This window comes from Sphaerimonospora thailandensis (assembly GCF_016863115.1).
GTDB classification, from domain to species: Bacteria; Actinomycetota; Actinomycetes; order Streptosporangiales; family Streptosporangiaceae; genus Sphaerimonospora; species Sphaerimonospora cavernae.
The window spans coordinates 57,140-114,124 of the sequence record NZ_BOOG01000018.1 but is presented as its reverse complement, the minus strand read 5'-3'; the positions used below and the strand labels follow the sequence as shown (position 1 = coordinate 114,124).

52 protein-coding genes (2 of these 52 only partly in view) are annotated in these 56,985 nt (G+C 69.1%); 23 read left to right on the top strand and 29 right to left on the bottom strand.

All coding sequences use genetic code 11. The features are described 5' to 3' along the window. From Mth01_RS11030 to Mth01_RS11015, 4 genes are all read left to right on the top strand, one after another. Positions 1-470: the 3' portion of a helix-turn-helix transcriptional regulator gene (locus tag Mth01_RS11030; RefSeq protein ID WP_204015481.1), read on the top strand. 223 nt of this gene lie to the left of the window's left edge; the window shows 470 of its 693 coding nt (coding positions 224-693); its start codon lies beyond the left edge, outside the window; the stop codon is at positions 468-470. A 107-nt stretch (positions 471-577) separates the two neighbouring features. After that, entirely contained in the window at positions 578-1,030 is a 453-nt protein-coding gene (locus tag Mth01_RS11025; RefSeq protein ID WP_204015478.1) for a VOC family protein, read from the top strand. A gap of 139 nt (positions 1,031-1,169) precedes the next feature. Further along, complete coding sequence (locus Mth01_RS11020) at positions 1,170-1,907, top strand: sulfotransferase family protein (RefSeq protein ID WP_308440786.1); 738 nt, start codon at positions 1,170-1,172, stop codon at positions 1,905-1,907. A gap of 82 nt (positions 1,908-1,989) precedes the next feature. Continuing rightward, entirely contained in the window at positions 1,990-2,520 is a 531-nt protein-coding gene (locus Mth01_RS11015) for an SRPBCC family protein (RefSeq protein WP_239089556.1), read from the top strand. On the opposite strand, the gene Mth01_RS11010 is transcribed toward Mth01_RS11015, so the two are convergent. Next, positions 2,492-3,013 carry an Lrp/AsnC family transcriptional regulator gene (locus tag Mth01_RS11010; protein WP_204015475.1) on the bottom strand — a complete coding sequence of 174 codons (522 nt, stop codon included), beginning with the start codon at positions 3,011-3,013 and terminating at the stop codon, positions 2,492-2,494. The two genes, Mth01_RS11015 and Mth01_RS11010, sit on opposite strands and share 29 nt — an antisense overlap. Positions 3,014-3,142: 129 nt before the next feature. Here Mth01_RS11010 and Mth01_RS11005 point away from each other — a divergent pair, with 129 nt between their 5' ends. Next, positions 3,143-3,838 carry a nitroreductase family protein gene (locus tag Mth01_RS11005; RefSeq protein ID WP_204015472.1) on the top strand — a complete coding sequence of 232 codons (696 nt, stop codon included), beginning with the start codon at positions 3,143-3,145 and terminating at the stop codon, positions 3,836-3,838. Between the two features lie 155 nt (positions 3,839-3,993). After that, positions 3,994-5,844, top strand: a complete 1,851-nt coding sequence (locus Mth01_RS11000; RefSeq protein ID WP_204015469.1) for a cellulose binding domain-containing protein — start codon at positions 3,994-3,996, stop codon at positions 5,842-5,844. A gap of 315 nt (positions 5,845-6,159) precedes the next feature. Here Mth01_RS11000 and Mth01_RS10995 read toward each other — a convergent pair whose 3' ends face one another. Continuing rightward, positions 6,160-6,996, bottom strand: coding sequence for a DUF2249 domain-containing protein (locus tag Mth01_RS10995; RefSeq protein WP_204015466.1), 837 nt, complete (start codon positions 6,994-6,996; stop codon positions 6,160-6,162). 123 nt (positions 6,997-7,119) lie between these two features. Here Mth01_RS10995 and Mth01_RS10990 point away from each other — a divergent pair, with 123 nt between their 5' ends. From Mth01_RS10990 to Mth01_RS10975, 4 genes are read left to right on the top strand one after another with little or no spacing between them, the layout of a single operon-like run. Continuing rightward, positions 7,120-8,028 (top strand): helix-turn-helix transcriptional regulator, encoded by a 909-nt coding sequence (locus Mth01_RS10990; protein ID WP_239089555.1) that lies wholly within the window; start codon positions 7,120-7,122, stop codon positions 8,026-8,028. Beyond that, on the top strand, positions 8,025-9,281 hold the full coding sequence (locus Mth01_RS10985) for a hypothetical protein (protein ID WP_204015463.1): 1,257 nt from the start codon (positions 8,025-8,027) through the stop codon (positions 9,279-9,281). The genes Mth01_RS10990 and Mth01_RS10985 overlap by 4 nt, the downstream gene beginning before the upstream one ends. Further along, on the top strand, positions 9,278-11,875 hold the full coding sequence (locus Mth01_RS10980; RefSeq protein ID WP_204015460.1) for a multicopper oxidase domain-containing protein: 2,598 nt from the start codon (positions 9,278-9,280) through the stop codon (positions 11,873-11,875). Before Mth01_RS10985 ends, Mth01_RS10980 begins: the two co-directional genes overlap by 4 nt. Further along, positions 11,872-12,309, top strand: coding sequence for a hypothetical protein (locus Mth01_RS10975; protein ID WP_204015447.1), 438 nt, complete (start codon positions 11,872-11,874; stop codon positions 12,307-12,309). Before Mth01_RS10980 ends, Mth01_RS10975 begins: the two co-directional genes overlap by 4 nt. On the opposite strand, the gene Mth01_RS10970 is transcribed toward Mth01_RS10975, so the two are convergent. Both Mth01_RS10970 and Mth01_RS10965 read right to left on the bottom strand, forming a co-directional pair. Next, positions 12,302-13,468, bottom strand: a complete 1,167-nt coding sequence (locus Mth01_RS10970) for a glycosyltransferase family 4 protein (protein WP_204015445.1) — start codon at positions 13,466-13,468, stop codon at positions 12,302-12,304. The genes Mth01_RS10975 and Mth01_RS10970 overlap by 8 nt on opposite strands. Further along, on the bottom strand, positions 13,465-14,373 hold the full coding sequence (locus tag Mth01_RS10965; protein WP_204015442.1) for a sulfotransferase family protein: 909 nt from the start codon (positions 14,371-14,373) through the stop codon (positions 13,465-13,467). The genes Mth01_RS10970 and Mth01_RS10965 overlap by 4 nt, the downstream gene beginning before the upstream one ends. A 235-nt stretch (positions 14,374-14,608) precedes the next feature. On the opposite strand from Mth01_RS10965, the gene Mth01_RS10960 reads away from it, so the two are divergent. The 4 genes from Mth01_RS10960 (at position 14,609) to Mth01_RS10945 (ending at position 18,898) form a co-directional block, all read left to right on the top strand. After that, the gene (locus Mth01_RS10960) at positions 14,609-16,144 is read left to right on the top strand and encodes a M28 family metallopeptidase (RefSeq protein WP_204015439.1); all 1,536 of its coding nucleotides are present in this window, start codon (positions 14,609-14,611) and stop codon (positions 16,142-16,144) included. A gap of 122 nt (positions 16,145-16,266) precedes the next feature. Next, a complete protein-coding gene (locus Mth01_RS10955) occupies positions 16,267-17,085 on the top strand; it encodes a glycosyltransferase family A protein (protein WP_204015436.1) in 819 nt (272 codons plus the stop codon). After that, positions 17,082-18,131: a glycosyltransferase family 9 protein gene (locus Mth01_RS10950; RefSeq protein WP_204015433.1), complete on the top strand. Its 1,050-nt coding sequence runs from the start codon at positions 17,082-17,084 to the stop codon at positions 18,129-18,131. Before Mth01_RS10955 ends, Mth01_RS10950 begins: the two co-directional genes overlap by 4 nt. 158 nt (positions 18,132-18,289) lie before the next feature. After that, entirely contained in the window at positions 18,290-18,898 is a 609-nt protein-coding gene (locus tag Mth01_RS10945) for an SH3 domain-containing protein (protein WP_204015430.1), read from the top strand. A 141-nt stretch (positions 18,899-19,039) separates the two neighbouring features. On the opposite strand, the gene Mth01_RS10940 is transcribed toward Mth01_RS10945, so the two are convergent. From Mth01_RS10940 to lanKC, 5 genes are all read right to left on the bottom strand, one after another. Further along, on the bottom strand, positions 19,040-20,836 hold the full coding sequence (locus Mth01_RS10940; protein WP_204015427.1) for an ABC transporter ATP-binding protein: 1,797 nt from the start codon (positions 20,834-20,836) through the stop codon (positions 19,040-19,042). Between the two features lie 74 nt (positions 20,837-20,910). Continuing rightward, positions 20,911-23,400, bottom strand: coding sequence for an ABC transporter permease (locus Mth01_RS10935; protein WP_204015424.1), 2,490 nt, complete (start codon positions 23,398-23,400; stop codon positions 20,911-20,913). Continuing rightward, positions 23,397-24,101, bottom strand: a complete 705-nt coding sequence (locus Mth01_RS10930) for an ABC transporter ATP-binding protein (protein WP_239089565.1) — start codon at positions 24,099-24,101, stop codon at positions 23,397-23,399. The genes Mth01_RS10935 and Mth01_RS10930 overlap by 4 nt, the downstream gene beginning before the upstream one ends. 232 nt (positions 24,102-24,333) lie before the next feature. Beyond that, positions 24,334-24,465, bottom strand: coding sequence for a SapB/AmfS family lanthipeptide (locus tag Mth01_RS10925; RefSeq protein WP_204015418.1), 132 nt, complete (start codon positions 24,463-24,465; stop codon positions 24,334-24,336). A 79-nt stretch (positions 24,466-24,544) separates the two neighbouring features. Continuing rightward, entirely contained in the window at positions 24,545-27,124 is a 2,580-nt protein-coding gene (gene lanKC / locus Mth01_RS10920; RefSeq protein ID WP_204015400.1) for a class III lanthionine synthetase LanKC, read from the bottom strand. Between the two features lie 337 nt (positions 27,125-27,461). Between lanKC and Mth01_RS10915 the strand changes: the two genes are divergently transcribed. Continuing rightward, the gene (locus tag Mth01_RS10915; protein ID WP_204015397.1) at positions 27,462-28,439 is read left to right on the top strand and encodes an AraC-like ligand-binding domain-containing protein; all 978 of its coding nucleotides are present in this window, start codon (positions 27,462-27,464) and stop codon (positions 28,437-28,439) included. 65 nt (positions 28,440-28,504) lie between these two features. On the opposite strand, the gene Mth01_RS10910 is transcribed toward Mth01_RS10915, so the two are convergent. The 9 genes from Mth01_RS10910 to Mth01_RS10870 form a co-directional block, all read right to left on the bottom strand. Further along, a complete protein-coding gene (locus tag Mth01_RS10910) occupies positions 28,505-29,311 on the bottom strand; it encodes a GNAT family N-acetyltransferase (RefSeq protein ID WP_204015395.1) in 807 nt (268 codons plus the stop codon). Between the two features lie 82 nt (positions 29,312-29,393). Next, the gene (locus Mth01_RS10905; protein WP_204015391.1) at positions 29,394-29,981 is read right to left on the bottom strand and encodes a GTP-binding protein; all 588 of its coding nucleotides are present in this window, start codon (positions 29,979-29,981) and stop codon (positions 29,394-29,396) included. After that, complete coding sequence (locus Mth01_RS10900) at positions 29,962-30,369, bottom strand: DUF742 domain-containing protein (RefSeq protein WP_204015388.1); 408 nt, start codon at positions 30,367-30,369, stop codon at positions 29,962-29,964. Before Mth01_RS10900 ends, Mth01_RS10905 begins: the two co-directional genes overlap by 20 nt. After that, positions 30,366-30,785 (bottom strand): roadblock/LC7 domain-containing protein, encoded by a 420-nt coding sequence (locus Mth01_RS10895; protein ID WP_204015386.1) that lies wholly within the window; start codon positions 30,783-30,785, stop codon positions 30,366-30,368. The genes Mth01_RS10900 and Mth01_RS10895 overlap by 4 nt, the downstream gene beginning before the upstream one ends. After that, a complete protein-coding gene (locus tag Mth01_RS10890) occupies positions 30,782-33,097 on the bottom strand; it encodes a sensor histidine kinase (RefSeq protein WP_239089554.1) in 2,316 nt (771 codons plus the stop codon). Before Mth01_RS10890 ends, Mth01_RS10895 begins: the two co-directional genes overlap by 4 nt. Before the next feature lie 238 nt (positions 33,098-33,335). Continuing rightward, complete coding sequence (locus Mth01_RS10885; RefSeq protein WP_239089553.1) at positions 33,336-34,916, bottom strand: prenyltransferase/squalene oxidase repeat-containing protein; 1,581 nt, start codon at positions 34,914-34,916, stop codon at positions 33,336-33,338. Then, on the bottom strand, positions 34,913-35,800 hold the full coding sequence (locus tag Mth01_RS10880) for a terpene synthase family protein (protein WP_204015382.1): 888 nt from the start codon (positions 35,798-35,800) through the stop codon (positions 34,913-34,915). The genes Mth01_RS10885 and Mth01_RS10880 overlap by 4 nt, the downstream gene beginning before the upstream one ends. Continuing rightward, positions 35,797-37,182 carry a cytochrome P450 gene (locus Mth01_RS10875; RefSeq protein WP_204015380.1) on the bottom strand — a complete coding sequence of 462 codons (1,386 nt, stop codon included), beginning with the start codon at positions 37,180-37,182 and terminating at the stop codon, positions 35,797-35,799. The genes Mth01_RS10880 and Mth01_RS10875 overlap by 4 nt, the downstream gene beginning before the upstream one ends. Before the next feature lie 216 nt (positions 37,183-37,398). After that, positions 37,399-37,536: a hypothetical protein gene (locus Mth01_RS10870; protein ID WP_204015378.1), complete on the bottom strand. Its 138-nt coding sequence runs from the start codon at positions 37,534-37,536 to the stop codon at positions 37,399-37,401. A gap of 269 nt (positions 37,537-37,805) precedes the next feature. Here Mth01_RS10870 and Mth01_RS10865 point away from each other — a divergent pair, with 269 nt between their 5' ends. Continuing rightward, positions 37,806-38,009 carry an EF-hand domain-containing protein gene (locus Mth01_RS10865; RefSeq protein WP_204015376.1) on the top strand — a complete coding sequence of 68 codons (204 nt, stop codon included), beginning with the start codon at positions 37,806-37,808 and terminating at the stop codon, positions 38,007-38,009. Positions 38,010-38,037: 28 nt separating this feature from the next. On the opposite strand, the gene Mth01_RS10860 is transcribed toward Mth01_RS10865, so the two are convergent. Further along, a complete protein-coding gene (locus Mth01_RS10860) occupies positions 38,038-39,411 on the bottom strand; it encodes an ATP-binding protein (RefSeq protein ID WP_204015373.1) in 1,374 nt (457 codons plus the stop codon). 125 nt (positions 39,412-39,536) lie between these two features. Here Mth01_RS10860 and Mth01_RS10855 point away from each other — a divergent pair, with 125 nt between their 5' ends. From Mth01_RS10855 to Mth01_RS10840, 4 genes are all read left to right on the top strand, one after another. Beyond that, a complete protein-coding gene (locus Mth01_RS10855; protein WP_239089552.1) occupies positions 39,537-40,235 on the top strand; it encodes a helix-turn-helix domain-containing protein in 699 nt (232 codons plus the stop codon). Between the two features lie 163 nt (positions 40,236-40,398). Beyond that, positions 40,399-41,571 (top strand): homogentisate 1,2-dioxygenase, encoded by a 1,173-nt coding sequence (locus Mth01_RS10850; protein ID WP_204015371.1) that lies wholly within the window; start codon positions 40,399-40,401, stop codon positions 41,569-41,571. A 177-nt stretch (positions 41,572-41,748) separates the two neighbouring features. Then, a complete protein-coding gene (locus Mth01_RS10845; protein WP_204015369.1) occupies positions 41,749-42,192 on the top strand; it encodes an NfeD family protein in 444 nt (147 codons plus the stop codon). Next, entirely contained in the window at positions 42,185-43,309 is a 1,125-nt protein-coding gene (locus Mth01_RS10840; protein ID WP_204015367.1) for an SPFH domain-containing protein, read from the top strand. The genes Mth01_RS10845 and Mth01_RS10840 overlap by 8 nt, the downstream gene beginning before the upstream one ends. Here Mth01_RS10840 and Mth01_RS10835 read toward each other — a convergent pair. From Mth01_RS10835 to lhgO, 6 genes are all read right to left on the bottom strand, one after another. Beyond that, positions 43,267-45,006 carry a GTPase gene (locus Mth01_RS10835; protein ID WP_204015365.1) on the bottom strand — a complete coding sequence of 580 codons (1,740 nt, stop codon included), beginning with the start codon at positions 45,004-45,006 and terminating at the stop codon, positions 43,267-43,269. The two genes, Mth01_RS10840 and Mth01_RS10835, sit on opposite strands and share 43 nt — an antisense overlap. Next, a complete protein-coding gene (locus tag Mth01_RS10830) occupies positions 45,003-46,760 on the bottom strand; it encodes an ABC transporter (RefSeq protein ID WP_239089551.1) in 1,758 nt (585 codons plus the stop codon). The genes Mth01_RS10835 and Mth01_RS10830 overlap by 4 nt, the downstream gene beginning before the upstream one ends. 104 nt (positions 46,761-46,864) lie before the next feature. Next, positions 46,865-47,590 carry a response regulator transcription factor gene (locus Mth01_RS10825; protein WP_204015553.1) on the bottom strand — a complete coding sequence of 242 codons (726 nt, stop codon included), beginning with the start codon at positions 47,588-47,590 and terminating at the stop codon, positions 46,865-46,867. 131 nt (positions 47,591-47,721) lie between these two features. Beyond that, positions 47,722-49,116, bottom strand: coding sequence for a sensor histidine kinase (locus tag Mth01_RS10820; RefSeq protein WP_239089550.1), 1,395 nt, complete (start codon positions 49,114-49,116; stop codon positions 47,722-47,724). A gap of 7 nt (positions 49,117-49,123) precedes the next feature. Then, positions 49,124-49,837: a response regulator transcription factor gene (locus tag Mth01_RS10815; protein WP_204015355.1), complete on the bottom strand. Its 714-nt coding sequence runs from the start codon at positions 49,835-49,837 to the stop codon at positions 49,124-49,126. A 12-nt stretch (positions 49,838-49,849) separates the two neighbouring features. Further along, on the bottom strand, positions 49,850-51,040 hold the full coding sequence (gene lhgO / locus Mth01_RS10810) for an L-2-hydroxyglutarate oxidase (RefSeq protein ID WP_204015550.1): 1,191 nt from the start codon (positions 51,038-51,040) through the stop codon (positions 49,850-49,852). 107 nt (positions 51,041-51,147) lie between these two features. On the opposite strand from lhgO, the gene Mth01_RS10805 reads away from it, so the two are divergent. Then, a complete protein-coding gene (locus Mth01_RS10805; protein ID WP_204015353.1) occupies positions 51,148-51,582 on the top strand; it encodes a CBS domain-containing protein in 435 nt (144 codons plus the stop codon). Positions 51,583-51,620: 38 nt separating this feature from the next. On the opposite strand, the gene Mth01_RS10800 is transcribed toward Mth01_RS10805, so the two are convergent. After that, positions 51,621-52,688, bottom strand: coding sequence for a hypothetical protein (locus Mth01_RS10800; RefSeq protein ID WP_239089549.1), 1,068 nt, complete (start codon positions 52,686-52,688; stop codon positions 51,621-51,623). Positions 52,689-52,972: 284 nt separating this feature from the next. On the opposite strand from Mth01_RS10800, the gene Mth01_RS10795 reads away from it, so the two are divergent. Beyond that, positions 52,973-53,941: an aldo/keto reductase gene (locus Mth01_RS10795; RefSeq protein WP_204015351.1), complete on the top strand. Its 969-nt coding sequence runs from the start codon at positions 52,973-52,975 to the stop codon at positions 53,939-53,941. A 586-nt stretch (positions 53,942-54,527) separates the two neighbouring features. Continuing rightward, positions 54,528-55,013: a hypothetical protein gene (locus Mth01_RS10790; RefSeq protein WP_204015348.1), complete on the top strand. Its 486-nt coding sequence runs from the start codon at positions 54,528-54,530 to the stop codon at positions 55,011-55,013. Positions 55,014-55,046: 33 nt separating this feature from the next. Here Mth01_RS10790 and thpR read toward each other — a convergent pair whose 3' ends face one another. The 3 genes in view from thpR to Mth01_RS10775 are tightly spaced (at most 20 nt apart) and all read right to left on the bottom strand, a layout consistent with a single transcriptional unit that may run on beyond the window. Beyond that, entirely contained in the window at positions 55,047-55,598 is a 552-nt protein-coding gene (thpR, locus tag Mth01_RS10785) for an RNA 2',3'-cyclic phosphodiesterase (RefSeq protein ID WP_204015346.1), read from the bottom strand. Then, entirely contained in the window at positions 55,561-56,841 is a 1,281-nt protein-coding gene (locus Mth01_RS10780; RefSeq protein ID WP_204015344.1) for an MFS transporter, read from the bottom strand. The genes thpR and Mth01_RS10780 overlap by 38 nt, the downstream gene beginning before the upstream one ends. A gap of 20 nt (positions 56,842-56,861) precedes the next feature. After that, a protein-coding gene (locus tag Mth01_RS10775; RefSeq protein ID WP_204015342.1) for a MarR family winged helix-turn-helix transcriptional regulator crosses the window boundary here: on the bottom strand, positions 56,862-56,985 show its end. Its footprint extends 320 nt past the window's final position; 124 of the gene's 444 nt are visible here — the last part of the coding sequence; the start codon falls outside the window, past its right edge; it ends in the stop codon at positions 56,862-56,864.

The following is a 56,985-nucleotide window of genomic DNA, read 5'->3' as shown; positions in this document are numbered from 1 at the left end:
GACGCCCACGCATCCTCTACACCGCGCGGCCCGAGAGCGCGCACAGCGGGCGGCGCAGCTACCGACTGCTCGCCGAGATCCTCGCCGGTTCGCTGGCCGCGGAGACGCCCCAACCCGCCCAGGCCGCGCTGCGTGCCGGACGCGCCTGGGGACGCTATCTCGCCGACCGGCCGCCGCCGTTCCGCCGTCTCGACGTCGAGGCCGCCACCCGCCAACTGGTGCGCATGCTCGCCGACATCGGGTTCGCCCCCGAACCCGCCGAGGACGGGCGGAAGGTCCTGCTGCACCACTGCCCGTTCCGGGAGACCGCGGAGGCGCATCGCGAGGTGGTCTGCTCGATCCACCTCGGGCTCATGCAGGGCCTGCTGGCCGAGTTGGGCGCACCGATAGAGGCCGAACGCCTCGACCCGTTCGTCGAACCCGACCTGTGCGTCGCCCGCTTCGCCCCCGCGGCCTCGCCCGAGCCATAGGCGGAGTCCGGCGACGACCACCGCCGCGTCCTCGCGGTCCTGCGCCACCTCGGCGTCTGATCCGACCGATCCGCCGATTGTCAGTGGGCATCGGTATAACCGGTGGCATGGCATTGGGTTGGAAACTGGTCATCGACAGCGCGAACGCGCCTGCTCTCGCGGACTTCTGGGCCGCGGCGTTGGACTACGAGGTGGAAGATCCCAGCGCGCTCATCGAGCGACTGCTGGCCGCCGGGCACGTCGGGGAGGAGGCGGTCGCCGAACATCGCGGCCGCAAGATCTTCCGCGGCTACGCCGCGATCCGGCATCCCGAGGATCCGTACGACGAGATCAGCGGCGTCGGCCACGGGCGACGGCTGCTCTTCCAGGACGTGCCCGAGGGAAAGGCCGGCAAGAACCGCCTGCACGTCGATATCCACGGCGAGCCCGGCGGCCTCGAGAAGCTGGTGACCCGGCTGGAAGGCCTGGGAGCGACCCGCGTCCGCGAGGTGGACCACGGGCCGGCCGGGCACTGGTGGGTCCTGCTGGACCCGGAGGGCAACGAGTTCTGCGCGACCTAGATCACCGACGCGCACGCCCCCGCCACGCCTGCTCGCCTCGCTGTCAGCGGTACTCGATCTCCTCGCCGAGAATTCGTCGAAAATGTGGGGAAAAGTCTCATAGGAAGTGCAGGGAGGTGATGCGCCCGTCAGAAGGCAGGTGACAGTCGTCTGCGGCGGAAGGCTGAACATGATCAAGGTCATCGGCGCGGGGCTCCCGCGTACCGGAACAACCTCGCTGAAGGCGGCCCTGGAACGGCTGGGCTTCGGCCCCTGTTACCACATGTTCGAGATCATGGCTCATCCGGAGTATGCCGAGCACTGGCTGCCCGCCGGCTCGGGCTCCCCGGTGGACTGGGATCGGACGTTCGAGGGCTACCGATCATGCGTGGACTGGCCGGCCAGCTATTTCTGGCGGGAGCTCGCGGAAACCTACCCCGACGCGAAGGTCGTCCTCACCGTTCGCGACCCCGCCGGCTGGTACACGAGCTTGCATGCCCTGATGACGAACGGACCTCGTCAGGCCTTCGAAGAGCACGCACACGAAGCCGGGAACACCGTCATGGCGGCCGTGGAGAGTCTCCGCCCGCTGCTGCAGAAGATCGGCCGGTCCGTCTTCGAGGAGGAGTGGCGCTTCGGCGAGAAGGCGCCGGATGAGATGTCGGCCATCGCCGCCTACCACCGGCACGTCGCCGCCGTCCGAGAGAGCCTCCCACCGGAACGCCTCCTGGTGTTCGACGTTCGCCAGGGGTGGGGTCCCCTGTGCGCCTTCCTCGGCGTGGACCCGCCTGCGGCCGAGCCGTTCCCCCACCTGAACGACGCCGAGTCCCTGCGCCGTTCCATAGAGAAACTGCTCATCGAAGGCCGCATCCCCTCGCCCTTCGATGCGAGAAATTGATCCCCCTCGTCGGCCGTACACGGGACTCCTGCTTATTGTCGGGAAGTCGCCCAAATCGATCAGGCCGAGAGGGGACGGGATCGTGCGTGATGCGGATGGTCCGAGCGTGGAGTGCGAGGTGCACATCGAAGCGGACCCGGCACGGGTGTGGGAGTTGGTAACGGACATCGAACTGCCGGCCAGGTTCAGCCCTGAACTTCAGCGGGTGCGATGGCTCGACGGCGCCGACCGTCCGGCGGTGAACGCCCGCTTCGAGGGCCACAACCGCAACGACATGCTGGGCGAGTGGCGGACCGTGTCGCACGTCGTCGAACTGGACGCGCCGCGCGTGTTCGCCTGGGCCGTGGTCGACCCGGACGGCCGGTTCGGCGCGGCCGCACCCGATCCGCGGACCCCGGTGGCCACCTGGCGGTTCGTCCTCGAGCCCGAGGCGGGCGGCACTCGTCTGGTCCATGGCGCGCGGATCGGTCCGGCGCCCTCCGGGCTCACCCTGGCGATCTCCCGTAGCCCGGAGCGGGTGGAGGCCATCGTCCGGTGGCGACTCACCGACCTGCGGGCCGGCATGGAGCACACGCTGCACGGCATCAGGTCCCTCGCCGAAGGCCCTCGTTAGCCGCTCGCCCATCTCGAAGTTCGGCCAGAGGGAGTTCGGCCAGGGGCTGGACACGGTGGGGGACGACGGCGGACAGGGCGATGACCGTGCTGCTGCGCCGTACGCCGGGGATGGTCAGGATGCGGTCGATGACCGACTGGATGTGCTCGTTGTCCCGGCCGGCGATGCGGCACCACACGTCGCCGGGGCCGGTGACGATGTACGCCTCGAGCACCTCGGGGATCGCCGCGAGCACGGCCGAGATCTCGGCGCGGGAGGCCTGCTCGACCTCCAGTGTGGTGAACGCCTGCACCGGATAACCCAGGGCTCGGGGGGACAGGTTCGGCCCGAAGTCGGCGACGACGCCGTCGGCGATCATCCGGTCGAGACGGGCCTGGACCGTACCTCTCGCCACTCCCAGCAGGCGGGAGACCTCCAGCAGGCCCGTCCTGGGATGCTCGCGGAGCAGACGGAGGATCCGTACGTCGAGCGTGTCGAGCCCGGTTCTTGCCAATCTGCGCACCTCCGCCGCTCGCGCTCGATCGTCGACTGCCAATTCGGCAGCAAAATGAGCGTTCGATTGCCCGGTCTGTCATCGCGAATCAGACTACGCCTGCACATATGGCAGTCATGGAGGTGGCAGATGGCACAGCAACACTCCTACCCGTTCGTTCCTTATCGCCCGGAACGGTACGCCGAGCAGGACATGATCACCCGAGGCCGGGAGTTCTACGAGCACCTGGATCGGCGCAGAAGCGTGCGCTTCTTCAGTGACGAGCCGGTGCCGCGCGAGTGCCTGGAGCTCGCGGTGCGGGCGGCCAACACCGCACCGTCGGGCGCGCACCAGCAGCCGTGGAAGTTCGTGCTGATCGGCGACGCCGCGACCAAGAAGCGGATCAGGGAGGCCTCCGAGGTCGAGGAGCGGCAGAACTACGAGGGCGGGCGGCTGCCCCCCGAGTGGCGCGAGGCCCTGGCGCCGCTGGAGACCACCTCCGACAAGGGCTACCTGGAGGTGGCGCCGTGGCTGGTGGTCTGTTTCGCCGAGAAGTACGGCATACGGCCGGACGGCAGGAGGGTCAAGCACTACTACGTCAACGAGAGCGTCGGCATCGCCTGCGGTTTCTTCATCGCCGCGCTGCACACGATGGGGCTGTCGACCCTCACGCACACGCCGAATCCGATGGCGTTCCTCAGCGAGATCTGTGCGCGGCCGGCCAACGAGCGGCCGTACATCCTGTTCCCCGTCGGCTATGCGGCGCAGGACGCCGAGGTGCCCGATCTGACCCGCAAGGCCGACGCACTGGTGACTTTCAGCCCCGAAGACGTGTTTGGGCCTTGAAGGGCGGCCTCCTCAGGGATACGATCACGATAACTATTAGGAAACTTTCTTAATAGAGCCGGGATGTGACTCTCCCCTGTACGGCTCGCGTCCGTCGCCTCCTGTGGCGCGGGCCGTACGGCTCCCCCCAACCATCTCGACCCCCTGAGGTGAACATGAAATTACGCGCCACCCTGGGCGGCGTGGCCGCCCTGGCGGCCCTGGTCCTGCCCTTGATCGCGGTTCCCGCGCAGGCGGCGGGCTCGGTCACCGCCACCTTCGCCAAGACCCAGGACTGGGGCTCCGGATTCGGGGGGAGCGTGACCGTCAGCAACGGCACGTCGTCGCCCGTGAACTGGAACGTGCAGTTCGACCTGCCCGCCGGGTTCTCGATCCCCTCGGCCTGGGACGCGACCATGGCCCGCAGCGGCCAGCACTACACCTTCACCCCGCCGAGCTGGGCCGGGGCACTGGCCCCCGGCGCGAAGCAGAGCTTCGGCTTCAACGGCAACCCCGGCAACTTCCCCGGCATCACGAACTGCACCGTGAACGGCAACCCGTGTGACGGCGGCGGCGGACCGGAGGTCCAGGTCCCCGGCAAGCCGGGCGCTCCGAGCGTCGGCACGACCACGGACAGTTCGATCTCCCTGTCGTGGGGCGCCGCCTCCGGCACGGTGACCGGCTACCGCGTCTATGAGGGTACGGCGCAGCGCGCCTCGGTGACCGGGACCAGCGCGACGATCTCCGGTCTGGCCGCCTGCTCCTCGCACACCTTCACGATCAAGGCGTACAACTCGGCGGGCGAGAGCCCGGCAAGCGACCCGATCTCCGGCTCCACCACCGGGTGCTCCAACGGCGCGCCCGGCAAGGTGGGAACGGTCACCGTGGGCTCGGTCAGCGACACCGGCCTGACCCTGACCTGGCCCGCGGCGACCGGCACCGTCACCGGTTACCGCATCCGCAGCGGCAACACGCTCGTGGCCACGACCACCGGGACCTCCCAGGCGATCAGCGGCCTGACCGCCTGCACGAGCTACTCCTACACGGTCACCGCGTACAACTCGGTCGGTGAGGGCCCGGCGAGCAACCCTGCCGACGCCACCACCACCGGCTGCTCGACCGGTCCGCTACCCAAGCGCTTCCTCACCGGCTACTGGCACAACTTCGACAACCATGCGGCCAAGCTGCTGAAGCTGTCGGCCGTGCCGAACGAGTACGACCTGATCGCGGTGGCCTTCGGCGAGGCCACCTCCACGCCCGGTGAGGTGAGCTTCAGCGTGGGCGCCGACCTGTCGGCCGGGCTCGGCGGCTACACCGACGCGCAGTTCAAGGCCGATGTGAAGGCCCTGCAGGCACGAGGCAAGAAGGTCATCATCTCGGTCGGCGGCGAGAAGGGCCGGATCCAGGTGGGCAGCGCGGCCGCCGCGACGAAGTTCGCGGACTCGGTCTACGGCCTCATGCAGAGCTACGGCTTCGACGGAGTCGACATCGACCTGGAGAACGGTCTCAACGCCACCTACATGGGCCAGGCCCTGCGCTCCCTGCGGGCGAAGGTCGGCGCCGGCCTCATCATCACGATGGCGCCGCAGACCATCGACATGCAGTCGACCGGCATGGAGTACTTCAAGCTCGCGCTGAACATCAAGGACATCCTCACCGTCGTGTTCACGCAGTATTACAACTCCGGCTCGATGCTCGGCTGTGACAAGGCGCAGGCCTACTCGCAGGGGACGGTCAACTTCATGACCGCGCTGGCCTGCATCCAGTTGGAGAACGGCCTGCGGCCCGACCAGGTCGCCCTGGGCCTGCCGGCCGGGCCGGGCGCCGCGGGCGGCGGCGTCGTCGCTCCGTCCCTGGTCAACCAGGCCCTCACCTGCCTGGCGACCAAGGCCAACTGCGGTACGTTCGTGCCGCCGCGGGCCTACCCGGAGATCAGGGGCGCGATGACCTGGTCCATCAACTGGGATGCCACCCACAACTGGAACTTCTCCAAGACGGTGAAGCCCCACCTCGCGACCCTCCCCTGATCAGTCCTCCCCTGATCGGCCTCCCCTGATCAGGAGCGGACGGGCCGTCGACGCCGGCGCGCCGGGAGCCTCCCCGACCGAGGTCTCCCTGCGCGCCGGTGTCGGCGTTTCGGGGAGCCCCCGAGCTCCGACGGGGAGGACGGGCCATCGGATCCGGTGAAGCGGGACCTTGGTCCCTGCCCTCACCCGGGGCATCCCGGAGACGCTGTCCCTCATGAAGAGAGCGGAGCGCCCCCGGGCTGTGCCGTACCGGTCGAAATGAGCCGATCCACAATGCGCCGGCCCGAAATGAGCCGGTCAGCGGTGTGCCGCCGGTCAGAGCCGCCCGATCCGCACCCGCCACACCTCGGGGCCGGACTCGACGTAGCCCCAGTCGAACTCACCCGGGTGCTGAGCGGCGAACTGGTAGTAGAGCGGCTTCGGGTCGTGATCGTTGACCAGCACGAACGCTTCGTTCGGCCGCAGGGCGCGGAAGGTCGCGAAGATCTCCTCGTGCCGTCGGCCGTGCACCAGGCGCCGTACGTCCAACTCGCCGTCCACAACCTGCGCGTTCGTCTCGGCGGCCGGGTCGTCGTGGCCGCCGCATGTGCAGGCGTGCCCCTGTGCCTGTTCCGCGGCCTCACCCGAACCGGGCTGCTCCGAGCCGTGCGCGTGGCCGGACTCACCGAGGATCTCGTGCATGCCGCCCAGCAGCGCGCCGAGGTCGACACCGGCGTCGACGAGCGCCGGGAGCAGGATGTCGTTCTCCTTCACCAGGTGCGACTGGAACATCGCGTTCAGCGCAGCGGCGGCGCCGGCGATCTCACCGGGAGTGCGGGCCTGCTCCAGCGCGTCCACAAGGTCGCGCAACTCGGTGTGCTCACCCATCATGGCGCGCACCAGCAGCGCCGCCTCGGTCAGCTTCGCGCCGGTGGCGTACAGCGTCTGCTCCTCGGCGATCGCGTGCGGAAGGATCTCTTCCCTGCAGAACGCGACCAGCGTCGCCTGCCGGGCGGTCGGAGAAGACAGCTGGTCGACCGCGCGCCCGATGGTGAGCGCGTGATCCGCCATCGTCCGGCCGAGCTTCCGGTGGTGATCGTGGATCGCCCGCACCGTGGCTTCCTGAGGTCCGGCCACCGGAGCGGCCTGTGCCTGTTCGCCGGTAACGGTCATGTACGGCTCCTCACCTCGTCCCGGCCCGGGGGCCGGCAGTGTGTTCTTCCCTCAAGCCGACGGCCGGAGGGGTTTTTCACGGTCTCCGATGTATTTATACTACAGACCGTGGAAACTCGACGAGTGACTAAGAGCACGGCCGACGGCGGCAGCGGCCAGGACATCGACCCGCGCGCCCATCGGGTGCTGGCGGACGTGAGTCGCGTGGCCGTTCTGGAGACCCTGCGGCGGGCGGACCGGCCCATGGCCATTCCCGAGATCGCCGCCGCGGTCGGGCTGCACCCCAACACCGTGCGCGGCCATCTCGCGCTCCTGGTCGAGCACGGCCACGCCACCGGCGGACGGGAAGACCGCGAACGGCCGGGCCGCCCTCGCCTGCTCTACTCGGCGACCACCCGCTCGCCGAACAGCCACTCGCCGAACGCCCACGAATCGTCGGACGCGGAGCGCGACGGCGACGATCGGCGCAACTATCGACTGCTCGCCGAGGTGCTGCTCGCCTACCTCGGCGGCCTGGGCGAGGACCGGAGCGCCGCCGCGATCTCCGCGGGCCGCGCCTACGGCAGGCGCGTCGGGAGACGCACCGGAAAACAGGCACCTCCCGGCGTCACGGCGACGGATGACGCGGCGGATGGCCCCCCTCACGCGGAGCCGGATGACCGCTCGCCGATGGAGGCCGCCCTGGGGGCGACGACGGCCGAGATCGTGACCCTGCTCGACGAGGCCGGCTTCGAGCCGCTGCCGGTCGGCGACGGCTCCCGCATCGAGCTGCGCCGCTGTCCGTTCCACGAGCTCGCCCAGTCCGATCCCGAGGTCGCCTGCGGCGTGCACCTCGGCCTCATGCAGGGAGCGCTCGCCGAGATGGGCGCGCCGTCCGAGGCCGTTCGCCTGCAGCCGTTCGTACGGCCCGACCTGTGCGTCGCCACCCTGCACGACCACGAGCATCACGACCACGAGCATCACGACCACGGACAGCACGACCACGGGGAAACCTCGTGCTCGTGCGATGGCGGCGGAGGCCCCGGATCATGAGCGCAGAAACCCCGCAGACCAGGGAGCGCGGAGCGGTTCCCCCGGCCAAGGCCGGAACCCCGCGCCCCGGAGCCGCCGTCAGCCGGCTGCCGCTGCTGGCGGGGGCCATGCTGTCGGTCATCGCCGGGCTCTGGGGCGGCCTGAGCCTGCTCGGCACCGGCGTACCCGTCCCCAACCCCACCCTCGCCACCCAGCACGGCCCGCTCATGGCGCTCGGCTTCCTGGGCACGCTCATCTCCCTCGAGCGCGCCGTCGCCCTCGGCCGCCCGTGGGGCTACGCCGCGCCCGCCCTGGCCGGCATCGGCGCGCTCGCGGGCGCCGCGGGGTTCGCGCGGCCCGGGCAGGTGCTGCTCACCGCCGCGGCCGGCTGGTTCCTCGCCGTCTATCTCGTGCTGCTCGCCCGTCGCCCCTGCCGCGAGGTCGTCGTCCAGATGTGCGGCGCCATCGCCTGGTACATCGGCGGTCTGCTGTGGCTGCGCGGGCTTCCGATAGCGGATCTGGTGCCGTGGCTGATGGCGTTCCTCGTGCTCACCATCGCGGGAGAACGGCTCGAGCTGGCACACGTGGGTTTCCTTCCCCATCAGGAGAAGGGCCGCCGCGCGAGCGACGGCATCCTCGCCGCCATGGGCGTGCTCGGCGCGGGCGTGGTCGCCTCGGTGCCCTGGCCGGTCATCGGATGGCGGGTGGCCGGGCTGGGCATGGTCGCACTGGCCGGGCTGCTGTCCGTCCACGACATCGCACGCCGGACCGTGCGCTCGACCGGTCTGCCGCGCTTCGCCGCCGTCTGCCTGCTCTCCGGTTACGCCTGGCTGACCCTGGCCGGCGCGCTCTGGGCGGTCTTCGGGCGGCCGGAGACCGGCGGCCTCTACGACGCGTCGCTGCACGCGGTGTTCCTCGGGTTCGTCATGTCCATGGTGTTCGGCCATGCGCCGGTCATCCTGCCCGCCGTTCTGCGGGTGCGGCTGCCGTACCACCCGATGTTGTACGGCCCGCTCGCGCTGCTGCACGCCGCCCTGCTGGTGCGGATCGCGGGCGACCTCGGCGGGCTGCCCGCCGTCCGCACGGTCGGCGGGGTGCTCGGCGAGGTGTCGCTGCTGGCGTTCGCCGGCTGCGCCGTGCTCTCCGGCCGCCTCGTTCCCACCCGTCGAACGGGGGCCGCCGGTCACACAGGGTCCGCCCGTCAAACCGGCCCTGCTCATCAGGCGGGAGCCGTCTCCCGCCCGTCTCGCTCTCACAAAATGGAGTCGTCATGACATCGGTCGATGTGCGCATCGGGACCCCGGGCCCCCGGCCGACGCCGCCGACGCGGCGTCGTTCGCGCGCCTCCTGGCATGCGAGGGCCAACGGAGTCGTGCTGGCCTGGCTCGCGCTGGCGGGCGTCGCGGCGCTCGCGCACGGCCGGCTGCCCGCTCCCGAGTGGCTGCTGATCCACGTTTTCCTGCTCGGCGCGGTGACCAACGCGATCGTGACCTGGACGGAGCACTTCGCGATCGCGCTGCTGCGCCACAGCGAGCCGGCGCAGTGGGTGCGCCCGGTCCGGCTCGCCGCCCTGAACACCGGCGTGGTGTCCGTGCTGTACGGCGCCACGCACGGCCCCATCCAGGTGGGGATCGCCGGCGCGGCGATCGTGGTCGGCGTGATCGGCTGGCATGTGGGGATCCTGGCCGTGTGGTCGAGACGGGCCCTCGGCGGCCGGTTCGCACACGTGGTCGCCTGGTACATCTGCGCGGGAGCCGCGCTCATCACCGGGGGGACGCTGGGCGGGCTGATGCTCGCCGGATGGCCGCCGCGTGTCAGCACCATGCGCCTGGAGGCCGCGCACATCCACGTCAACCTGCTCGGCTGGATCGGCCTGGCCGTGCTGGGCACGCTGTTCACCCTCTGGCCCACGGTGCTGCGCACGCAGATGGCGGACGGCAGCGGGGCGATCGCCCGCCGATCCCTGCGCCTGGCCGTTCCTGGCCTCGCGGTGACGGTGGGCGGGTTTCTCGGCGGAGCACGCTGGGTCGCGGTGGCCGGACTGCTGCTGTACGCCGCGGCGGCCGCGCTCGCCCTCGTGCCGTTCCTCCGTACGGCACGGCGTCGGCGGCCGCACACGCCGGCCGCGTGGATGCTCGCCGCGGGCACTGCCTGGTTCGTCGTCGCCGTGCTCACCGACCTGTCCGTGGTGGCCACCCGCGCCGCCGACCAGGTCGCGCATGGAATCGAACCGCTGGTGCCGTTCATCCTGGTGGGTTTCGTCGGGCAGACCCTCCTCGGCGCGCTGACCTTCCTCCTGCCCGTGGTGCTGGGCGGCGGACCGGCCGCGCTCAAGCGGAACGCGGCGCTGCTGGAACGGGGCTGGATCATCCGGCTGGCCCTGGTCAACGTCGCGGTGCCGCTGATCGCGTTGCCCGTGCCCGGCCGGGTGTCGCAGTTCGCCTGGGCGGCCGTGCTGGCCGCACTCGGGGCTTTCGTCCTGCTGGCCACCGTCACCGTGGCCCGCGCGCGCGGGCCGCGCGTGTCGCCCACGGCCGGCGGTGTGACGGTCGGCGTGCTGGCCACCGCGGTGGCCGTCGCCGTCGCGCTCAGCGGCGGGACGGGAGTCACGGCGCAGAACAGCGCACAGCGCACCGCCCAACTCGGGGCGGGCGTCCAGACGGTGGAGGTCACCCTGGTGGGCATGCGGTTCAGCCCCGGGAAGATCGAAGCGGCCCCGGGCACCCGGCTCGTGCTAAGGGTGACGAACCGGGACGCCCAGCAGCACGACCTGCGTCTCGCCACCGGCCAGCAGACTCCGATGCTCGGCCCCGGGCAGACCGCGACACTCGAACTGCCCCCGCTCACCGGCCCGATCGACGGCTGGTGCACGGTCCCGGGGCACCGAGCGGCCGGCATGACCATGCGCATCGAGGTCAAGGGCGCCGCCGGATCCGGCCCGGCCACCGGATCGAACCCAATGGATCACATGGATCAGATGGATCACGCCGCGGCGGGCCCGCTCAATCTGGCCGCTCCGATGAGCACGGGATGGCGCCCGTACGACGCGACGCTGCGGCCCGCGCCCGGCGGCACCGAGCACAAGATCGAGATCCGCGCGGTCCAGAAGGAGATCGAGGTCGCGCCGGGAGTGCGGCAGCGGATGTGGACCTTCGGCGGCACCGTCCCCGGACCCGTGCTGCGGGGCAAGGTCGGCGACGTGTTCACGGTCACACTGATCAACGATGACACGATGGGGCACGGCATCGACTTCCACGCCGGATCGCTCGCGCCCGACGTGCCCATGCGCACCATCCAGCCCGGCGAACGTCTCACCTACCGGTTCCGGGCCGAGCACGCCGGGGCCTGGCTCTACCACTGCTCGACCATGCCGATGCTCCAGCACATCGCCAACGGCATGTACGGCGCGGTCATCATCGATCCGCCGAAGTTGGCCAAGGTGGATCGGGAGTACGTGCTCGTCCAGGGTGAGCTGTACCTCGGGCAGCCGGGCAGCACCGCCCAGGTCGCCAAGATGCACGACGGCCGGCCCGACGCCTGGATGTTCAACGGCACCGCCGCCGGATATGACCACGCCCCGCTGACCGCCCGCCCCGGCGAGCGGGTCCGGGTGTGGGTGGTCGCCGCCGGACCGGCCTCGGGAACGGCCTTCCACATCGTGGGGGCGCAGTTCGACACCGTCTACAAGGAGGGCGCCTACCTGCTCCGTCCGGGTGACGGCGGGGGCTCCCAGGTGCTCGATCTGGCCGCCGCCCAGGGCGGTTTCGTGGAGACCGTCTTCCCGGAGCCGGGCCACTATCCTTTCGTCGATCATGACATGCGCCACGGCGAGGCGGGCGCACACGGCATCTTCGAGGTGACCCGTTGACCTGGTGGTCCGTCATCCGCTTCCTGCACGTCACCACCGCGGCGCTGTGGGTCGGCGGGCAGCTCACCGTCTCCCTCGTCGTCCTCCCGCTGGCGCGGCGGCTCCTGGAGACGGACCAGCGCGCCCGGGTGCTCCGCGAGGTCGGCCGCCGCTTCGGGATGTTCACGGGGGCGTTCTTCCTGCCCGTGCAGATCTCAAGCGGGATCGCCATGGCGTTGCACAAGGGGGTCACCTGGGAGTCGCTCACCTATCCCGGCTACGGCCGGACGCTCGCGGCCAAGCTGCTTCTCTTCGTCCTCGTCATGGTCGCGGCCGCGTTGCACGGGTGGGCCAACGGCAGAGGCATGGCCATGTTCGCGCGGAGCATGGCCATCGCCTCGCTCGTCGGCTCGGTCGGCATCGTCCTCCTGGCCACCGCCCTGCCGGTCACCTGACCCCTTGGGGGGTCTTCTGTGCTGACAGGTCGGTGAAGAGGTTCTCCCAGAGAGGCATCACCGCGCCACGGCCGTAGTCCCTGGCGGTGACGGCCGCCGCGGCGCCGAGCCGTACCCGCAGGTCCCGGTCGGCCATGAGCCGGTCGAGGGCGGCGGCGAGCGCGTCGACGTCCTTCGGCGGGACGAGGAGGCCGTCGACTTCGTGGGTCAGCACGTCCGCCGGGCCCGTCGGGCAGTCGAAGGCGGCGATCGGCAGCGCATGCGTCATCGCCTCGATCATCACCATGGGCAGGCCTTCGAAGCGAGAGCTGAGCGCATAGATGGACGCCTTCGCCAACTCGTCGTGCAGCCGGTTCGTACGGCCGCGCATGGAGACGCGCCCGCCCAGGCCGTACTCGTTGATGAGCCCGCGCAGCTGGTCCCGCCTCGGGCCGCTGCCGAAGACGCACAACCGCCATTTCGGGTGCCGCCCGGCCACCTGGGCGAACGCCCGGAGAAGCAGATCGAACCCCTTCTGCGGGACGAGACGGCCGGCGGCGATCACAACCTGGTTCTCCTGCTGTGAATGCTCGCCGTCCACGACGTCGACCGCGTTGGGGATCCGCACGATCCTCGCGGCCGGCAGCAGGCTCTGGTATTCCCGCTGATTGGTCCCGGTCAGTACGGCTATGGCATCGAACCGACCGTAGTGGCGGGCGATCTCCTGCCGGACCGTCTCCGGGTAGGCGACCAGGTTCATGTGCTCCTGCGCGATGCGCACGACCGATTCGGGGGTGCGACGGGCCGCGATGAGGTTCAGCGCCGGCCTGGTGGTGATCAGAATCCCGCCGTCGAGCGAGGAGACGTAGTCGATGACGGCCCTCTCCACCCGTTCGGTGAAGTATCCCGCGGCGAACTCTCCCTGCGGCACGATCTTGCCGCGGACCCTCCGCCAGACACGGCGGCCGAGCGTGTCGGGCCGCACGCCGTCCCGCTGGTCGACGAGCGCGGTGAGCGTGACACCCGGGTCGATGCGGAACTGCGGTTCGTCGCGGCGCCGTACGACACTCACGATCTCGACGTCGTGGCCGAACGCGGCCATCGCGTTCGCCTGGTTGATCACGGTCCGGATGGTGCCGCCCATGCCGTAGGCGTGCAGGAGCATGTAGCGGATCCTCATGACGGCCTCACCGACGTCGACAGGTAGTCCCAGCTGCGGCAGATGGGTTTCAGCGCCTCGGGAACCGACTCGGGGTCGGGCAGCTCCCGGCCGGGCTGCACACTGCCGGTACGGATCTTGTCCTTCCAGTCGCCGAGCCCTTTCCGCAGCACCGCCTGCTCGCCGTACTCCAGCATCGTCGGCTCCCAGGGCACGCCGAGGAACTCGCAGATGGCCCGGGTCTCCCGCTCGGGGTCCTCGGTCAGGTCCTCGTAGCGCACGGTGTGGCCGGTCAGCGCCTTCCTGGCCCGCTGCACCGCCTTCATGTATCGCAGTGCGTCGGCCACCGCCTCGTCGAAGGTCCGCCTGTCCGGGCTGGCCTCGTGCCAGGAGGCGGCGATGGACGCGGGATGACGCAGCAGGAAGATGTACCTCGCGTCTGGCCAGCAGGTGGCGATGCGCTGGTGGGCGAAGGCGTTGGCGGGCGTCTTGTCCACGATGAAGCGCTTGCCGCTGCGTACGAGCTCGCGGTGCAGCACCCGGTCCCACAGCAGGTGCTCGAGATCGGCCCGGTTGTTGCCGAGTGCCTCCATCGCCCGTTCGGCCAGGGAGGTGCCGAACCCCACACTCAGGCGGCGCACGTGCAGTTCGTGTGGAGCGTGAAGCTGGGAGTGAGCGTTCAGGATCGCGCGCAGCAGGGTGGAGCCCGACCGCACAGGGGAGATGATGAAGATCGGCGCTGTCAGCAGCCGATCGTTTTCCGGGTCGGCCGGCGGCCGTACGGCCGCCGCCTCATCCGGTCGAGCCTGCCCCGGCACGGCGGGAGAGGCCGCCGCCGGGGCCGCGGAACCCGCGTTCCCCACCCGTTTGATCTGTATCCCGGTGTACCTGACCAGCGCATCGTTGACCTTGCGGTGCCATGCCATGCCGCCCCAAGTTACCGATGCTTCCTGGAAGATAGCTGAGAGTTACCCTCAAAAACCGACATAGAGTGCAAAGCGCCAAATATGCCATCAAGCGGGCAGCGTCCTCGCCGCTCTACATAACGACTGAGAAGAGGGATGCTGTCGGCCCTTCACGGATGGATTGACAGCGGCTAAGTTTCCCGATCAGTACCACTACGGGGGACATTTCCTGACATTGGACCCGAAGGAGAGCCCAATGCCCTTCACCCTTGGCAGAGGGGTCGGCGCCGCCACAGCGGCCGCCGCTCTCGTGCTCCCGCTCGCGCTGGCCACACCCGCGAGCGCGAACCCCAAGCCCGCTCAGCTGATCAATTCGGTCGTCGCTTCGGCCGTCAAGCAGCACCTGCAGAAGTTCCAGCAGATCGCCAACGCCAACGGCGGCAACCGCGCGGCCGGCAGCCCCGGACACGACGCGTCCCGCGACTACGTGGCGGGCGTGCTGAAGAAGGCCGGATACAAGGTCACGCTCCAGCAGTTCGACTTCCCCTTCTTCTCGGAGAACTCCCCCGCCGTACTGCAGCGGACCGCGCCGAGCCCCAAGACCTACTCGGCGGAAGACTTCACCATCATGACCTACTCCGGGTCCGGTGACGTGACGGCCGCCGTGCAGAACGTCGACCTCGTGCTGCCGCCCGGCGCGCCGAACTCCTCCTCCTCCGGTTGCGAGGCCGCCGACTTCGCCGGATTCACGGCGGGTAGCATCGCCCTGATGCAGCGCGGCACCTGCTCCTTCCAGGTGAAGGCGGAGAACGCACAGGCCGCCGGCGCGGCCGGGGCCATCATCTTCAACGAGGGCCAGCAGGACCGCACCGATCTCCTCAACGGCACCCTGGGCGAGCCGTCGGTCACGATCCCCGTGGTCGGCACCACCTTCGCAGCCGGCCAGGAGCTCTCGGCCGCCGGGACCGTGGCCCGGCTCAAGACGGACACCACGAGCGCGGTGAAGACCACGCACAACGTCATCGCGGACTCCAGGTGGGGCGACCCGAAGAAGGTCGTTCACCTCGGCGCCCACCTCGACAGCGTGCCCGAAGGGCCGGGCATCAACGACAACGGCTCGGGCAGCGCCGCGATCCTCGAGGTCGCCCGGACGCTCGGCAAGATCCCCACAAGGAACAAGCTGCGCTTCTCGTTCTGGAGTGCTGAGGAGTTCGGCCTGCTCGGCGCCGAGCACTACGTGGCGAACCTGTCGGCCCAGGAACTGGCCAACACGAAGCTGTACCTCAACTTCGACATGGTCGGCTCGCCGAACTACGCCCTGAAGATCTACGACGGTGACGACTCCGACGGCGAGGGCGCACCCGCCGGCCCGGCCGGATCCGACCAGATCGAGAAGCTCTTCGAGAAGTACTTCGACGCCCTCCGCCAGAAGCACGTGGGCACCGACTTCGACGGCCGGTCCGACTACGGGCCCTTCATGGACGCGGGCATCCCGTCCGGCGGCCTGTTCACCGGCGCCGAGGGCATCAAGACCGCCGAGGAGCAGAAGATGTTCGGCGGCACCGCCGGCCAGGCCTACGACTCCTGCTACCACCAGGCCTGCGACGACATCTCCAACATCAACGACAAGGCGCTGGCCCTGAACACGGGCGCCATCGCCACCGCCGCCGTGACGTACGCGTACGCCACCAAGCTGCCCGGCGAGGGCGCGCCTGCCACCGCCCGTACGGCCGCCGCGTCGGTCGCGTCCACCCCCGGCACCGAGGCTCCCAACCACGAGCTCACCCGGTAAGGACGATCCCCAGGTGATTTGAACGGCGACGAGCCCCGAGAAATCGGGGCTCGTTCGCTTTGCCGGGCCCGGGGTCGCCCCGGCCACCGTTTGCTTGATGACCTCAGGGGTATCTGGCGCGCATGTTCGCCCCGTCAGATCTGGATGTGCTGATCCCCACCCGAGACCGCTCCGGTGCACTCGCGGTCACGCTCTCCGGCCTGGCGGCCCAGACCGTCGCCGGATTCCGTGTCGTGATCTCCGACCAGTCGGGGAGCCCGGTCGGCGAGGACCCCCTGGTGGCGGCGGCGACGCGGATCCTCTCCCATCGCGGCCGGCCCGTCGAACTCCACCGCCACGTCCCGCCACTGGGAATGGCGGAACAGCGGGCGTTCCTGCTCGACCGGGCCGATCGACGGCTGGTGCTCTACCTGGACGACGACGTGTGGCTGGAGCCGGACGCGGTGGAGGTGCTGCTGGCCGCGATGGGACGGCTGCGCTGCGGTTTCGTCGGCTTCGCCCTGCACGGCCTGTCCCACCGGGACGACGTACGCCCCCATGAGCTGTCGCCGTACGAAGCGTGGAACGGCGAGGTACGGCCCGAGCGGGTGCGGCGCGAAACCCCGGCGTGGCGGCGGTACACGCTGCACAACGCCGCCAACCCCCTGCATCTCGCGGAAAGAATCGGGGACGCCGACCGGGGCTGGCAGCCGTACAAGGTGGCCTGGATCGGCGGATGCGTGCTCTACGACCGCACCCGGTTGACGGCCTGCGGCGGGTTCGACTTCTGGCGCCGCGTCCCGCCCCGGCACGCGGGTGAGGACGTCGTCGCACAGTTGCGGGTCATGGAGCGGTACGGCGGAGCCGGGCTGCTGCCCAGCCGCGCCTACCACCTGGAACTGCCCACCACGGTCACCGACCGCCGCGCCGAGTGCTACGACTACGTGTTCGAGGCGTCGTGAGCGCGCTGGTCGACGGCGTCCGGCGCATCGCCGTGCTGCGCGCCAACGCGCTCGGCGACCTGCTGCTGGCGCTGCCCGCGCTGGAGGCGCTGCGCCGCGCCTATCCGGTCGCGCGGATCACCCTGCTCGCCAGGTCCTGGCACGCCGACCTCCTCACGGGCCGGCCCGGTCCGGTGGACGAGGTGATCGCGCTGCCGCCGATCTCCGGGGTGTCCGAGGCGGCCGATGGGCACCGCGCCCCCGACGACCTCTTCGACGAGTTGCGCGGTCACCGATTCGATCTCGCCGTGCAGATCCACGGCGGCGGCCGCTACTCCAACCCGTTCGTGCGGCGGCTGGGCGCGCGGGTGACCGCCGGGCTCTGCTCCCCCGACGCCGAACGCCTCGACCGCTGGGTGCCGTACGTGTACTACCAGCACGAGGTGCTGCGGTACCTGGAGGTGGCATCCCTGGTGGGGGCGACGACCGACGCCGTCGAGCCCCGTCTCGCCGTTACGGACGCCGACCGGGCCGAGCTGGCACGTGTGCTCGGCGAACCGCGGCCCGGACTGGTGGCCCTGCATCCCGGCGCGAGCGACCCGCGGCGCAGGTGGCCGGCCGAACGCTTCGCCGCCGTCGCGGACCGGCTCGGCCGGCCCGTCGTCATCACGGGCACCGGCAAGGAACGGGACGTGGTCGAGGAGGTCGCGGCCGCGACCGGGACGTCGTCCGTACAGGTCGTGGACATGCTGAGCGTCGGCGGGCTGGCGGCGCTGTACGAGCGCTGCGCACTGGTGATCTCCAACGACAGCGGCCCCCGGCATCTGGCCGCCGCCGTCGGCACCCCGACCATCGGGATCTACTGGTGCGGCAACCTCGTCAACGCCGGACCGCTGACGCGCACGCGGCACCGGCCCCTGGTCTCCTGGACCGCCGCATGCCCGGTCTGCGGCGCCAGCGGGGTCGATCTCACCGTGGCGCGCTGCCCCCACGACGCCTCGTGGGTGGCCGAGGTCACCGTCGACGAGGCCGCCGAGCAGGCCGCCGACCTGCTCGGCCTCGGCTGACCCCGGCCCTTCTGGGCTCCTCTGGCCGGTCGAAGGTAAAAGAAAAGGAGAGGCCCGCGGGGCGGGTGTAAACACAGGGTAATCGGTGAACAACCTTCGGTGAACATCACATGGCCGACCCCTCCCGGCGAGAGCGATGCGAACCGAAGGGAGACATCGTGACGATCGCCAAACGGATCATCCCCGTGCTCACGGCCTGCGCCACGGCGGGGTGGCTCATGATTTCGAGCCCGTCCGCCCAGGCCGACGCGGCCCGCCCCGATCCCCAGTCCATGAAGACCGGAACCACCGTGCAGGCGCATCGCCCGGCGCTCACCTGCGCCTACAAGGTGCGGCACGTCCGCCACTCCAGCTTCCTCAACGTACGCAGAGGCCCGGGGGTGAAACATCGGCCGGTGGGCAGGCTGACCATGGCCAATGGCCGCTTCGCCGGTGCCTGCTCAGCGTCGAGAGGCTGGGTGGCGGTCAAGACCAGGAACGGCAGGCTCGGCTGGGCGCACGCTCGCTACCTGCACAGGGTGCATTCCACCCCCGCGATCAGGATTCCCGACCTCGCGTGCGCCTACCAGCTCAGGAAGGTGCACAACAAGGGCTACCTCAACGTCCGCAGGGGTCCGAGCGTCCGCTACCGGCCGGTGGGCAGGCTGCGGGTGGCCGACGGGCGGTTCGTCGGATCCTGCGGCAGCAGGCACGGCTGGGCCGCGGTGAAGGCAGCGAACGGCCGGGAGGGCTGGGCCTCCACCCACTACCTGCACAAGGTGAACTGACAGACCACTCCGGAAACCACGACTACTCCGGAAAACCAACCCCCGCCCCGCCTCCGGCCATCCCAGCGGCCGGGGGCGGGGTTCCTTTGGACTCGGCGGCAACCAGTGGCGTTGTAGTCCGACGAATATAGGCGGCGTGCTTCATGCACCTCGGCTAACGGGTTCGCCATGAGTGTGAAGGCAGCGGTGACACCCATCGATCGCGCCCCTGCCCAGATCCGCGTCGTCGGCCTCGCGTACAAGTCGACTGTACAGACCACCGCGCCGCATCAGTCCGTCGTGAGTTCCCTGTTCGGCGAGACGTCCATCGTCAACGACCAGGATCTGGTCCGCGTCACGAATCGTGGACAGTCGGTGAGCGATCACCAGGCAGGTTCGCCCCTCCAGGAACGGCCGGAGTGCCTTCTGAATCGCTTTCTCAGTGACAGTGTCAAGGTGGGCGGTCGCCTCGTCCAGGACGACGATCTCGGGCGCCTTGAGGATCAGGCGGGCTATCGCCAGTCTTTGACGCTCTCCACCGGACAGATGGACTCCCCGATCCCCGAGCACGGTGTCGAGTCCGTCGGGAAGCTTCTTGATCACATCCCACAACTGAGCGGTACGGCATGCGCGTACGATCTCGTCCTCGTCCGCACGAGGAGACGCAAGCAGCAGATTCGCCCTGACGGTGTCGTTGAACAGGAAGATATCCTGCGTCACGACACCGACGGCTTGACGAAGGGAGGACAGGGTCACAGCACGTACATCTTGACCCCCGATCTCGATCCGACCCGAATCGACATCCCATGATCTTGTCAGCAGACGGGCGATCGTCGACTTGCCGGTGCCGGAACGGCCAACGATCCCTACCGTGGTACCCGCCCTCACGCTGAAGCTCATCCCATCGAGGACTCTGGCACGACCGCCACGCGCCGCCATCGCTCCTTCCTCAGTTTCGACGCTCAGTGAAGCGAGCACGCTCGATTCCCTCGGTGGGTATGAGAAGCCCACATCTGAGAAAGTGACAGAGGAACCGTGAACCGGCCGCGCCCTGGGCTGCTCTGTGACCGCAGGAGGGAAATCCAGGACTTCCTGTATACGCTCAAAACTGACCTTCCCCGCGACCAGTTCCAACTTGGCTCCAGGCAGTGCGGTGATAGGCCCGTAGACGCCCGCGATTAGAGCGATCATCGCCACCAGTCCGCCGACGGACATGTGACCTACTGTGGTCAGAAGCCCACCCACGACATAAACAGCCGCGGTGACGAGTGCGATCAACAGGGTCAGAGACACTCCAAGCCGCGCCTCGATCATCCCGGCACGGACCGACACATCACGAAGGCGATGAGCCCGGCCCCGGAAGTGATCGACCTCCCTGTCCCGGTCACCGAAAAGACGGATGATCTCTGCTCCGCCCGGGCTCAGCCGTTCGGCGGCCATCGCGTCCAGATCGGCAGTCGCCACCAGCGCCTGCTGGGCAAGAGGGCGCTGGGCTCTGCCGAAGACCATTGTCAACCCGTATACGACCGGTGCGAGGAGGAGAACCGCGAGAGCTACCCGCCACTCGATCAGGATGATCGCGGTCCCCGCGAACACCAGCGTCATCAACGCGGATGCCACCGTGGGGAGCGTACGGTGAATCACATTGCGTATGCCCTGAACGTCTCCATGGAGTCGGGCAACGACCGCCCCGGTCCTGGATGCGGCGAAGAATCCGGCGGACTGTCGTTGGAGATGGTCGAAGAGATCGACGCGCAGCGTCGCCACCACCCCCTCGCCGAGACTCAATCTCAGTCTCCGCTCGACCAAGGTCGTCCCCGCTGCCAGGATCCCCACAGCCACCAGCGCAGAGCCCAGGATGCCGATTCGCCACAGGTCGTGTTCCAGCACCCCTTCGTCGATAAGTCGCTGCCCGAGCATCGCCGGCACGACGGCGAGCACCGCGTTGACGGCGACCACCGACAGGAGAAACAGAATCCTGGTCCGGAAAGGCCTCAGAAGTAAGGACGGAGTCAGCAAGCCACTATCCGCTGTCACCTCGTCACCTCTCTAGTGATCCACACGCCGAACACGAGGGCTGCGAGCATCACGGCGACAGGTCCGCTGACGATCGTGACCAGGAGGGAGGCGGGAATCGGCGGAAATCCCACACCGGCGTTCAGCGAGAACGGGGTCAGAAGAGCCACGGTAACCGCCGCACCGACAGCCAAGGCGGTACCTGTAACGAGTACCGACTCCCAGGCGAGCATCGTACGGATCTGCGCCCGTGTACCGCCGAGATGCCGAAGGCTGTCCAGTTCCGCGCCCCTGCCGCCGAACGAGCCGAGCAGGTTGTTCGCCGACGCCAGCACCAGGAATGCCACGAAAACCAGGATCAGCAGTTGCGACGGTTGGTTGGACCTGCTGTTCTCGTCCCTGAGCCAGCGTCGCCATTCGTCTTGGTCGCTCACCTTGATTGATGACGGGGTCCCGCCGGCACGGCCCAGATCAGCCGCGATGCGGGCCGGATCACCGCCCGGAGTGAGCCGTACATGTATAGAAGAGTACGTAGCGACCGGAAACTTGCCGGTAAGAGCGCGAACGTCCACCAGCACGTCTCCGAGCCAGGCGTATCTTTCGTAGATCGCGGTGACTCGCAGTGTGACCGGCTGCGGTTGCCCGGGGGCGACGATGGCGATCCGGTCGCCGACCGTGACTTTCCGTTCGACGGCATAGGCGGTGCTGACGGCGACCGTTTCGGCCCCCATCTCGGCCAGTGATCCCTTCGTCAATCGCAGGTCGGCGATGTCGGAGACGGAACCGGACACCACCTCGATCCGATCCAGGCCCCGGGCTTCGGCGGTGACCAGTGATGTCGGAAGCAGGAGACCTTCGAGGCCGACTGCGGCAGCCACCCCGGGAATCTTCTCGATGGCGGACCGGACCGCCTCCGCGAGCCCACCGTCACTTGTCATGACATAGCTGCCGTGCATGTGGGAGCGGCCCTCTTCCGCGATCCGCTGATCTGTCACCGGCTGGATGCCCAGGAGCACCCCGCCCAGGATCGACCCAACCATCAGGGGAATCGCGACCGAAGCATAACGGCGGTGGCTGAACGACATGTTGGCCACGGCGAGGAAACCCAAGGCGCTGCGCCGCACTCTCCGGCGACCCGCGGCCGCGACCCCCATTATCAGCCAGGGTCCGAGAAGCCCGAACGCGACCAGTGTGAGCAGGAGGAGCCCAAGAAGCAGGCTGGCTGCTCCGGCACCCGCCTCCGTACCGGCGAGCAGAACGAACATCGCACCCGCACCGGCCAGCGCAACCAGGCCGATCCCGGTCCGCCATCTCCCAACGCGGCGCCCCTCCGTCTGCACCTCACCGATGACGTCCTCAGGGCGATGGGCCAGTGCCCGCCGGGTGGCGCCCAACGCGACGAGCTGAGCAACCACCAGGATGATCCCCGCCGCCTCCAGCGGAGGTGCTATCCCGTAGGAGAGCCGGAAGGCGGGACTCAGAGCGCCGATGCCGACAAAGAACATGGCCAGCCCGTTCGCTACCAGAGCCCCCACCGGCACAGCGACCACCATGGCGAGGACGGCCATCAGGAGGCCCTCGCCTGCGAGCATCGCCCGGATTTGACGGGGGGTCGCTCCGATCGCACGCAGCAGTGTGATCTGCTGCCCTCTGCGTCGCACGGACAGACCCATCGCCCCCGTGAGGACGACGGCGGAGAGCATCACCGTGAAAACCGCCACGGTGATGACTGCGGATTCACTCGTCGAGGCATCATCACGTAGATTGCCTTCGGCCGCTCCGAGGTCCTCTCCCCTCGACACCTTCAGAAGAGACCGGGAAGCGATCACGCTGTCCAGCCTCCGAGCCAGGACGAGCGTGTCGGAGCCCGCGGCCGGATAGACACCCACCGCATCCACGTGGTTCCCCGTACCGCTCAGCCGTACGGCCTGCGTGGGGTGAAAGAAGACAGCCGATTGATAGATCCAGTCCGCTCCGGCCGCAGCGCTCGCGACCCCCGCGACGCGGAACCTGCCAGTGGTGCCGTTGACGGACAGGATGACCCACTGACCCGGGCGCGCCGCGCTCCGCTCCGCGAGCCGGGCGTCCAGGACGACCTCGTTCTCATTCGAAGGCGGCGCTCCCGTCCGAACCGTGAACGGCGTGAGCACCGAACTGTCCCAAGCATGGCCGAGCGATCGCGCACCGGGTACGGCTACCGGGTTCCCCCGATCGTCGAGAAGGCTCACCGGGAAGGTCCGTTCAGGAACCAGCCGTTCCACGCCCTGAACGCGTTGCAGGTCGGTGAGCAGGTCGTCAGGGATGGCGCCTCGGCGCATGTCCGGGTCTTTCGGATGGACCACGATCGGCACACCGCCGTACCGCTCCGTGGGAAGGTGGGAGTGCCGTCCGGAGTCCAGCAGGAACCCGATTCCGCAGATGAGCGCTCCGGTGAGCGCGAGCGTGGCGAACGCGCCGACGACAGTGCTCCTGGTCTTGGTGATCGTGCGCCACGCCAGGCGTATCATGCGCGTCGCTCCAGCCTGTTCATACGGGAGGCGACTGCATCGCTTGTGGGTTTCTCCAGCTTGTCGACGACCGTACCGTCGGCCAGGAACACCACCCGGTCGGCGTGCGCGGCGGCCACTGGGTTGTGCGTCACCATGACGACGCTTTGGCCCATGGTGTCCACGGCCGTCCGCAGCCCGTCGAGGACCTGCTGACCTGCGTGGCTGTCCAGAGCGCCGGTCGGCTCGTCGGCGAAGATCACGTCGGGACGGCCCAGCAGCGCCCGGCAGACGGCTACCCGCTGTTGCTGCCCGCCGGACAGTTCGTGGGGGCGATGCCCCGTCCGCTCCTCGAGGCCGAACTTCCTGATGAGTTCGGCCAGCCACTCCCTGTCGATCTCGCGCTTGTCCAGCAGCGACGGCAGGGTGATGTTCTCCTCGGCGGTCAGGGCGGGCAGCAGGTTGAACGCCTGAAACACAAACCCGATCTTCCGTCGGCGCACCACCGCGAGCTCCGCCTCTGGCATTGCCGTCAGCTCCAGGTCGCCGAGGCGGACAGATCCAGATGTGGGACTCATCAACCCGGCTGCGCATTTCAGCAGGGTGCTCTTGCCCGAGCCGGAGGGGCCCATGACCGCGGTGAACTCCGCGGCCGTGAAGGAGATGTTCACCTTCCGCAGGGCGACCACAGCCGCCGACCCCGTTCCGTACGTGACATCCACATCGGCCAACAGAACGACGGGATTTTGGGGCGTGTCCACTCTCGCAGGTCCTGCTTTCCTCACCGAACGTTCCGCCGTCATCCCGTCTCCTCGCTAGCCGACCTTGCTAACCTTCGGAAGGCGGGTGGTCCAGCTATCACCTGGACCACCCGCCCTCTTCATTTCATCACCGAGAGACGACGGGCAACCCTGAGATCTGCCGTCTCTCGCTCAATGGGCACTGCCCGATGGATCAACCGCAGGCGAAGAGCGAGATCTCGCTCGGCTTGTGGTCTCCACAGGACCACCAGCTGACACCGCTGTTGGCGAGGGCACCCACCGAGTGGGACTGGGCGGCCATGCCCTGCAGGTCGTACACGGACATCTCTATCTCCTTTCTCTTCCTTCTTCAGGTTGAAGAAGGAACTTCTCCGGAACCGGGCGGCCCCGGAAGCCTGTATGGGTCAGGACAGGAACGGAAGACAGACGGTCTCACCATCTCTGCGGATGCCGTTCGCCGCCGCGAGCGCCAGCATGACGCCGGCGGAGCCGGTCGCGAGATCCATGGAGTAGCGGAGCAGCTCGTTTCCGGGGAACACGATATCTTCGTCACGCCGAAGTGAGTGCCAGTCCAAGCCTCGTGCCTGTGCCATGACCGCGTCATTCTCCAGCGGCCTGCGAGCCTGCCCCGCGGTCGCGTTGAACAGGAGCATCCCGGCCCTGCCATCGAATAGGCCGGAAAATACATAGAAGTCAGACTGAGCCGCCGTCTGAATCATTGATAGCTTCTTCTGGAGCTCGTCGTCATGACGGACTCGCAGGTAGTGGCGGAGCGCGAATCCTATTCCGATACTGCCGACACGAAGGTACGGTACCGACCGCCATCCCTCGTTGACCACGAGCGCTCCGCGGTCATCGACGACACATCGGCGGAGGTCCTGGTCAAAGGCCGTCCGGGCGCTTTTCAGGTATGCCTCTTCACCCGTGTGTTCGAACATGTGCACCAGGAAAAGCGCGATTCCGGACGACCCGTGCATGAGCCCGGCGACAGGCCCCTCCCCACCGCTCGTCTCCGGCACGTCCTCCGGCCCGCCGAGGCGTCGCCGCAAGATGTCGGCGATCCGCGCCGCTCGATCCAGGTACGCCCCGTCACCGGTGCCGTCGGCGAATGCCAGCCAGTTGAGTCCCATTCCGGCCAAGCCGTCGTAGAGGCCGTTGCCGTACCGTTCCCAGTCGTCCTTCATCTTGCTGCGCAGCAGATCCGTCGCCGCATCACCGTGACCAAGCTTCCACAGCGCGTAGGCGACCCCGTGAGCACCGTCGTAGAAACCACCCGGAAGCCGGCCTGGATCGCGCAGCGCCTGTTCGATGAGCCAGCGCTCCCCCGCCTGGTAACGCCCCGCGTCGGCGATATCCATCGCCCAGAGGATGCCGGCCGCTCCACAGGCGAACGCCAATCCCCCACCCTCGGCAAACTGCGCGATATCTCCGGGGAAGAGACGATCTGTGCGGTCGAGGGATGCGCTAGCGAGAATCGCCCGCTTCATAGAGTCCCGCGTGTGCGGCCACGACTCGGCTGATAGTTCGATACCGAGATCGTTGGACCTTCCATGGCCTTCCCGGCCAGCGCCGGAGACCGTCGCGACGGCGTCATCCAGAAAGCTCTGCGGCACATCGAAGGTCTTAGCGATCATTACGGCGAGGTGACCGGCCTTCTCCACGTTCAACCGGACGAGCATCGTCAACGGCACGAAGAGGGAGAGCTTCAGGGCAGCCAGTGCATACTCGTCGACATCGGTTCCCTGCCTGTCCCTCGGCGCTCCGAATCCTGGGTGCTCCAGCGTGATCTGCCGCTCCTCGCCCACCCGCCAGCTCACCTCGAAGTCGACAAGGGTTGTACGTATCTCCTCTCCGTTATCGAAAACGATGATGTTGAAAGGATGGAGGTCGCCGAATATGATCCCTCTGCCGTTCACCGCCCGTACCGAGGCGGCGACCGACTCCCACACACGCACAGCCCACCGGCGGTACTCAGAGACTTCGGCCCGATTGCGTAGATCGCCAGTCAGGGGAGTCTTCACGGCGTAGAGCCGATTGAGCGGTGTCCCCTCGACGAACTCCTCGATCAGGAACTCGTGGTCGCCCAGAGTGCAGTAATTCACCAGTTCGGGAACGCATGGGAGACCTTGCAACTGCTCCAGGACGTCCCGCTCGGCCCGCAGGCGCATGACCGCATCACGTCCGGCCGTATCCAGGCCCGCATACGGACGCGCCTCTTTGATCAGGAGCCTACGCCCCGTCGCGCGGTCCCTGCCTTCGTATACGCCACCCCCGTTGGAGAAGTGCAGCGCATCGACTATCTGGTAAGGAAAATCCTCGACCTTCGATTCTCCGCGCCGTTCAAGCTCTCCCAGTAGGAAATCGGGGATGTGCACCCAGTCTGGCGGACTGAATACAGGGCCTCGAGGATCGGGAACAAGATTACCGCGAGGGTCCGCGATGACAGACCTCACCACACCATTCTCGTCGACGTGTGTCCGTTCCAGAAACGCGCCGTATCTGACGTACAGCGGGCCGTCCTTCCAACGAAGGTCACTTAGCACGTACGGCCCTTCCTCACCTTGAAGAACCGATCCCATTTCAGTGAGGACCTTCTCCAGCTGCGCTTCGTCTGTCGGATAGATCACAGCCAGCTTTCCGCCGGCCGACCGGTCAGCGTACTTGGAGTTGCTGTAGATGTACTCCTTGACGCCTGCGGTGACTTTGAAAGCGATACCGTTGCCCGTGCAATAGTCCCACACGGCGGAAGCCACCCGCTGTGCGTTTCGCGCCGTCGCCGATGCGTGAACCTTCCATCCTTGTGATGGTATATCCACCGCCGAAGGCCGGTAGGTAATCCACGGCCCCAGAGTCTCTCTCGCCCATCCTGCCGGCAGTGGCATCTGGTGAACAGCCAACTCATCCGCCGCAGAAGTAAGTCGGTCCATCCGATCATAGAACTCCGGATCGGAGAGGCAGTATGCACCATACCGAGGGTCAGCCATTATACACCATTCTCGTCCGCTGCTCGGAGTTCTCTCGAATAGGAAACCGATTCCCGAGCCCCCCCGCTCAGATCGCAATCCTGCCGCTCGACGAGCGGCATGTCTTTGATGTCTTATGCCCACCAGTTGACCATCTGCGCACTCGCCTCGCCCTTCGTGGGCCCGGTAACCAAAAATCGGACAAGAGGGTACATGTGACCCCAAACCCAGATTGGCAGGTATATCCAGGGTTGAGTAAACGAGGCTGACAAGCTTGAATCCGGTTGAAAATGGATCTTCGATCCTAGATCATCCGAAGAGAGCGTCATCTGAAGAGAGACGGGGGACGATCTTGTTGGTGAGCGAGTTCGACACCGAACATCTGCCGGCGCGGGACCGGTTCCCGAGCTGGCTCGAACATGGCGGGAATGCCCTTACCCCTTCCTGGGTGCACACTGAGCAAAGAGAGACCTTCCGCGCCCGGACTCAGGCCATGGAGTTGGGGGGTATGCAGATCGCCACGCTTGCGCACCCATCGGTGACCGTGCGAAGGTCCGCGAAGTTGATCCGGCAGCGCGATCCGGAAGCCTTGCAAATCCACCTCGTTCTCCAAGGCGAGACAGGGATCCGTCAAGCGGGGCGGGAAACGGTGCTCACCGCCGACAACTTCACCCTGATCGACACCTCTCGCCCTTTCGAGGGCTGGCGGGCCTGTACTTCGGGCACCACCACGGCCGTGGTTCTCCAGATCCCTCGGAAACGGCTTCCTCTGCCGTCGAACATCGCCGACCACCTGGCGGCTGTGCCCTTTTCCTGCCGCCGCGGACTGGGTGGCGTGTTCGCTCGGTGGCTGGTCGGACTCGGTCAGCAAGCTGGCGAGTTGAGCGCACAGGACACCGACACAGTGGCCTCGGTCACGGTTGACCTGTTATCCGCTGTGCTGTCCCATCGCCTCACCGGCAATGGCGGGAAGCCTCCGGAATCTCGAAAGCTCCTGCGGCAGGCACAGATTCGGGACTACATCCGCCAGCGACTCGGCGATCCGAACCTGAGCCCGGAAACCATCGCCGCAGCGCACCAAATTTCGCTGCGCTACCTATACAAAATCTTCGATGGCCAGGGCGTTACGCTGTCAGCTTGGATCCGACGGTCCCGTCTGGAGCAGTGCCGGCGGTTCCTGGCCGACCCGCGGCACCATACGCGTCCAGTCCATGCGATCGCAGCTCGTTGGGGCTTCGGCGACGCCGCGCACTTCAGCCGGGCATTCCGTGCCGCTTACGGCGAGTCTCCCATCGAATATCGCACCCGTATTCTCCAATCCATGTCCGTTTCGTAAAGGGTGGGAAACCAGAGAGAGACTCGCCCTCGGGCTCCCGGAGATCCGTATGTGACAGACGATCTCTAGCCGAGGTCGGGGTGCGGAAGGTAGCGGTCCAGCTGGACGAGCCCCTCCTCGCTGGTCATCACCGTGTCCATGGCGGTGATCCGCCAGCCGGCGTCGAGCAGCATGGGCAGAAGCGGATGCACGCCCGGCACCGCCACCTGGATCAGCTCGGCACCGGGATGCGCGGCTATCGTCCGCAGCATCACGTCCACGCTGTCCTGCGGCGTTTCACCCCCCGCCGGTCCGATCACCAGCGTTTCGCCGATCATCCGGGTGAACGCGTATCCGCCGTGACCGAGCCGTACCCCGGCTCCCGGCAGCCCCGCGTACCAGGTGAGGCACTCCGTACGGTCGCCCCCGGAGATCCTGGCGTCCAGGGCCGCCGCCTCCTGTGGGCCGACCTCCACGGCGGCGGGGGGCCCGCCCTCGAACGGGCCCTCGAGATAGAGCAGCGGGCACCGGGGCCGCATGCCGTGCCGCATGTACAACGCGAACGCGCGGGCGTTGTTCGCGGCAAAGGTGATCTTCGGAAGGTCCCGGGGCAGCAGCCGGGTGAGAATCATCCGTCCCAGGCCCGTTGACTGGTGATCGGGAAGCACGAACAGGTCGCCGAGGTGCGTCAGTGAACCCCGGCGCAACGTCCCGCCGAATCCCACGATCCGGCCGCCGACCTCGCCCACGCACAGCGTTCCGTACGCCCGTTCCGCGTCCAGGAAATCCGGCGTCTCCGGCCACTTGGTCAGGAGCTCGAAATGCGCTCCGACATCGCCGCGTACACCGGACATGTCCGCGTCCTCCGCGACACGGATGGTCGGAACCGTCATCGCCACCCCCCGCGCTGATGGGACAATCCTCCCATACGGCACACCAGGGGCGCTCAGCCCTTCATCGCACCCGCGGTGAGCCTCACCCGACGGGCGTTGCTGGGCGCCTGTGATACGCGTGTTTGACCAGCGTTATCAGGACCTCCTTGCCCGACTCGCGCCGGCGCGCATCGCACAGCATGACGGGAATGTCCGCACCGAGATTGAGCGCGAGCTTCACCTCGTCGAGTTCGAAGACCGGTGCGCCGTCGAAACAGTTGACCGCGACGACGAACGGAGTGCCGCGCCGTTCGAAATAGTCGACGGACGGGAAGCAGTCGGCCAGTCGTCGCGTGTCCGCCAGCACCACGGCGCCGAGCGCGCCCCGGGCGAGCTCGTCCCACACGAACCAGAACCGCTCCTGGCCCGGCGTGCCGAACAGATACAGCATGAATTCGTCGCCGATGCTGATCCGGCCGAAGTCCATCGCCACGGTGGTGGTGGCCTTGGACTCCACCCCGGCCAGGTCGTCGACGCCCACACTGCGGTCGGTGAGGACCTCCTCGGTCCGCAACGGCCGGATCTCGGAGACCGCGCCCACCATCGTGGTCTTGCCCACCCCGAAGCCGCCGGCGATCAACAGTTTGATCGCCTTCGGCATCTTGGGCGGATCAGAGCGCCCGAAGGCCATCGAGCACCGCCTTGTACATTCTCTCGTCGAGCACGTCCATCTCCGGCTGCGGCTGCTGCACGGCGACGAAGCCCCGATCGAACAGGTCACCGAGGAGGACCCGGACGATCCCCGCGGGCAGGTCCAGGTGCGCCGCGATCTCCGCGACCGACAGCGGCCTGCGGCACAGCCGTACGATCGCCTGGTGCTCGGGATCGAGACCGACCTCGTGCCCGGTGGTGGGACGGATCGTCACGGCGAGCGCGACCAGATCGAACCGATCCTGTGCCTCGGTGCGGCCACGAGCGATGACGTACGGCCGGATGGTGGGGGCGTCGAACAGCCGGTCGTCGTCGGCACCCCATTCACCCGCACCCCATTCACCCGGGCCCCACTCGTTGCCGCTCATCCACGCGCCTCTCTCGTCACCGTACGGGCCGGCGAGGTGAGGTACTGCCCCACACGGGCGACGAGCATGGCCATCTCGTAGGCCACCAGGCCCACGTCCGCGTCACCGCTGCACAGTACGGCGAGGCAGGCGCCCTGTCCGGCCACGGTCACGAGCAGGTAGGCCGACTTCATCTCGACGATCGTCTGCCTGACCGTGCCGCCGTCGAACCGCTCGCCGACGCCCCGGGCCAGGCTCTGCAGCCCGGAGGCCACGGCGGACAGGTGCTCGGCGTCCTCGATGCGCAGTCCGCGCGAGGAGGCCAGCAGCAGGCCGTCCCTGGACAGGACGATGCCGTGCTCGGCCTCCCGGACCCGGTCGACGAGATCGTCGAGCAACCACGCCAGATCGGCGGACGTGCCCGTCTGCTGCGTCACTGGTCGTCCCCCCCTTCATCCAGCAGCTTCGCCGCCTCGGATCTGCCCTGTCTGGTGCCCGACTGGAACGAGCCCATGATCTTTCTGATTTCGTCCGGCGATCGATCTTCGTCGTCCTCGTCGGCGAGCGACGCCGGAGGCCCGGCGGCCAACTCCGGCGCCAGGCTCGCCTGCGGCACGCGGAACGGCAGGCCGGACGGGGTGAACGAGGCAGGGGACTCCGGCCTCGGCACATCGGCACCGGCCGGCTCGCTCAGCTTCGGTCCGGACCGCTGTGGTTCGGGCCGCTGTGGTTCGGGCCGCTGTGGTTCTGGGGCACGCTTCGGTACGGAAACCACCTCCTGGACTGGTGCTGCGAACACCTCGGGCGCACCCACGAGCGCGGTCTCACGGGCGCCCCCTTCCTGCAGGGGACCACGTCTGTGATCCGTCGCCTCGTCGGACGGGTCGCTCCCGCCCTCGGTGACCAGGTCGCGCGGCAGCAGCACGATCGCGGTGGTTCCGCCGTACGGCGACGCCTTCAGCGCCACCCGGATGCCGTGCCGCTCGGCCAGCCTGCTGACCACGTAGAGGCCGAGCCTGGCCGTGCTCGTCAGGTTGAACTCCGGCGGATTCGAGATCCGCTCGTTCGCGGCCGCCAGGTCTTCGGTGCTCATCCCCAGGCCGCGGTCCTCGATCTCGATCACGTAGCCGCTGGCCACGACCTGGCCGCCGACCTGCACCGTGGTGTACGGCGGGGAGAACGACACCGCGTTCTCGATCAGCTCGGCGAGCAGGTGGATCACGTCGCCGACGGCCCGTCCGGACAGCGCGGTCTCCCCCATGGGGGGCACTGTCACACGGGTGAAGTCCTCGACCTCGGCGAGGGCGCCGCGCACGACGTCGACCATCGGCACCGATCGGCGCCAGGCCCGCGCCGGCGACGCGCCGGCCAGGACGATGAGGTTCTCCGCGTTGCGGCGCATCCGCGTGGCGAGGTGGTCGACCCGGAACAGGTCCTTCAGCTCGGACGGCTCGGACTCGCGCCGTTCCATCACGTCGAGCAGCGTGAGCTGTCGGTGGACCAGCGACTGCGTGCGCCGGGCGAGGCTGAGCAGGATGTCGCGGATGCTCTGCCGGAGCTGGGCCTCCTCGACGGCGGTGCGGATCGCGGTCTCCTGGACCTTATTGAAGGCGGTGCCCACCTGGCCGATCACGTCCTTGCCGAATTTGAGCGGCGGCGCCTCGGTGCGGACGTCGACCTTCTCGCCCTGCGCGAGCCGGGCGACCACGCCCGGCAGCCGCTCGTTGGCGAGCTCCATCGCGGCCGTGCGCAGCTTCTCGAGCTGCCGGACCAGGGCGCGTGCCGTGGTGATGGACAGGACGATGGACGCGATGACCGCGACCAGCCCGAGCCCGCCGGCCAGCACCAGCCGGATGATCACGCTGACGGCGACCGCCCCGGCCCGCTCCACCAGCCTTTCGCCTCCGTCACCGATGATCTTCTGCAGTCCTGCCAGCGCGGGATCGGAGACGGCCCGCCACTGCGCGTCGGTGACGAAGGGCATGCGACCGGCCTGACCAGATCGGGCGAGCTGGTCCTCCAGGTTGCGCAACGTGGTCACCTGCGGCGACTTACGCCACTTCTCGTACGCCGCCTGGTCCGTCTTGGGCAACTGCCCCGCGGTTTCGTCGAGGATGAACCGATGGACCGCCACAAGCCTGGTGAACCGCTGGTGATCCTGCTCGCTGAACCGCCCCGCCGCGAGGACGCCCGCGAGCAGCGCGTCCTCCCGTGCGAGGACCTCACGCGCTCGGCTCATCCTGCCGAACGTGCGACCGTCCCTTGCGACGGTGGCGTCGTCCAGCTCGGCGACCGAGTCGTACAGGTGGTAGAAGGAATCGATGATGTCGGTGAAGGCGCCATCGGCCCGGGTCAGGTCGAACCGCCCGCTGTCGACGGCGGCGCGGATGTCATCCAGGCCGTCCAGCCGCCGCATCGTCTCGTTGATGCGCGACATGAGCACGTCGTCGGCCGCCATTTTGACGTTGTCGCTCCGGGCCGACTCCGAGAACTCAGCGACGATCTTGTCGGTGCGGGCCCTCTGGTCGTCGAGATCCTTGCGCGGCAACCGTGCCGGATCGCCGAGCCGGGTCAGAGACAGACGGCGCTCGCGCTGCAGGTCCAGCACCAGCAGATCGCCCGGTTGGGCGACGTCACTGTTGATCGTGGCGGCCCACACAAGGTTCGTGCCCTCCCGGAGCGTGACCCAGGCCGCGAACGCCCACAGCGCTGTGAGAGACACCAGCAGAGCCGCGACCTTGGTTCGCACGCGCGAATTCCGGAAGCGCATAAACAGTACCACCCAGGTAAAAGTAGGAAAGTCATGAACGGCACGCTTCCCGGCTATTAACGATAGCCCAATTGACAGAGCGGCAAGTGCCGCTCTGTCTATTTAACGCGCCACATTACGGACACCTTAGCAAAGGGTCCGAAATTACCTCAATCGCGCACCCTAGGGGGAAATGTCCGAATTTATGAGCATGGCTTCTGATTTTACACTGGGAGGATCACCCTTGACAGGCGATCTCGACAACACGTGGGTTCTTCTGCGCGAGGTGCAGGGCGGCCAGCACGGCCGCCCGGACGACCGCCACGGGGACGTAGAGGTCCTTGTCGTGCCACAACGGCGGCCCCTCGCCGGGGTCCGCCACCCGCCGCAGGTAGCGGTAACCCCGCGCCGCCGCCTCGGTCACCGGGTGGTCCCCACCGACGAGCAGCAGGAGTTGCATCGCGTACGCCGTCTCCTCGGCGGTGCCGCCCCATCGACCCCACGAGCCGTCCTCGCGCTGGGTGTCCAGGATCCACCGCACGGCCCGCCGCACCGCCGCCCGTGACTCCGCACCGCCGAATTCGCCGAGCGCGAGCGCACAGGAGGCGGTCGCATAGTACGGCGACGCGTGCCAGCGGTCGTCCCAACTCCCGTCGGCCCACTGCCGTTCACGCAGCCAGGCCGCCACTTTCCCGATCGCCGCCGCATAGCCTTCGGCCCGGCCGGGCCGCGTCCTCACGAAATGTCCGAATGCATCCAGAACATGTGCATTTACGCTGACCGACGCCCCTTCCTCGCCCTGCCAGGTGCAGAAATGCGTCGGTGTCTCGAATGCCCACAGGCTCTCCGGCTCGTACGGCATGCCGAGCAGCGAGAGCGCGTACAGCGCGACCGACGTGGTGTCGGCGTCCGGTGGCAGCCCCGCACCCGCCGGGGTGCCGGCCGGACCGATCGCCGCCGCGAGGTCGGCCGGCATCTCGGGCGGGACGTGGAACTCGATCCCGGCGCGGCCCAGCCAGCTCAGCACCCAGCCGCGCTCGAACACCGTGATCGGAAGACCCACGGGCACCGGCCCGCCATAGCGCAGCGCGACCGCCTCCAGGTGCCTGCGGGCCGGATCGCCCGGATTGGGCGGATCGCCGACGGCGAGCCACGCGGCGGTCGCGGCGGGCGAGGCCCCGATCGTTCCCGCCGCGGTCGGCCACACGGCGGGCGCGCCCGCGGCCGCCCGGCCACCCACCTCCAGTGCGTGCATGAGCTTGTCCGGGAGGGTCTCCCCCGATTCGAGCCGCCGCCTGATCATGGTCAGCGGCGCCTCGCTGAGCCCCGCGGGCAGCGGCAGGCGCTCGATCCCGGCGCCGGGCAGGACATCGAGGTGCGCGTTGACGAGCGCGACGAGCGACATGACGATGATCTCGATGGCGGGCGTGTCGGGGAGGCGGACGGCCTCGGACTCCGCCAGCAGGCGGGTGAGCGCGTGCAGCCCGCGCACAGCCGATTCCATCAGGACCTCCGCCGCCAGACCGCAGTCGTCTCCTCTGATGAGGGCGGAGAGGAGGGCCTCGGTGGCGCTCAGGGTCGGTACCAGGGCGTACCCGTCCGGCGCCCCCCATGCCCCGTCGGGGTGCTGTGTCCCGGTCAGATACGCCACCCGGTCACGGTGCCCCACCAGCCAGGGGGCGAGAGTCACCAGCCTGCCGGTCTCGTAGACCGACGGCGACACCTGCCCCCAGGGCTGGAGCATGAGACCGCGCACCAACTCGTCGGCGGCCGCGGTCACGTCGATCTGCGCTCCGAGGATGAGATCCGTTGAGCTCAAAGTTCACCCCAGTAGTCCACGAGGCCGTAGAAGCCGGTGTTGAATCCGATTTGGCGTTCCAGGTAGTCGGCGGTACGGGGACTGCCGGCCCGGACGGGTTCCAGGAGGGTCGCGCAGCGGTCGACGATCTCGCGCATCCGTGCGGTCACCTCGTCACGGCCGACGCCGAGCGTCAGCGCGTTCAGGTCACCCCACTCGATCTCCCGGCCATGGGTCGCCAGGTCGTTGAGCAGGCGCAGATAGCGCTGCACCTCCGCGCTGACCTCCCGCAACTCGTCGAGGTGATCGAGCGTCCAGGGATCGCCGGTCGCGATCCAGTGGGAGACATTGACGAACGACGAACCGCAGCCGTCGGCGTTGTCCAGGTATTCGTCGAGCGTGAGCGACGTCCCCCCGCTCTTCCACCGCCATTCCGCGGCCATGGCGAGCAGCGTGCGCGCGAGCTGGTCGAGCCAGATCGGGTGCAGCACGGGAAACGACGGCGTCACGGCCAGCTCGTCGCGGATCTCCGCGAGGAAACGGGCGATCGGCGGACCGGCGTCGCCACCCCCGGCGGCGGCGAGGCAGTCACTCACCAGTGCGTCGATCTCGGCCGCCGACCCTGCGACGACATCGGCGAGGTAGTCCACCGCGAAGATCCACAGGGAGGCCCGGTTGACCGCACGCAGTTCCTCGGGAGTCGCCCAGGGCGAACCGAACGCGCCGACGAGTGAGAGCCCGCTGAAGAACCCCGGATCGAACGGCCTGACCGGGAACAGCTCCCGGTACGCGTCGGCGCAGGCGATGAGATCGCGCTGGGACCTGGCGGCGAGCGCGCATGTACGCCCCAGTTCGGCGGCGGCCGAGAATTTCCCGGCGCCGAGGCCCATGTCCGGTGGATTCATGCCCGGGAGCGCTCGACCATCGTCATCTGGAGCCGTCCGCCCGGTCTCAGGGTGGAGGCCAAACGCGCCCGCTTCGGTCCGGAGGCATGCAGTACCGGGCGGTAGCGGCTCAGCATGCTGACGAGCAGGAACTGCGCCTGGATCATGAAGAGGTGCTGTCCCAGGCACTGGTGCGGGCCGCCGCTGAACGGGATGTAGGACCACCGGTGCCGCCGCTCCCGCCCCGGGGCGAAGCGCTCCGGGTCGAACTCGAGCGGCCGCTCCCAGAACTCCTCGAGCCGGTGGGTGATGTACGGGCTGAGCACGACCGTCGACCCCGCCTTGACCGTGACTCCGCCGATGACGTCCGTCTCCAGCACCCGCCGCGGCAGGATCCACCCCGAGGGGTACAAGCGCACCACCTCCTGAAGAAATCTCCGCATGTACTGCAGTTCGGGCAGGTGCGAGGGCCGGACCGGACCATCGCCCACAGTTCCGTCGATCTCCTCGTAGATCCGCTCAGCGACGTCCTGATGCTCGTCCAGCATCACCCACGCCCAGGCCAGCGCGGTGGAGGTGGTCTCGGAGGAGGCGCCGTGCATGCCCACCATGTCGTCACGGATCCGCCGGTCACCCTCCGGCCCGATGTCGTCGCGCCGGGCGCGGGCGATAGCGGAAACGACGTCCAGTCCGTCGCCCGGGTCTTCGCGGGCCGCCCGGACGCGGGGGTAGATCACGTCGTCGATCGTCCTGATCGACCGGCGGAACGCGCGGTCGCCGGGCATCGGGACATAGCCGGGGACGAAAGGCAGGACCAGGCGGATCGCCGTCGCGGTGACGCCGACCTCGTAGGCCGGGATCAGCCGGGCGATGTCCTCATCGGAGATCTTGTCGCCGAAGAACAGCCGCACGATGGTCTTCTGCACGATCTCGGCGATGCCGCCGACGATGTCGAACGGCTCGCCGGGCCGTACGACCTCGTCGATCTGCTCGACCAGGATGTCGGCCATCCGCTCGGCCAGCGAGTCGACATACTTGACGGTGAACAGCGGCTGCAGGATCTTCCGGCTCTCCCGCCAGCTCTCCCCGTCCGACAGGATGCCGCCACCGATCAACGGAGCCAGCGGATCCCAGAACATGCCCTCGCGCACATAGTTGGGCTGGTTCGTCTTCAGAACGTGCTGCACGTGGTCGGGATGGGTCACCAAATAGGGGCGGAAGGGGCCCATGTTGAGCCGGACGATCTGTCCGCCCGCCTGCCGGCCCACCTCCTCGAAGGCGCTGACCGGGTCTCGCGGGTGCTTCGCCAGCAACCGATAGAAGGGAAGCGTGGCGGCGCTACGGGCCGACCCGGCGGCGGCGTCAACGACGGCATCAAGGGACATCTGGGCTCGCTCCCCCACGGTGACGATCATGCCATTCGCGAAGTATCACATGATCCACACCGATTGATCAATCTTGCGGTGAAGTGACACTTTTGTCACGGTCAAGGTGACCTGTGGAGAACCAGCGGTGTTTGAGTGGTTGGTGAGGGAGAAGTGATGGTTGTCCGGGCATCTCAACCCGGGCACGCGAAAGAGGGCCGAGCCCTGACGGCCCGGCCCTCTTCGAAGACTGGACTACGCGGTGTTGACGACCAGCAGCGCCAGCCCGACAAGGACGACGACGGGGATCAGCCACACCACGACCTCGCCGAGGAACTCCTTGTACATGACGACCGCATCCTCCAGTTGACGTGCGTAAGTGGACCCGAGCATATTCGCTCGCGCGGCCCGGTGGAACAGCGGTACCGCGATCGGCCGTCGACACACCGCGGGCAGGGCATGGCGGCGAATGCAACATACCTCCGTCCGCCCAGGTCAGTCCGGTGAACGGACGGTCATTCCGGGCCGCGGGGCCGTACAGATCCAGGCCGTGTCCCGCGTGCCCGGCGGCCTGAACAGTCGCCTGAACCACGGACGATTCGTGCATGATTGTTCGGCCGGGGAGTGTGCCCCAGCGCCGATCGATCCCGTGGAGGTACGGCATGAGCGAATACGCTGCCACTTTCGAACTCATCGACGCCGACAAGGACGGGCGGATCTCCGCCGACGAGTTGGTCCGGCTCATGGCGGTGCTCGACGAGCCCCTCACGATCGACGGTGCGCGCGGAGCGATCTCGAAGGTCGACGCCGACGGCGACGGCCTGATCGACCTCGACGAGTTCAGCACCTGGCTGCGAGGCCGCTGACCACCCGAACGTCGTCGCCGGCCGCGGCTCAGTCCGGGCTGAAGATGTCGGCGGCGGTGACCGTGAGGATCTCGGGATCGGCGTCCTTCACCTCGGTCCGCGCACAGATGGCGTACCGCAGGGGGCCGGGATCGGGGACGAGCCTGGCCGCCTTGGCCATCAGCTTCGGCATGATCCGGCCGGCCTGCACCGTCGTGGCCCATTTCGACTCTCCGGCCAGGACGGGTTCGCGGCCACGCCCGCTGAGCACCACGGCGTCGATCTGGTTCTGGCCATCGGCCTCCCACCAGGGACCGATGGCCACGACGCGCGGATCGATCTCGGCCGCGCGACGCCGCAGATGGTCTCGGAATGCCTCCTCGTAGATCTCCCCCATATGGTCGTCGAGCCCTTCGACGATCACCGGCAGGATGGTCTCGCCGAGCCCGATCTCGATCTTCGAGCGGTTCCGCATCAGCGGGCCGAGATAGAAAGCGAGGAAGTTGTCCGCGATGCGGTAGATCTTCCGCCTCGACTTCCGCTCGTCCTCGGTCACCGGGATCAGGCGTTCGACCAGCCGAAGCTCGACAAGCCGGTCGAGGGTCCGCGTGGGATCACTGCCGACCGCGTCTCCGATCTCGTGGAACCGGGTCCTGCCTGCCGCGATCGCGTCCAGGACGGCCGACGGCTGGTGACCGCCGCCCAGCTCCGTGGCGAGGATCAGCCGGCCCTCGTTGTAAAGCGGAGCACCCGGGCGCATGGCCAGTCTGAGCAGGTTGCTCTCGATCGAACCGCCCTGGTCCCACAGCGACAGGTAGAGCGGAACGCCGCCCACGATCCCGTAAACCCTCGCCCGGTCCTCGGGAGACAGCCTCGGCAGCATCAGCGCCGCCTCGTGCGGGCGGAACGGGTGCAGCTGCAGAGTGAGGTCGAACCGCCCGTAGAGCGGCGCGCGGTACTCCTGCATCTCCCACATCGCCCGTACCGACGACCCGCTGAGCAGGATGCGCAGCTTCGTACGCCCCTGGATGCGGTCCAGCACCGCGCGCATGATGCCCGGCAGGTCGGGAGACATCGCGGTCAACTCGGGAAACTCGTCGAGGACCAGCAGCAGGGGCTCCTGCTCGGCCTGCGCCGCGAGATGCTCGAAGGCGTCGTACCAGTCCCGATAGGGGTTGACGTCGAGTCGCCGGAGCCCGTCCGGCAGCGCGGCGGCCACCTCACGGGAGAACTGTGCCAGCTCGAAGGCGGGCGCGCTGCCGGCGCCGGTGTAGAAGACGAGCCTTCGCCCTTCCGCGAACCGGCGGATCAGCGAGGTCTTGCCGACGCGCCGCCGTCCCCAGATCAGCCCGGGGCGCGGGTACGGCTGCGCCCACCAGTCCTCGAGAGCGGCCAGCTCCTTCGTACGATTGACGAATCCCACGAGAACAACCTACACGTCTCGTAGCCTACGTCGAATACAGGCTACGTCGAATACAGGCTACGTCGAACGTAGGCTACGTCGAACGTAGGCTTCTCCCCTCTCCGTGTGGGCGGGATAATCGACACATGATGGCGGCCGAGTCGGCGCAGACGCTGGAACGGGGATTACGGCTGTTGCGGCTGCTCGCGGAGGGCCACGGGGGGCGCACACCCACCGAGCTGGCCGGCGAGCTCGGCCTCAGCCGCCCGGTCGTCTACCGGTTGCTCACCACGCTGCAGGCCGAGGGCTTCGCCAGACGGGACGCCGACGGGCGGGTCCATCTCGGGTTCGGCGTCCTCATGCTGGCCCAGGCCGTACAGCCCCTGCTGCGCGCGACGGCGCTCCCGGTGCTGCGCACGCTCGCCGAGCGGGCCGGGGCGACCGCGCACCTGACGATCGCCGAAGGCGACGAGGGGCTGGCCGTGGCCGTGGTCGAGCCGTCGTGGACCGACCTGCACCTCGCCTACCGGGAGGGCTCGCGGCATCCGCTCACCCGCGGCGCCGCCGGACTGGCGCTGCTCGCACTACGGGCCGCCCCCTCCGGCGACGACAAGGGGAACGGCGGCGATCCGCCGCTCCGCACGAGCCGCGGCCAACTCCAGGAGGGCGCCACGGGCATCGCCGCGCCCATCACGGGCCTCTCGTGGCTGGAGGCGTCGGTCGGCGTGGTCAGCTTCGCCGACCTCGACGTGGCGACGGTGGGTCCGCTCGTGCTCACCGCGGCCGAGGACCTCGCAGCCGCGCTCGCCCAGCCGGAGCCCTCGCCCGCTCAGCCTGCCGGGTGACCGGCGCACGCCGTCATCCACAGCGCCCGGACAACCTTGCTCGCCCCAATTACCAGGTGGTCCGCGCACGTCGTTTGACATCCGTGGCTCGGTGACGGATCGTCGTACGTATAGGGGACACAAGCGTCCGATATCCGGACATCATCGGCTATGGAGGATCGCCATGCCGTACTACCGCAGCGTCGGCGAGGTGCCGCGCAAACGCCACGTACAGTTCCGCAGGCCCGACGGCGGGCTCTACCAGGAGGAACTGATGGGCGAGGAGGGGTTCTCCTCGGACTCCTCGCTCCTCTACCACCGCCACGCGCCCACGGCGATCGTGAAGGCCGAGACCGTCGACGGGGGGGCTGCCGAGCTCGCGCCCAACCTCCCGCTCTCGCCGCGCCACTTCCGCACCCGTGATCTCTCGACGACCGGCGACCTGGTCTCCGGGCGGATGCTGCTCGCCGGCAACGCCGACGTCCGGATCTCGTACGCCGCGACGGACACGCCGAGCGAGCTCTACCGCGACTCGATGGGCGACGAGTGCGTGTACATCGCGAGCGGGCGGGCGCGCTTCGAGTCGACGTACGGCGCGATGGACGTGGGCGAGGGCGACTACGTCGTGGTGCCGACCGGGACGATCCACCGCTGGGTGCCACAGGGCCCGGTGACCGCGCTGGTCATCGAGGCGGCGGGGCACATCAGACCGCCCAAGCGGTACCTGTCGCAGTACGGGCAGTTCCTGGAGCACGCCCCCTACAGCGAGCGGGATCTGCGCGGGCCGGTCGAGCCGCTGCTGGCGAACGGCGAGGAGGTCCCGGTCCTGGTCCGCACGAGAGGCGGGCTGACCCGGCTCACCTACGAGAACCACCCGTTCGACGTGGTCGGCTGGGACGGCTACCTGTACCCGTACGCCTTCAACATCCACGACTTCGAACCGATCGTGAAGCGGACGCACGCGCCGCCGCCGGTCCACCAGACGTTCGAGGGCCCGGGCTTCGTCATCTGCTCGTTCTGCCCCCGGCCGCTGGACTTCCATCCCGAGGCCGTGCCGATCCCGTACAACCACCACAACGTGGACTCCGACGAGTTCATGTTCTACGTGGGTGGCGACTACACGGCGCGCAAGGGGTCCGGCATCGACGTCGGCTCGATCTCGCTGCACCCGGCGGGCTTCACGCACGGTCCGCAGCCGGGCGCGGTGGAGGCGGTCGTCGAGGCCGTACGGCAGGGCCTCACGACGACCACCGAGGTCGCGGTCATGCTCGACACGTTCCGGCCACTCGATCTCGGCCCGGCGGCACTGTCCTGCGAGGATCCCGCCTACGCCTGGACGTGGACCACCCGTGACTGAGACCACCCGTGACTGAGACCACCCGGGACTGAGACGGCCCGCCAGGCGGGCGCCCACGGCCTCACGTCTCGGCTCGCCCATCGCTTCCAAACGGTTACCCCGGACGGAACTGGACAGGGATAACTTAAAGGGGAACCCTCACCTAGCGGACTTCGTTATTGCTTATGGAGGCGGGCAATGGAGTCCTGGATCGTCTGGCTCATCCTGGCGGCGGTGCTGGGAGTCGCGGAGATCTTCACGCTGACCGCCGCTCTCGGACTGCTGTCCGCGGCGGCGCTGCTCACGGCGGGAGCCGCCCTCATCGGGCTGCCGGTCGGCTTCCAGCTCGCCGTGTTCGCCGCCGCCTCGACCGCCGGGCTCGCCGTCGCGCGGCCGCTCGCACAGCGACTCATCAGGCAGCCGCCGCTCCGGCGGTTCGGGGTGTCCGCGCTCGTCGGCAAGCCCGCCTACGTGACCAGCCAGGTCACCGCGCACGGCGGCCGGGTGCGCATCGGCGGCGAGGAGTGGTCCGCCAGGGCCTACGACGACACCCTCGTCATCCCCGCCGGCGCGACCGTCGACGTGATCGAGATCGAGGGCGCGACGGCCCTCGTCTATCCGAGGGAGCGTGAGCATGGTTGATTCTGTCCTGATCGGCGGCATCATCGTGGCACTGGTCGTGGTGTTCACGGTGCTGCGCGCGATCCGCATCGTCCCACAGGCCAGAGCGGGCAACGTGGAGCGCCTGGGGCGGTACTACCGCACGCTGGGCCCCGGACTGAACTTCGTGATCCCCTTCATCGACCGGGTCCATCGCCTGATCGACCTGCGTGAGCAGGTGGTCTCGTTCCAGCCGCAGCCGGTCATCACCGAGGACAACCTCGTCGTCGACATCGACACGGTGCTCTACTTCCAGGTCACCGACCCCAGGGCGGCCGAATACGAGATCGCGAACTTCATCCAGGGCGTCGAGCAGCTCACGGTGACGACGCTGCGAAACGTCGTCGGCGGCATGGACCTGGAGCAGACGCTCACCTCACGCGACACGATCAACAGCCAGCTCCGGGGCGTGCTGGACGAGGCGACCGGCAAGTGGGGCATCCGGGTCAACCGGGTCGAGATCAAGGCGATCGACCCACCGAGGACCATCAAGGAGGCCATGGAGAAGCAGATGCGCGCCGAGCGGGACAAGCGCGCGGCCATCCTGACCGCCGAGGGCCAGCGGCAGTCGCAGATCCTCACCGCCGAGGGCGAGAAGCAGAGCGCGATCCTGCGCGCCGAGGGTGAGCGCACCGCCCAGATCCTCAAGGCCGAGGGCCAGTCGCAGGCCATCGACGAGGTCTTCCAGGCCGTCCACCGCAACGACCCCGACCCCAAGTTGCTCGCGTACCAGTACCTGCAGGTTCTCCCCCAGCTCGCGCAGGGCGAAGGCAACACGTTCTGGGTGATCCCGAGCGAGGTGACCTCGGCGCTTCAGGGCGTGTCCAAGGCGTTCACCGAGTCGCTGCCCCCGTCGCCGGCCACGCGCGAGCGCGAGCGGAGTGAGGCGGGCAGCGCGGCCGTGGCGGCCGCCGAGGCGGCGGCGGCCGAGGCCAGGGCCGCGGCGGAGGACAGCGAACTGGGACCGCGCCAGATCGAGGCCCGCAGGCGGGAGGCTGATCTTTCCGGCATGTCCGGCCTGCCCGGCACGCAGCGGTCCGACGCGCTCGGCGGAGATCAGGACCCGGCCAGCGCCACCCGCTCCGCGAATCGGCCATAGCGCGTCAGCTCCGCCGTGGTGGGCGCGACGACCAACTCGTTCCCGACCTTTTCTATGGCCGCCCGCAGCACGCGGGCGGCCCTGCGCGCTCTCCGGCGGCCGCCCAGCCAGGCGGCCACCCGGCAGAGCGACGCGACGAGCACCCCCGCCACCGCCCCGCCCGCCAACAGCACGGTCGGCCATGGCGCCCGTCCCACCGTGGGTGTCGGCGGCCGGGGCAGCATGAGGTAGTCGAGCACGAAGAGCACGCCCAGCCACAGCGCCCCGACCGCCATGGCGGCGACCAGCAGCCACTGCAGGGCTCCCGCCGCCCGCCACCACCGGGGTGTCCGCGACACGCCGACCGAGGTGGTGGCCACCACCCGGTCCAGGGCGTCGGCCAGCTCCGTCGTCCGCGACCGTGCCGCGTGCCGTACGGAAGTCGCCCACGGCTCCGGCACGCCGGCCGCCGCGGCGGTCCCCACGTCGCGTACCGCCACGTCCATCGCGGCGACCTGTACGGCGGACGCCGCCGGAAGCGAGGTGCGCCCGTCGCCGGCGCCCGACAGGCGCAGGCGGCGGAGCGGGTCGGGGCGCAGCCGGCGCATCCACCGCGTCACCGGCCACCCGGTCGCGGCGACCGCCCGGTGCCGGTGGGCCTTGGCGACGGCCTGGACGACCGTCGGCACCGCCGCCGCCTGCTCCAGGGCCCGGACGAGCTCCCGAGTTCGCGGCCGGTTCACGGGGACCTCGGGTGCCCCGCCGCCGGCCGGTCTGCCGTCCGCCGAGCCGTTACCGGCCGTCGTAGCGTCCGCCAGCGCGGAAGCGGCCGTCGCGGCGTCGGCCGCCAGCCGCGACGCCCAGGCCCGGCGACGGGACACCCGCCGGTCGAGCTCGGCGCGCAACTCGGCGACGCCCTCACCGGTCCGTGCCGACACCCCCAGCACCGGCACGTCCCGCAGCCCGTCGGCGGCCAGCAGCCCGCGCAGATCGTCCAGGCAGCGGGAGGCCGACCGCCGGGGCAGTCTGTCGATCTTGTTCAGCACGACGACCATGACGTCCCGGTGGCGGGCGAGCGGGCGCAGGTACCGCTCGTGCACGGCCGCGTCCGCGTACTTCTGCGGGTCGAGCACCCACACCAGCAGGTCGACCACGCCGACCAGCCTGTCGACCTCCAGCCGGTGCGACAGCTCGATCGAGTCGTGATCTGGCAGGTCCAGCAGGACCAAACCGGCGCGCTTCGCCGTGCTTCCCCCACCCGCGACGCTTCCCCCACCCGCGACGCTTCCCCCACCCGCGACGCTTCCCCAGCCCGCGACGCCTCCCCCGCCCGCGACCATGTGCCGCAGCGGAACGCCGAGCCAGTCGAGCAGCGGACCCGCGCCGCTCGCCCTCGCGCCGGTTGACTCCGCGCGGCCCGGTTGCCACAGCGCCGCCTGGGCATGGGCCGTCGTCGGCCGGGTCACCCCCACCTCGGCGATGTCATCCCCCGCCAACGCGTTGAACAGCGACGACTTTCCGCTGCCGGTGGCCCCGGCGAGCGCGACGGCCGTGTGCTCCACCGACAGGCTCCGCCGTACCCCGGCCCGCGCGACCACGGCGCGTGCCCGGTCGACCGCGGCCCCGCCGAGCCGCCCCTCCGCCAGGTCCGCCGCCTCGCCGAGCGCCGCGAGCCGTTCGTCGAGCGGGAGCTCCGCCTTCCTGCCGAGAAGCTTCACAGGGGCTGCCTTTCCCGTCGCCTCCGTACGGCCCCGGCCGCCTCTCTCAGGTGGGCCGCGGTGTCCGCCGCGCCTCCGATCCCCGTCAGCAGGGAGGTGAACCGCACGCGCTCCTCGTCGAGGATGAGGCCGACCCGGCGCCGGAGGTCCGCACGGGCGGCGCGCGTCAGCTCACGCACGGCCTGGTCGCCGAAGACCGCCTCCAGGAGCTTCTGACTCAGCACGCCGGTGCCGCCCGCGATGCCGACCTCGATGCCGGTGATCCCTCCGGTCGCGGAGAACACCGCCAGCATGAGAAGCACACCCAGGCTGTTGACGCCGAACGACGCCGCCCTGGCCAGGGTCCGCCGGTCCGCCCCCTCCGACCTGACCATGTCGAGCACGTGACCCTGCCAGGCCCGTACGGCCGTCTCGGCCCGGCCGGGCAGCTCGGGGGAGGCGCGGCCGAGACGGCCGGTGACCGCCACGCCGGACTTCTCCAGCAGGTCCCGGCCCGCCGGCCGGACCAGCCACGACTCGACCGATCGTTCGGCCGCGCCGTCGGCCACCGCCCGGATCAGCGCCTCGACGCCGGTCTCCAGCGCCACCCGCAACTCTCGATCGGGGGGCGGACGGCCGGTGATGACGGCGGCGACCCGGTCGCGGAGCCGCCCCACCCGGGACTGCAGCGACCGCATGAGGTCACCGGTGCCGATGAAGTCCTGCCAGCGGGCCAGCACTTCACCGCGCAGCAGCACGCCGTCCCGCATGCCCTCGTCGAACCCGCTCAGGGCCGAGGCGTACGCCTCGTCCACCGCGTCGCGCAGTTCGGCGATGCCGGCCTGCTGCCGGTCGACCCGGTCGGCCAGCTCCGGCACCCGGACCGCGAGGCTGTCCAGCGCCCCGGTCAGGGTCTGCCGTACGACCGCGGCGCGTGAGCGGGCGTCGGCGGCGAGCCCGGCCAGCCAGTCGGAGATCGGCCGTACGGCCGGCGCGGGCAGCCTGGCCCGTTCCGAGGAGAGATCCAGCTCGGGCACGGTGAACAGCGGCGCCTCGGCGAGACCGTTCTCCCGGAGCAGGCGGGCCAGGTCCGCGGTCACGGGATCGCGCGCCTCCGGAGGCACCCGCTGGAGGATGACCGCCAGAGCGGTGCTGCGCTCGCGGGCGCGGCGCAGGAAGCCCCACGGGACCTCGTCCGCGTAGCGGGCCGCCGTGGTGACGAACAGCCACAGATCGGCGGCGGCCAGGAGCTGTGCCGCCAACTCGCGGTTGGCGCTGACGACCGAGTCGACGTCGGGGGCGTCCAGCAGGGCGAGTCCGGCCGGCAGGCCGTCCGACGCGACGATCCGGAGCGTCCCGGGTTCGCCCCGGCCACCGCCCGCCGCCCCTTCGCCGGTCATCCGGGGCATGCCGGGGAGCACGTGGGCGGCGGTGAACCAGGCGACGTCGCCGGGGTTGGCGACCAGGGTCGGGGCCAGCGTGGTGGGCCGGAGCACACCGGGCTCGGTGACATCGGCGCCGACCAGGGAGTTGACCAGCGTGGATTTGCCCGCGCCGGTGGACCCGCCGACGACGACCAGCAACGGCGCGTCGATGGCGGCCAGCCGGGGCAGCAGGTAGTCGTCGAGTTGCCCGCTCAGCTCCTTGAGCATGCGCCGATCGGCCGCGACGTCACCGATCGCCAGCGGGAACAGGTCCTGGTCGAGGTGACGCCGCAGGCCCTGAAGCGCCTCGAGCAGCCCCTGCGTCCCGAGCGGCCCGTCGTCGCCCGTCATAGAAGACGGCCTTCCCGCAGGAAGGCCGTCGAATCGCCCGGCACCGCCCGGTTACTTCCGTGCTTCCCCGCTTTCCGTACGACTCCCCGGCGCTTCCGTACGGCTCAGCGGCGCGGCGCGCGCAGCACGTAGCCCACGCCGCGAATCGTGTGGATGAGCTTCGGTTCGACCCTGTCGATCTTCCGCCGGAGATAGGAGACGTATGACTCGACGACGTTGGCGTCCCCGCCGAAATCGTAGTGCCACACGTGGTCGAGGATCTGCGCCTTCGAGAGCACCCTGCCCTGGTTGACCATGAAGTAGTGCAGGAGCTTGAACTCGGTCGGCGAGAGCCGTGCGGGCCGTCCCGCCCGCCACACCTGCCGGGTGTCCTCGTCCATCGCCAGGTCGGCGACCTCGAGCCGGGCCGGGGTGTCCTCGCCACGGGTTCGGCGCAGCACGGCCTGGATCCTCGCGATGACCTCTTCCAGGCTGAACGGCTTGGTCACGTAGTCGTCGGCCTTGCTCAGTCCGGCGATCTTGTCTTCGGTCGCGTCCCTGGCGGTCAGGAAGACCACCGGGATCCGCGGCCCGGACCCGCGGACCCGATCGGCGACGGTCAGGCCGTCCACATCGGGCAGCATGACGTCGAGCACGATCAGGTCGGGCCGTTCCCGCTCGGCGGCGAGCACCGCTTCGCTGCCGTTCGAGGCGGTCATCACTTCGAAGCCGGCGAACCGCAGGCTGGCCGACAGGAGCTCCAGGATGTTCGGCTCATCGTCGACGACGAGCAGGCGGCCTGCCGGTGCGTCCGCGGTGCTGACGCTGTTCGCAGACCTTCCGGTGCTCATCGCGCCGATGGTGGTGGTCACTGGCTTCATAATGCTGAAACCCTGGCAAACCCCGCTGTGGACCACCTTGGCCGTTCCTGAGGATTTCCTGTGAAGCTCAGGGCCTCGACCCATCCGTGGGGGGTGGGTGGTCAGGACAGGGCCTCGGGGGCCAGGGGGAGGACGGCTCGGAAGGCGGCCCCGGCTCCCGGTTCCGACCGCACGCTCACGCTTCCACCGTGGGCGCGCACGAGGGAGTCGACGATGGCGAGCCCGAGGCCGCTCCCTCCCGCGGGCCGTTTCCGCGAAGGGTCCGCACGGTAGAAGCGCTCGAAGACCCTGGCCGCCTGCTCAGCGGTGAGCCCCGGCCCCTCGTCGGCCACCTCGATGTACGCGTGATCTTCGGTGGCGCCGACGCGAACCGTGACCGCGGTCCCGCCGGGAGTGTGGGTGGTCGCATTGCTCATGAGGTTGCCGACGACCTGGCGCAGCCGCACCTCGTCGCCGGACACGATCAGCGCCTTCTCCCCTTCCATCACCAGTGACACGTCCCGATCCGGGCAGAGCGTCCGCGCGTCGTGTACGGCATCCGCCGCGATGGCCAGCAGATCCACCGGCTGCTGCCGCAGCGGGCGCTGCTGGTCCAGCCTCGCGAGCAGCAGCAGGTCCTCCACGAGCAACCCCATCCGGGACGCCTCGCCTTCGATCCGCTCCATCAGCCGGGTCGCGTCGGATTCGGGCGCCTGCCGGTAGAACTCGGCGAATCCCCGGATCGACGTGAGCGGCGTGCGCAACTCGTGAGAGGCGTCGGCGATGAAGCGCCGCATCCGCGCCTCCGACTCGCGGGCGGCGGCCTCCGACCCGGCGCGCGCCTGGAACGCCGACTCGATCTGCGTCAGCATGCCGTTGAGCGATCGCGCCAGGCTGCCGACCTCCGTACGCGGGTCGCGGTCGGGGATGCGGCTGCCGAGGTGGCCCTGGGCGATGGCCGCGGCCGTCGCCTCGATCTCCGTCAGCGGCCGCAGGCTGCGCCGTACGAGAACCACCCCCACCACGGCCAGCACGGTCATGACGACGCCGCCGCACAGCAGTTCGATGATCGCGAGCCGGGTGACGATCTGAGTGACCGGGGCCAGGTCCATGGCGACGACCACGGTGCCCTTCCCGTCGACGGAGAGGATCTTGGCACGCCAGCGGCCGTCACCCGAAACGGCGGGAAGCGTCTGGGGGACCGTGGATGTCACCGGCAGCGGGCCCGGCACGTCCTCGACCGCCATTCCGGTCTGTTCCAGGATGGTCCTGCCCTCGCGGTCACGGACCTCCACCCGTCCGTCGGGCGGCACCCTGAGCCTGCCGAACGAATTCGGGCCGCGCTGTGCCCGCAGCGCGGCGTCGGTGGCGATGCTGTGCAACTGCCCGTCCACCCGTGTGATCAGGTAGTCACGGAGCACCGACATGCTGCTCACCCCGAACACGGTCAGCGCGAGGGCGACCAGCGCGAGCATGGCCGCGCTGAGCCTGATGCGCAGCGGCGTTCGTCCGGACACGTCGATCTCAGTCGCCGTAGGGCGAGACCCGCATCACGTACCCCACCCCGCGCAGGGTGTGGATGAGCCGGGGATGGCGGTTGTCGAGCTTGCGGCGGAGCACGGACACGTACGACTCGACGATCCCGGCGTCGCCCCGGAAGTCGTAGTCCCACACGTGGTCGAGGATCTGCGCCTTGGACAGCACCCGCCCCGCGTTGGCCATGAAGTAGCGCAGCAGCTTGAATTCCGTCGGCGACAGCGAGATGGGGACGTCCGCCCGCCAGACCTCGTGCGACTCCTCGTCCAACTCCACGTCGGCGAAGGTCAGCCGCGGCGGGCAGGTCACGGCGTCGCCGGCGGTACGGCGCAGCACGGCGCGGATCCTCGCGATGACCTCCTCCAGGCTGAACGGCTTGGTCACGTAGTCGTCCCCGCCGAGCGTGAGACCTCGGATCTTGTCCTCGGTGGCGTCCCGCGCCGTGAGGAAGACCACAGGCGTGCGGGTACCGCCGCCGCGCATCCGGCGCACGATGTCGAAACCGTCCATGTCCGGCAGCATGACGTCGAGCACGATGAGGTCGGGCCGCTGCCGCTGGGCCGCCGCGACCGCCTCGGTCCCGTTGGACGCGGAGTGGACCTCGAATCCCGCGTATCGCAGGCTGGCGGACAGCAACTCCAGGATGTTCGGCTCGTCCTCGACGATCAGCAACCTGGCTTCGGGAGGAGATTCAGTGACCATGGCGCGCACACTCTAGGGCATATGCGGTAAGGGCACGGTTAAAGCTATATGGCGGGCGATGGCCAGGCTGGAGGTGGCCGCAGGCGACGGCGCGTTCCTGACCAAAACCATCCTGCCCCGCACATCGATGGCGAAGTCGTCGACCATCCGTCCGTCCCTGGCCACGGCCTGCGCCCGCACTCCCCCGCCGGTCCCGACCAGGTCGTCCATCGCCAGCGCGGGGACGTACCTCCTGGCGGCCGACAGGAAGGCGCGGCGGGCCAGCGAGCCGTACACCTCCCGGATCCCGGTGCGCCAGTGCTCCACGGCGAGCCGCCGGGCGCCCGGCCAGGCCACGATGTCCCTGAGGTCGCGCGCGGACACGTGCCGCCACGAGTAGCCCTCGAGTGCCAGGGCGGGCACCGCGTTGGGCCCGACGAGGACCTCACCGTCGATCCGCCTGGTCAGATGTACGCCGAGGAACGGGTAGCGGGGATCGGGCACCGGATAGATCAGTCCACGCACGAGCCCTCTCGCCGGCGCGGCCAGCCGGTAGTACTCACCACGGAACGGAATGATCCGTACGTCTCCCGGTGCCCCTGCCAGCGCCGCGATCCGGTCGGTGCCGAGGCCGGCGCACGAGATCATCCGGTCGAACGTGAAGCGGGCCCGCCCCGCCGCCACCTCCACTCCGCGCGAGGTCTCTCTGATCGCCCGCACCGGATGAGAGAGCCGTACGGCACCGCCCGCTGCGGCGACGTCGGCGGCGAACGCGCGGGCGACGGCGGCGAAGTCGGTGATCGCGGTGTGCGGTGAGTGGACCGCCGCGATCCCGACCGCCCCGGGTTCGATCTCGCGCAGCCCCAGCGCGTCGAGCTCCGCGACGCCGGGCACCCTGTTCTCTCGGGCACGCTCGGCGATCCGCCGCAGACCCGGCAGCTCGCCGCGGTTCGCGGCGATGACCAGCTTGCCCACCTCGTCGTACGGCAGGCCGTGCTCGGCGCAGTACTCCCTGAGCATCGCGACGCCGTCCCGGCACAGCCTGGCCTTGAGCGAGCCGGGCTGGTAGTAGATCCCGGCGTGGACGACACCGCTGTTGTGGCCGGTCTGATGGGCGGCGACGTGGGCTTCCTTGTCCAGCACGGTGACCTCGGCACCGGCTCGCGCGAGCTCCCGGGCGACCGCCAGGCCCAGGATCCCCGCGCCGATGATTCCGATCCGCATGGACGGCATGCCGCACATTGTCTCGCACTCACGGGTACGGAATCCAAGCGCCCAAACCGGGTATGGGCCCTCGAACCAATCCGCAACTCCTATTCGGGGGGTCACAGATGACCACGCAGGGTGTCGGGAAATCCGCCGGCGACGTCATGCACGAGGGCGCGCAGTGCATCGGCGAGCACGAGAGCCTGCGCCGGGCGTCAGAGATGATGCGCGACCTCGGCGTCGGCGCACTGCCGATCTGCGGCGACGACGACCGCCTCAAGGGGATCATCACCGACCGCGACATCGTGATCAAATGCTGTGCCGAGGGCAAGGACCTCGAAGAATGCACGGCGGGCGAGCTGGCCGTCGGCCTCGTCTGGGTGGACGCCCAGACCAGCGTCGAGGAGGCGCTGCTCACGATGGAGCAGAACCAGATCAAGCGGCTGCCGGTGATCGACAACGGCCGCCTCGCCGGCATGATCAGCGAAGCCGATCTGGCCAAGGAACTGCCCGACAGCAAGCTCGCCGAGTTCGTCCACCGCGTGTACGCGCGGTCCTGACCGGCCCGATCGGGCCGGCGGTCGAGCCTGCGATCGGGTCAGCGGCCGGTCCGGTACGCGATCACGCCGATGACGCCGATCGCGCCGACGGCCACGGCGATCCACAACAGGCCCATCGGCACGGTCACGCCGCCGTCCGCCGACCGTCCCGACTCCGTCGCCGCCGCCGCGCGGGAGGGCGTCGGCCTTGCCGTACGCGCGGCGGCGGAGGCGGAGGGCGTGGCGGCGTGCGTGGCGGCGTGCGGACGCGCCTCCGGCGGCAGCGGCACCCGGTAGACCGGGCTGGAGGCGCCCTCGGAACCGGTGAGCAGCGCGGTGCCGTCCCGCGTGTAGGTGATCGACTCGGCCTGCCTCAGCGGCGGCATGTCCAGGTGGGCGAGAAGCTTGCCGGGCGCTCGATAGAGGGAGGCCGAGAAGTACGTGCGGATCACGAAGCTCGACCCGTCGGGGGCATAGGCCGCGTCGGTGGCCATGAGGGGGGCCGGGCCGACGCGGCGCAGCACGTTCACCCGATCGGTGCGCAACTTGGCGGGGGCCGCGTAGACCGACCCGGCGAACTCCTTGCTCACGATGTAGAGGCGGCCGGTGCGCGGGTGCACCATCAGGCCCTCCGCGTCGCGCGGGCCGTCCTCGTAGCGGAAGCGGTACCGGGTCGCCCGGAGGGTCGCGTCCCGCATGGTCCGCGGCTCCACCACCTTGTAGACCGAGATGTCCGGCCAGACCCCGTTGTTGTCGCCGGTGTCGCCGAGCCACAGCACGCCCCGGCCGGTATCGGGGTCGACCGTGGCCGCCATGGCCTCCCAGTCCCGCGCCTCGGCGCCGGCCACTGTGAACGTCGCCCGGGTCCGCCCGTCCATGCCGACGGCGAAGAACCGCGGGCTGTCGCCGCTGTCGTTGTGGGTGTAGACGATGCCCTTGCGGGTCGGCGAGACCGCGAGCCCGCTCGACTCGTCGACCCGCGGATCCCGGAACTCGAACAGCAGCCGCTCGCCGTCATCCCCCGCCTGCGCCGTACGCGCCGCCGGAAGGGCGTTCACCGGAGGCGACAGAGCCGACGGCGCCATCACGACGAACGACACCGCGAGGAACGCCACCAGGAACGACATCCGCCTCCAGGGCGTCGGCCCACAGCACCGGCCATTCCTCCAGGCCTGCCGTACCGCTCCCGCCGCCGCGCTCCGCATGCCGCCATCATCCCCGATGGGCCCCTGGGTGCGGCGATCGGCGACACCGGGTAACGAGGCTGATAGAGACACGCGTCTTGGCCATGCGCCAATCGCATCACGACGTGATACGAGGCCGCCAGGGCGACCTTGTCGGTGAACCGCTGGGTGAACGACCGCGCGTCCGGCTCGACTGGAGTCCACTCCATGTTCCTATGGTGGTCGGCATGGAATACGCACAGCTTGGACGCACCGGACTCAAGGTCAGCAGGCTCTGCCTGGGCACGATGAACTTCGGCCCGCAGACGACGGAGGAAGACTCTCACGCGATCATGGATCGCGCCCACGAGCTGGGTCTGAACTTCTTCGACACGGCCGACGTGTACGGCTGGCAGAAGGGTGAGGGGATCACCGAGAACATCATCGGCCGCTGGTTCGCCAAGGGCGGCGGCCGGCGGGAGCGTACGGTCATCGCCACCAAGCTCTACGGCGACATGGGCGACTGGCCGAACGACGGCCGCCTGTCCGCGCTGAACATCAGGCGGGCGGCCGACGCGTCGCTCAGGCGCCTCCAGACCGACCACATCGACGTCTACCAGGCCCACCACATCGACCGGAACACGCCGTTCGAGGAGTTCTGGGAGGCCATGGAGGTGCTGCGACAGCAGGGCAAGATCCTGTACGTCGGCTCCTCCAACTTCGCCGGCTGGCACATCGCCAAGGCGCAGGAGACCGCCCGCCGCCGCAACTTCCTCGGGCTGGTCAGCGAGCAGTCCCCCTACAACCTGCTCGTCCGGGCCCCCGAGTTGGAGGTCATCCCGGCATGCGAGGACTACGGGATCGGACTGATCCCGTGGAGCCCGCTGTTCGGCGGCCTGCTCGGCGGCGTGCTGCGAAAGCTCGACCGGGTCCGATCCGCCGCGAGCGACCTGGTCACCGAGCTGGAAAGGAATCGGGAGAAGATCGAGCGGTACGAGGCGTTCTGCGACGAGCTCGGCGAACAGCCGTCCCACGTCGCGCTGGCCTGGCTGCTGCATCGGCCGGCAGTCACCGCGCCGATCATCGGCCCCCGCACGGTCGAGCAACTCGACGGCACCATCCGTGCCCTGGAGGTCAAGCTGGACGACAAGGCGCTGGCCCGCCTGGACGAGATCTTCCCCGGCCATCGGCCCGCTCCGGAGGACTACGCCTGGTGATCAGCCCCTGAGTAGCGCGCCGACGACCACGATGAGCAAAAGCAGCACCAGCACCGCGGGCAGCACCCAATGTCGAGGTCGATCCACGCCTCCACCCTAACGGGTAGGCCTCCGAGTGCTCATACCGCGCTGAAGGCCGAGCTCACCAGGGACCAAAGTCACCCGCCCACGATGCGTACGGCCTCGTGCCGTCAGTGACGTACCGCCCTCGACGGTGCACACCCCCGGGGATTCCTGCCCCCTCCCCGGGGTGTGCAGAGCTTCACGGATGACAGGCGTGGAGCTCGCGCGGGACAGATGTCACGCGGCGGCGCGCGGAACCGAGGACCACGTGGCATCACTTGGAGGTGAACCCCGGTATACCATCTGCCACCATGACCGTTTCGGATTCGAGTGGCTACGTCCGTCGGACGGCGTGCTACTGCGGCCCACTTCCACAGGAGTGCGTGACCGATGAAACGATCCTGACTCACCACACGTTGTCCCCATGATCCGTTGAACCGACAGGATGTGCCATGGCCGTCGGCAGTGATCCAGCGCTTTGCCGAGTGCTTCGATGGGTACGAAGGAAACGTGAGGTGAGGTGATGAGCCTGGACACTCTGGTCAAGCCAGGACACCTGCCCTGGCGTCCCAGGCCCGAGGCAAGCGACCTCGATGTCTGGCATGAGTATGAGGTTCCGCTCACCGGGACCTTCAGCCTCGGCCGAGATTTGGTCTTGTTCACTCAAATTCTCGAAAGTTCACAGGGCCTCTCGGCTTGGGCGTACACCTGCCTCACGCCTGAGGAGGCGGACGTGGCCGCCAACGTCCGCTTCGACTCTCTCGACGCGCTACGTCAATTCGTAGAAGATCGCTTCCTGGGGAAAGAGGCTGTTCTGACCCTCGCCAGAGGCGATCGGACCGCAGACCACTGGACTCGGGTCGAAGTCACCGAAAACCTGATCACAGCAGTCGAGGAGTTCCTCAACAGCATCATCAGAAGTGTCGACGAGGTGGCGGACACCGACCGGCGGGTCAGCGCCAAGCTAGCCGGGCTTGAGGCCGCGGCCTCTGAACTCGTCGACGCTTAGATATCCGGCAGGACGTAACGGCATAGCCGCCGCTCAAGGCGTCAGGGGGTACGCCTCGAGGGGTTCGTAGCGTACGGACGAGCCGAGGTGGCTGCGGACGAGATGTACGGCGTCGGCCCGCCATCGCAGGCCGCTGAACGAGCTCAGCGAGCCGACCAGGCCCCGCAGGTCGTCGCCGTAGCGCGAGCGGGCCAAGGTCAGATGGGGATGGAACCGCTTCCGGTCGGTCTCCTCGGCCCCCGCCCGCCGCGCGCCGGCGGCGACCGAGTCGGCCAGCCTCGGCAGCGGCGGCACGGCGTCGAGGCCGAGCCAGAAGACCCGCCCACGTGAGGCCGACGGGAACGCTCCCGCCCCGGTGAAGGACAGCGTGACCGGCCGGTATCGGGCGGCCGCCCGGGCCAGCCGTACGCTCAACTCGGGCAGCGCCTGATCGGGCACCTCGCCGAGGAAGGCGAGCGTCACATGCCACAGCGTCGAATCGATCCAGCGCAGCTCGGGCCAGCCGGCGCGGACGGACTCGACCGCCGTGGTGACCTCCGCCAGAGCCTCAGGCGGAGGCAGCAGCGCCACGAACAATCTGCTCACCCGGCGATTGTCCCCCCATCCGGTCACCCGATGCCCCCTCGCGTGTGACGGCACGCGAAGCGATCGCCCGGGTCAACAGTACGGCCAGGCCGACGCCGACGACGGTCAGCACCCCGGCGGTCGCCACGGCCACCCGGGGACCGGTCAGCTCGGCCAGCCAGCCCACCAGCGGCGCCCCGATCGGCGCTCCCCCGGTCATCACCAGCACGTACATCCCCATGATCCGGCCGCGCATCTCCGGCGACGCACCAAGCTGCATGAACGTGTTCGCCGTCGTGTTCACCGTGATCACGGCCATCCCCGCCGGGACGAGCAGCAGCAGGTACGCCCAGTAGGCGGGGGCGAACCCGGCGGCGATCTGGAACACGCCGAAGCACAGTGCGCCCGCGATCAGAAACCGCCGGCTGGGCTTGACCCGCTTGGCCGCCAGCAGCGCGCCGCCGAACGCCCCCACGGCGAACGCGCTGGACGCGATGCCGAACGAGGAGGCCCCGGCGCCGAAGACCTGCCTGGCCATCAGCGCTATGCCGGTGGACAGGCTCTGGGTGAATATCGCCGCGAACGCGACGATCAGCAGCGGCAGCAGCAACTCGGGCCGGCCGGCGGCGTACCGCAGGCCCTCCCGGAGCTGGCCCTTGGCCCGTGGGACGGGCTCGGGGGTGCGCAGCTCCGACGGCCGCATCAGCAGCAGCCCGGCGATCACCGCCAGGAACGAGGCGGCGTTCAGCAGGAAGATCTGCCCGGTGCCCGTCCAGGACATCAGGACACCCGCCACGGCCGGGCCAACGATCCTGGCGAGGTTGAACGACGAGCTGTTCAGGGCGATGGCGTTCGGCAGGTCGCGGCGGCCCACTATCTCCACGACGAACGACTGCCGGGTCGGCACCTCGACACAGGCGACCAGGCCCAGCAGGAACGCCATGACGTAGACATGCCACACCTGCGCCGTGCCGGTCACCACGAGGACGCCCATCATCAGCGCGAGCAGGCCGAGCAGCGACTGGGCCGCGACGAGCACGCGGCGCTTGGGATAGCGGTCGGCGACGATGCCGCCCCACAGCCCGAAGAGCAGCACGGGGAGGAACTGCAGCGCCACCGTCACGCCGAGGGCCGAGCCGCTGCCGCGGGTGAGATCGAGGATGAGCCAGTCCTGCGCGGTCCGCTGCATCCAGGTGCCGGTGTTGGAGACGACGCCGCCGATGGCGAACAGCCGGTAGTTGTGGTTCCGCAGCGAGCGGAACATCCCTCCCGCCTCCCGGCCTCCTACATCTTGGAGAGCTTCTCCAGGATCGGCGCCGCCGCCCGTAGTGTCGTCCTCTCCTCCGGCGTCAGCTCCCGGATCCGCTGCGCCAGCCACGCCTCCTTGGCGAGGCGCTCCTCCTTGAGC

What these genes read in the sequence shown, in the direction of transcription:
- Mth01_RS11025 (WP_204015478.1), top strand. Translation starts at nt 578, where the DNA reads ATGGCATTGGGTTGGAAACTGGTCATCGACAGCGCGAACGCGCCTGCT.
- Mth01_RS11005 (WP_204015472.1), top strand. Translation starts at nt 3,143, where the DNA reads ATGGCACAGCAACACTCCTACCCGTTCGTTCCTTATCGCCCGGAACGG.
- Mth01_RS11000 (WP_204015469.1), top strand. Translation starts at nt 3,994, where the DNA reads ATGAAATTACGCGCCACCCTGGGCGGCGTGGCCGCCCTGGCGGCCCTG.
- Mth01_RS10995 (WP_204015466.1), bottom strand. Translation starts at nt 6,996, where the DNA reads ATGACCGTTACCGGCGAACAGGCACAGGCCGCTCCGGTGGCCGGACCT.
- Mth01_RS10985 (WP_204015463.1), top strand. Translation starts at nt 8,025, where the DNA reads ATGAGCGCAGAAACCCCGCAGACCAGGGAGCGCGGAGCGGTTCCCCCG.
- Mth01_RS10980 (WP_204015460.1), top strand. Translation starts at nt 9,278, where the DNA reads ATGACATCGGTCGATGTGCGCATCGGGACCCCGGGCCCCCGGCCGACG.
- Mth01_RS10970 (WP_204015445.1), bottom strand. Translation starts at nt 13,468, where the DNA reads ATGAGGATCCGCTACATGCTCCTGCACGCCTACGGCATGGGCGGCACC.
- Mth01_RS10965 (WP_204015442.1), bottom strand. Translation starts at nt 14,373, where the DNA reads ATGGCATGGCACCGCAAGGTCAACGATGCGCTGGTCAGGTACACCGGG.
- Mth01_RS10960 (WP_204015439.1), top strand. Translation starts at nt 14,609, where the DNA reads ATGCCCTTCACCCTTGGCAGAGGGGTCGGCGCCGCCACAGCGGCCGCC.
- Mth01_RS10955 (WP_204015436.1), top strand. Translation starts at nt 16,267, where the DNA reads ATGTTCGCCCCGTCAGATCTGGATGTGCTGATCCCCACCCGAGACCGC.
- Mth01_RS10935 (WP_204015424.1), bottom strand. Translation starts at nt 23,400, where the DNA reads ATGATACGCCTGGCGTGGCGCACGATCACCAAGACCAGGAGCACTGTC.
- Mth01_RS10925 (WP_204015418.1), bottom strand. Translation starts at nt 24,465, where the DNA reads ATGTCCGTGTACGACCTGCAGGGCATGGCCGCCCAGTCCCACTCGGTG.
- lanKC (WP_204015400.1), bottom strand. Translation starts at nt 27,124, where the DNA reads ATGGCTGACCCTCGGTATGGTGCATACTGCCTCTCCGATCCGGAGTTC.
- Mth01_RS10910 (WP_204015395.1), bottom strand. Translation starts at nt 29,311, where the DNA reads ATGACGGTTCCGACCATCCGTGTCGCGGAGGACGCGGACATGTCCGGT.
- Mth01_RS10905 (WP_204015391.1), bottom strand. Translation starts at nt 29,981, where the DNA reads ATGGCCTTCGGGCGCTCTGATCCGCCCAAGATGCCGAAGGCGATCAAA.
- Mth01_RS10900 (WP_204015388.1), bottom strand. Translation starts at nt 30,369, where the DNA reads ATGAGCGGCAACGAGTGGGGCCCGGGTGAATGGGGTGCGGGTGAATGG.
- Mth01_RS10880 (WP_204015382.1), bottom strand. Translation starts at nt 35,800, where the DNA reads ATGAATCCACCGGACATGGGCCTCGGCGCCGGGAAATTCTCGGCCGCC.
- Mth01_RS10870 (WP_204015378.1), bottom strand. Translation starts at nt 37,536, where the DNA reads ATGCTCGGGTCCACTTACGCACGTCAACTGGAGGATGCGGTCGTCATG.
- Mth01_RS10865 (WP_204015376.1), top strand. Translation starts at nt 37,806, where the DNA reads ATGAGCGAATACGCTGCCACTTTCGAACTCATCGACGCCGACAAGGAC.
- Mth01_RS10855 (WP_239089552.1), top strand. Translation starts at nt 39,537, where the DNA reads ATGATGGCGGCCGAGTCGGCGCAGACGCTGGAACGGGGATTACGGCTG.
- Mth01_RS10850 (WP_204015371.1), top strand. Translation starts at nt 40,399, where the DNA reads ATGCCGTACTACCGCAGCGTCGGCGAGGTGCCGCGCAAACGCCACGTA.
- Mth01_RS10845 (WP_204015369.1), top strand. Translation starts at nt 41,749, where the DNA reads ATGGAGTCCTGGATCGTCTGGCTCATCCTGGCGGCGGTGCTGGGAGTC.
- Mth01_RS10840 (WP_204015367.1), top strand. Translation starts at nt 42,185, where the DNA reads ATGGTTGATTCTGTCCTGATCGGCGGCATCATCGTGGCACTGGTCGTG.
- Mth01_RS10830 (WP_239089551.1), bottom strand. Translation starts at nt 46,760, where the DNA reads ATGACGGGCGACGACGGGCCGCTCGGGACGCAGGGGCTGCTCGAGGCG.
- Mth01_RS10825 (WP_204015553.1), bottom strand. Translation starts at nt 47,590, where the DNA reads ATGAGCACCGGAAGGTCTGCGAACAGCGTCAGCACCGCGGACGCACCG.
- Mth01_RS10815 (WP_204015355.1), bottom strand. Translation starts at nt 49,837, where the DNA reads ATGGTCACTGAATCTCCTCCCGAAGCCAGGTTGCTGATCGTCGAGGAC.
- lhgO (WP_204015550.1), bottom strand. Translation starts at nt 51,040, where the DNA reads ATGCGGATCGGAATCATCGGCGCGGGGATCCTGGGCCTGGCGGTCGCC.
- Mth01_RS10805 (WP_204015353.1), top strand. Translation starts at nt 51,148, where the DNA reads ATGACCACGCAGGGTGTCGGGAAATCCGCCGGCGACGTCATGCACGAG.
- Mth01_RS10800 (WP_239089549.1), bottom strand. Translation starts at nt 52,688, where the DNA reads ATGTCGTTCCTGGTGGCGTTCCTCGCGGTGTCGTTCGTCGTGATGGCG.
- Mth01_RS10795 (WP_204015351.1), top strand. Translation starts at nt 52,973, where the DNA reads ATGGAATACGCACAGCTTGGACGCACCGGACTCAAGGTCAGCAGGCTC.
- Mth01_RS10790 (WP_204015348.1), top strand. Translation starts at nt 54,528, where the DNA reads ATGAGCCTGGACACTCTGGTCAAGCCAGGACACCTGCCCTGGCGTCCC.
- Mth01_RS10780 (WP_204015344.1), bottom strand. Translation starts at nt 56,841, where the DNA reads ATGTTCCGCTCGCTGCGGAACCACAACTACCGGCTGTTCGCCATCGGC.